The sequence below is a fragment of the Mesorhizobium sp. A623 genome (assembly GCF_054489405.1).
Genome location: NZ_JBTMXB010000001.1, coordinates 279460 through 335227, shown reverse-complemented (window position 1 = coordinate 335227; position 55768 = coordinate 279460). Strand labels below are relative to the sequence as shown.

General features: G+C 60.0%; 60 protein-coding genes and 1 tRNA gene (2 of these 61 running past the window's edge). 18 read left to right on the top strand and 43 right to left on the bottom strand.

Translation table 11 applies throughout. The features are described 5' to 3' along the window. Nucleotides 1–633: the 3' portion of a TIGR02186 family protein gene (locus tag ACX3P1_RS01735; protein WP_459077792.1), read on the top strand. Its footprint begins 195 nt before the window's first position; only the last 633 of its 828 coding nucleotides appear in the window; the start codon falls outside the window, past its left edge; its stop codon occupies nucleotides 631–633. Between the two features lie 7 nt (nucleotides 634–640). Here the strand turns inward: ACX3P1_RS01735 and ACX3P1_RS01730 are convergent, their stop codons facing one another. From ACX3P1_RS01730 to ACX3P1_RS01715, 4 genes are all read right to left on the bottom strand, one after another. After that, on the bottom strand, nucleotides 641–1036 hold the full coding sequence (locus ACX3P1_RS01730) for an MAPEG family protein (RefSeq protein WP_459077791.1): 396 nt from the start codon (nucleotides 1034–1036) through the stop codon (nucleotides 641–643). 40 nt (nucleotides 1037–1076) lie between these two features. Beyond that, nucleotides 1077–1805: a ligase-associated DNA damage response endonuclease PdeM gene (gene pdeM / locus ACX3P1_RS01725; protein WP_459077790.1), complete on the bottom strand. Its 729-nt coding sequence runs from the start codon at nucleotides 1803–1805 to the stop codon at nucleotides 1077–1079. Further along, nucleotides 1802–4324 carry a ligase-associated DNA damage response DEXH box helicase gene (locus ACX3P1_RS01720; RefSeq protein WP_459077920.1) on the bottom strand — a complete coding sequence of 841 codons (2523 nt, stop codon included), beginning with the start codon at nucleotides 4322–4324 and terminating at the stop codon, nucleotides 1802–1804. The genes pdeM and ACX3P1_RS01720 overlap by 4 nt, the downstream gene beginning before the upstream one ends. Nucleotides 4325–4405: 81 nt before the next feature. Next, nucleotides 4406–5650 carry an NAD(P)/FAD-dependent oxidoreductase gene (locus tag ACX3P1_RS01715; protein WP_459077789.1) on the bottom strand — a complete coding sequence of 415 codons (1245 nt, stop codon included), beginning with the start codon at nucleotides 5648–5650 and terminating at the stop codon, nucleotides 4406–4408. Between the two features lie 476 nt (nucleotides 5651–6126). Between ACX3P1_RS01715 and ACX3P1_RS01710 the strand changes: the two genes are divergently transcribed. The 6 genes from ACX3P1_RS01710 to ACX3P1_RS01685 all read left to right on the top strand — a co-directional run bounded on the left by ACX3P1_RS01710 (nucleotide 6127) and on the right by ACX3P1_RS01685 (nucleotide 12204). Further along, nucleotides 6127–7428, top strand: a complete 1302-nt coding sequence (locus ACX3P1_RS01710; protein WP_459077788.1) for an imelysin family protein — start codon at nucleotides 6127–6129, stop codon at nucleotides 7426–7428. Nucleotides 7429–7535: 107 nt separating this feature from the next. Continuing rightward, the gene (locus tag ACX3P1_RS01705) at nucleotides 7536–7847 is read left to right on the top strand and encodes a (2Fe-2S)-binding protein (RefSeq protein WP_459077787.1); all 312 of its coding nucleotides are present in this window, start codon (nucleotides 7536–7538) and stop codon (nucleotides 7845–7847) included. Continuing rightward, nucleotides 7813–8298, top strand: a complete 486-nt coding sequence (gene bfr, locus ACX3P1_RS01700) for a bacterioferritin (protein ID WP_459077786.1) — start codon at nucleotides 7813–7815, stop codon at nucleotides 8296–8298. Before ACX3P1_RS01705 ends, bfr begins: the two co-directional genes overlap by 35 nt. Before the next feature lie 198 nt (nucleotides 8299–8496). After that, nucleotides 8497–9993: a di-heme oxidoreductase family protein gene (locus tag ACX3P1_RS01695; protein ID WP_459077919.1), complete on the top strand. Its 1497-nt coding sequence runs from the start codon at nucleotides 8497–8499 to the stop codon at nucleotides 9991–9993. Beyond that, nucleotides 9993–11096 (top strand): imelysin family protein, encoded by a 1104-nt coding sequence (locus tag ACX3P1_RS01690; protein ID WP_459077785.1) that lies wholly within the window; start codon nucleotides 9993–9995, stop codon nucleotides 11094–11096. Before ACX3P1_RS01695 ends, ACX3P1_RS01690 begins: the two co-directional genes overlap by 1 nt. A 1-nt stretch (nucleotide 11097) precedes the next feature. Then, nucleotides 11098–12204, top strand: coding sequence for a DUF1513 domain-containing protein (locus ACX3P1_RS01685; RefSeq protein ID WP_459077784.1), 1107 nt, complete (start codon nucleotides 11098–11100; stop codon nucleotides 12202–12204). Nucleotides 12205–12214: 10 nt separating this feature from the next. On the opposite strand, the gene ACX3P1_RS01680 is transcribed toward ACX3P1_RS01685, so the two are convergent. From ACX3P1_RS01680 to ACX3P1_RS01660, 5 genes are all read right to left on the bottom strand, one after another. Then, nucleotides 12215–13042, bottom strand: coding sequence for a dipeptide ABC transporter ATP-binding protein (locus ACX3P1_RS01680; protein WP_459077783.1), 828 nt, complete (start codon nucleotides 13040–13042; stop codon nucleotides 12215–12217). Beyond that, entirely contained in the window at nucleotides 13039–13896 is an 858-nt protein-coding gene (locus ACX3P1_RS01675; RefSeq protein WP_459077918.1) for an ABC transporter ATP-binding protein, read from the bottom strand. The genes ACX3P1_RS01680 and ACX3P1_RS01675 overlap by 4 nt, the downstream gene beginning before the upstream one ends. Before the next feature lie 2 nt (nucleotides 13897–13898). Further along, entirely contained in the window at nucleotides 13899–14813 is a 915-nt protein-coding gene (locus ACX3P1_RS01670) for an ABC transporter permease subunit (protein ID WP_459077782.1), read from the bottom strand. Then, complete coding sequence (locus tag ACX3P1_RS01665) at nucleotides 14814–15821, bottom strand: ABC transporter permease subunit (protein WP_459077781.1); 1008 nt, start codon at nucleotides 15819–15821, stop codon at nucleotides 14814–14816. Between the two features lie 65 nt (nucleotides 15822–15886). Beyond that, nucleotides 15887–17479, bottom strand: coding sequence for an ABC transporter substrate-binding protein (locus ACX3P1_RS01660; RefSeq protein WP_459077780.1), 1593 nt, complete (start codon nucleotides 17477–17479; stop codon nucleotides 15887–15889). Between the two features lie 286 nt (nucleotides 17480–17765). Here ACX3P1_RS01660 and ACX3P1_RS01655 point away from each other — a divergent pair, with 286 nt between their 5' ends. The 7 genes from ACX3P1_RS01655 to ACX3P1_RS01625 all read left to right on the top strand — a co-directional run bounded on the left by ACX3P1_RS01655 (nucleotide 17766) and on the right by ACX3P1_RS01625 (nucleotide 23703). Continuing rightward, nucleotides 17766–19661: a long-chain-fatty-acid--CoA ligase gene (locus ACX3P1_RS01655; RefSeq protein WP_459077779.1), complete on the top strand. Its 1896-nt coding sequence runs from the start codon at nucleotides 17766–17768 to the stop codon at nucleotides 19659–19661. A gap of 558 nt (nucleotides 19662–20219) precedes the next feature. Continuing rightward, nucleotides 20220–20296: transfer RNA gene (locus tag ACX3P1_RS01650), tRNA-Arg, on the top strand. 127 nt (nucleotides 20297–20423) lie between these two features. Beyond that, nucleotides 20424–20954 (top strand): hypothetical protein, encoded by a 531-nt coding sequence (locus tag ACX3P1_RS01645; protein WP_459077778.1) that lies wholly within the window; start codon nucleotides 20424–20426, stop codon nucleotides 20952–20954. Between the two features lie 54 nt (nucleotides 20955–21008). After that, nucleotides 21009–21392, top strand: coding sequence for a hypothetical protein (locus ACX3P1_RS01640; protein ID WP_459077777.1), 384 nt, complete (start codon nucleotides 21009–21011; stop codon nucleotides 21390–21392). 9 nt (nucleotides 21393–21401) lie between these two features. Next, the gene (locus ACX3P1_RS01635) at nucleotides 21402–21665 is read left to right on the top strand and encodes a hypothetical protein (RefSeq protein ID WP_459077776.1); all 264 of its coding nucleotides are present in this window, start codon (nucleotides 21402–21404) and stop codon (nucleotides 21663–21665) included. Between the two features lie 182 nt (nucleotides 21666–21847). After that, on the top strand, nucleotides 21848–22438 hold the full coding sequence (locus ACX3P1_RS01630) for a hypothetical protein (protein WP_459077775.1): 591 nt from the start codon (nucleotides 21848–21850) through the stop codon (nucleotides 22436–22438). A 266-nt stretch (nucleotides 22439–22704) separates the two neighbouring features. Then, nucleotides 22705–23703 carry an SDH family Clp fold serine proteinase gene (locus ACX3P1_RS01625; RefSeq protein WP_459077774.1) on the top strand — a complete coding sequence of 333 codons (999 nt, stop codon included), beginning with the start codon at nucleotides 22705–22707 and terminating at the stop codon, nucleotides 23701–23703. A gap of 254 nt (nucleotides 23704–23957) precedes the next feature. Here the strand turns inward: ACX3P1_RS01625 and ACX3P1_RS01620 are convergent, their stop codons facing one another. The 4 genes from ACX3P1_RS01620 to ACX3P1_RS01605 form a co-directional block, all read right to left on the bottom strand. Next, a complete protein-coding gene (locus ACX3P1_RS01620) occupies nucleotides 23958–24383 on the bottom strand; it encodes a hypothetical protein (RefSeq protein WP_459077773.1) in 426 nt (141 codons plus the stop codon). Between the two features lie 133 nt (nucleotides 24384–24516). Beyond that, nucleotides 24517–24756: a hypothetical protein gene (locus ACX3P1_RS01615; protein ID WP_459077772.1), complete on the bottom strand. Its 240-nt coding sequence runs from the start codon at nucleotides 24754–24756 to the stop codon at nucleotides 24517–24519. Further along, on the bottom strand, nucleotides 24753–24971 hold the full coding sequence (locus ACX3P1_RS01610) for a hypothetical protein (RefSeq protein WP_459077771.1): 219 nt from the start codon (nucleotides 24969–24971) through the stop codon (nucleotides 24753–24755). The genes ACX3P1_RS01615 and ACX3P1_RS01610 overlap by 4 nt, the downstream gene beginning before the upstream one ends. Beyond that, nucleotides 24971–25672, bottom strand: coding sequence for a lysozyme family protein (locus ACX3P1_RS01605; protein ID WP_459077770.1), 702 nt, complete (start codon nucleotides 25670–25672; stop codon nucleotides 24971–24973). The genes ACX3P1_RS01610 and ACX3P1_RS01605 overlap by 1 nt, the downstream gene beginning before the upstream one ends. Before the next feature lie 108 nt (nucleotides 25673–25780). Between ACX3P1_RS01605 and ACX3P1_RS01600 the strand changes: the two genes are divergently transcribed. Next, complete coding sequence (locus tag ACX3P1_RS01600; protein ID WP_459077769.1) at nucleotides 25781–26785, top strand: P63C domain-containing protein; 1005 nt, start codon at nucleotides 25781–25783, stop codon at nucleotides 26783–26785. 634 nt (nucleotides 26786–27419) lie between these two features. Beyond that, nucleotides 27420–28490 (top strand): acyltransferase family protein, encoded by a 1071-nt coding sequence (locus ACX3P1_RS01595; RefSeq protein ID WP_459077768.1) that lies wholly within the window; start codon nucleotides 27420–27422, stop codon nucleotides 28488–28490. A gap of 131 nt (nucleotides 28491–28621) precedes the next feature. Here the strand turns inward: ACX3P1_RS01595 and ACX3P1_RS01590 are convergent, their stop codons facing one another. The 24 genes from ACX3P1_RS01590 to ACX3P1_RS01475 all read right to left on the bottom strand — a co-directional run bounded on the left by ACX3P1_RS01590 (nucleotide 28622) and on the right by ACX3P1_RS01475 (nucleotide 50579). Beyond that, a complete protein-coding gene (locus ACX3P1_RS01590) occupies nucleotides 28622–30586 on the bottom strand; it encodes an acyltransferase family protein (RefSeq protein WP_459077767.1) in 1965 nt (654 codons plus the stop codon). Between the two features lie 122 nt (nucleotides 30587–30708). Beyond that, complete coding sequence (locus ACX3P1_RS01585; RefSeq protein WP_459077766.1) at nucleotides 30709–32481, bottom strand: hypothetical protein; 1773 nt, start codon at nucleotides 32479–32481, stop codon at nucleotides 30709–30711. 36 nt (nucleotides 32482–32517) lie between these two features. Further along, the gene (locus tag ACX3P1_RS01580; protein WP_459077765.1) at nucleotides 32518–34557 is read right to left on the bottom strand and encodes a phage tail protein; all 2040 of its coding nucleotides are present in this window, start codon (nucleotides 34555–34557) and stop codon (nucleotides 32518–32520) included. Between the two features lie 156 nt (nucleotides 34558–34713). After that, entirely contained in the window at nucleotides 34714–35130 is a 417-nt protein-coding gene (locus ACX3P1_RS01575) for a DUF6950 family protein (protein WP_459077764.1), read from the bottom strand. Continuing rightward, nucleotides 35127–35699: a transcriptional regulator gene (locus ACX3P1_RS01570; protein WP_459077763.1), complete on the bottom strand. Its 573-nt coding sequence runs from the start codon at nucleotides 35697–35699 to the stop codon at nucleotides 35127–35129. The genes ACX3P1_RS01575 and ACX3P1_RS01570 overlap by 4 nt, the downstream gene beginning before the upstream one ends. Nucleotides 35700–35702: 3 nt before the next feature. Further along, a complete protein-coding gene (locus ACX3P1_RS01565) occupies nucleotides 35703–35996 on the bottom strand; it encodes a hypothetical protein (RefSeq protein ID WP_459077762.1) in 294 nt (97 codons plus the stop codon). Then, the gene (locus ACX3P1_RS01560; protein ID WP_459077761.1) at nucleotides 35993–37417 is read right to left on the bottom strand and encodes a phage head spike fiber domain-containing protein; all 1425 of its coding nucleotides are present in this window, start codon (nucleotides 37415–37417) and stop codon (nucleotides 35993–35995) included. Before ACX3P1_RS01560 ends, ACX3P1_RS01565 begins: the two co-directional genes overlap by 4 nt. Then, on the bottom strand, nucleotides 37414–38229 hold the full coding sequence (locus tag ACX3P1_RS01555; protein ID WP_459077760.1) for a hypothetical protein: 816 nt from the start codon (nucleotides 38227–38229) through the stop codon (nucleotides 37414–37416). The genes ACX3P1_RS01560 and ACX3P1_RS01555 overlap by 4 nt, the downstream gene beginning before the upstream one ends. After that, complete coding sequence (locus ACX3P1_RS01550) at nucleotides 38230–40467, bottom strand: phage tail tape measure protein (RefSeq protein WP_459077759.1); 2238 nt, start codon at nucleotides 40465–40467, stop codon at nucleotides 38230–38232. It lies immediately after the preceding gene. 1 nt (nucleotide 40468) lies between these two features. After that, nucleotides 40469–40696 carry a hypothetical protein gene (locus ACX3P1_RS01545; RefSeq protein ID WP_459077758.1) on the bottom strand — a complete coding sequence of 76 codons (228 nt, stop codon included), beginning with the start codon at nucleotides 40694–40696 and terminating at the stop codon, nucleotides 40469–40471. A 68-nt stretch (nucleotides 40697–40764) separates the two neighbouring features. Then, nucleotides 40765–41124 carry a GTA-gp10 family protein gene (locus ACX3P1_RS01540; RefSeq protein ID WP_459077757.1) on the bottom strand — a complete coding sequence of 120 codons (360 nt, stop codon included), beginning with the start codon at nucleotides 41122–41124 and terminating at the stop codon, nucleotides 40765–40767. A 7-nt stretch (nucleotides 41125–41131) separates the two neighbouring features. Beyond that, on the bottom strand, nucleotides 41132–41827 hold the full coding sequence (locus ACX3P1_RS01535) for a phage tail tube protein (RefSeq protein ID WP_459077756.1): 696 nt from the start codon (nucleotides 41825–41827) through the stop codon (nucleotides 41132–41134). A gap of 1 nt (nucleotide 41828) precedes the next feature. Continuing rightward, entirely contained in the window at nucleotides 41829–42218 is a 390-nt protein-coding gene (gene gp17 / locus ACX3P1_RS01530; protein WP_459077755.1) for a tail completion protein gp17, read from the bottom strand. 3 nt (nucleotides 42219–42221) lie between these two features. Then, nucleotides 42222–42668 carry an HK97-gp10 family putative phage morphogenesis protein gene (locus ACX3P1_RS01525; RefSeq protein ID WP_459077754.1) on the bottom strand — a complete coding sequence of 149 codons (447 nt, stop codon included), beginning with the start codon at nucleotides 42666–42668 and terminating at the stop codon, nucleotides 42222–42224. Further along, complete coding sequence (locus ACX3P1_RS01520) at nucleotides 42661–43020, bottom strand: phage head closure protein (RefSeq protein ID WP_459077753.1); 360 nt, start codon at nucleotides 43018–43020, stop codon at nucleotides 42661–42663. The genes ACX3P1_RS01525 and ACX3P1_RS01520 overlap by 8 nt, the downstream gene beginning before the upstream one ends. Further along, nucleotides 43017–43532: a head-tail connector protein gene (locus ACX3P1_RS01515; RefSeq protein WP_459077752.1), complete on the bottom strand. Its 516-nt coding sequence runs from the start codon at nucleotides 43530–43532 to the stop codon at nucleotides 43017–43019. The genes ACX3P1_RS01520 and ACX3P1_RS01515 overlap by 4 nt, the downstream gene beginning before the upstream one ends. Nucleotides 43533–43561: 29 nt before the next feature. Beyond that, nucleotides 43562–43930: a hypothetical protein gene (locus ACX3P1_RS01510; RefSeq protein WP_459077751.1), complete on the bottom strand. Its 369-nt coding sequence runs from the start codon at nucleotides 43928–43930 to the stop codon at nucleotides 43562–43564. 60 nt (nucleotides 43931–43990) lie between these two features. Continuing rightward, nucleotides 43991–45274, bottom strand: a complete 1284-nt coding sequence (locus tag ACX3P1_RS01505) for a phage major capsid protein (protein WP_459077750.1) — start codon at nucleotides 45272–45274, stop codon at nucleotides 43991–43993. A gap of 101 nt (nucleotides 45275–45375) precedes the next feature. After that, on the bottom strand, nucleotides 45376–45975 hold the full coding sequence (locus tag ACX3P1_RS01500; protein WP_459077749.1) for an HK97 family phage prohead protease: 600 nt from the start codon (nucleotides 45973–45975) through the stop codon (nucleotides 45376–45378). After that, on the bottom strand, nucleotides 45959–47230 hold the full coding sequence (locus tag ACX3P1_RS01495) for a phage portal protein (RefSeq protein ID WP_459077748.1): 1272 nt from the start codon (nucleotides 47228–47230) through the stop codon (nucleotides 45959–45961). The genes ACX3P1_RS01500 and ACX3P1_RS01495 overlap by 17 nt, the downstream gene beginning before the upstream one ends. Further along, nucleotides 47227–49062, bottom strand: a complete 1836-nt coding sequence (locus tag ACX3P1_RS01490; RefSeq protein ID WP_459077747.1) for a terminase large subunit — start codon at nucleotides 49060–49062, stop codon at nucleotides 47227–47229. The genes ACX3P1_RS01495 and ACX3P1_RS01490 overlap by 4 nt, the downstream gene beginning before the upstream one ends. Continuing rightward, on the bottom strand, nucleotides 49034–49468 hold the full coding sequence (locus ACX3P1_RS01485) for a P27 family phage terminase small subunit (protein ID WP_459077746.1): 435 nt from the start codon (nucleotides 49466–49468) through the stop codon (nucleotides 49034–49036). The genes ACX3P1_RS01490 and ACX3P1_RS01485 overlap by 29 nt, the downstream gene beginning before the upstream one ends. 251 nt (nucleotides 49469–49719) lie before the next feature. Continuing rightward, nucleotides 49720–50124 carry a DUF2513 domain-containing protein gene (locus ACX3P1_RS01480; protein WP_459077745.1) on the bottom strand — a complete coding sequence of 135 codons (405 nt, stop codon included), beginning with the start codon at nucleotides 50122–50124 and terminating at the stop codon, nucleotides 49720–49722. A 74-nt stretch (nucleotides 50125–50198) separates the two neighbouring features. Next, nucleotides 50199–50579 carry an HNH endonuclease gene (locus ACX3P1_RS01475; RefSeq protein ID WP_459077744.1) on the bottom strand — a complete coding sequence of 127 codons (381 nt, stop codon included), beginning with the start codon at nucleotides 50577–50579 and terminating at the stop codon, nucleotides 50199–50201. A 71-nt stretch (nucleotides 50580–50650) separates the two neighbouring features. On the opposite strand from ACX3P1_RS01475, the gene ACX3P1_RS01470 reads away from it, so the two are divergent. Then, complete coding sequence (locus ACX3P1_RS01470) at nucleotides 50651–51052, top strand: MliC family protein (protein WP_459077743.1); 402 nt, start codon at nucleotides 50651–50653, stop codon at nucleotides 51050–51052. A 423-nt stretch (nucleotides 51053–51475) separates the two neighbouring features. Further along, nucleotides 51476–51772 carry a DUF982 domain-containing protein gene (locus ACX3P1_RS01465; protein WP_459077742.1) on the top strand — a complete coding sequence of 99 codons (297 nt, stop codon included), beginning with the start codon at nucleotides 51476–51478 and terminating at the stop codon, nucleotides 51770–51772. Nucleotides 51773–52110: 338 nt separating this feature from the next. Here the strand turns inward: ACX3P1_RS01465 and ACX3P1_RS01460 are convergent, their stop codons facing one another. The 6 genes from ACX3P1_RS01460 to ACX3P1_RS01435 all read right to left on the bottom strand — a co-directional run. Next, complete coding sequence (locus ACX3P1_RS01460; protein WP_459077741.1) at nucleotides 52111–52392, bottom strand: hypothetical protein; 282 nt, start codon at nucleotides 52390–52392, stop codon at nucleotides 52111–52113. Nucleotides 52393–52731: 339 nt separating this feature from the next. After that, complete coding sequence (locus tag ACX3P1_RS01455) at nucleotides 52732–53358, bottom strand: DUF6362 family protein (RefSeq protein WP_459077740.1); 627 nt, start codon at nucleotides 53356–53358, stop codon at nucleotides 52732–52734. Beyond that, nucleotides 53348–53773: a hypothetical protein gene (locus ACX3P1_RS01450; protein ID WP_459077739.1), complete on the bottom strand. Its 426-nt coding sequence runs from the start codon at nucleotides 53771–53773 to the stop codon at nucleotides 53348–53350. The genes ACX3P1_RS01455 and ACX3P1_RS01450 overlap by 11 nt, the downstream gene beginning before the upstream one ends. After that, the gene (locus ACX3P1_RS01445; protein ID WP_459077738.1) at nucleotides 53770–54720 is read right to left on the bottom strand and encodes a ribonuclease H family protein; all 951 of its coding nucleotides are present in this window, start codon (nucleotides 54718–54720) and stop codon (nucleotides 53770–53772) included. Before ACX3P1_RS01445 ends, ACX3P1_RS01450 begins: the two co-directional genes overlap by 4 nt. Continuing rightward, the gene (locus tag ACX3P1_RS01440; protein ID WP_459077737.1) at nucleotides 54660–55442 is read right to left on the bottom strand and encodes a hypothetical protein; all 783 of its coding nucleotides are present in this window, start codon (nucleotides 55440–55442) and stop codon (nucleotides 54660–54662) included. Before ACX3P1_RS01440 ends, ACX3P1_RS01445 begins: the two co-directional genes overlap by 61 nt. Further along, nucleotides 55439–55768, bottom strand: partial view of a hypothetical protein gene (locus tag ACX3P1_RS01435; protein WP_459077736.1) — the 3' portion only. Its footprint extends 105 nt past the window's final position; the window shows 330 of its 435 coding nt (coding positions 106–435); its start codon lies off the right edge, out of view — the gene reads right to left on this strand; its stop codon occupies nucleotides 55439–55441. Before ACX3P1_RS01435 ends, ACX3P1_RS01440 begins: the two co-directional genes overlap by 4 nt.

Here is a 55768-nt window from a genome sequence, read left to right as displayed (position 1 = left end):
TTCGGTTCGCTGGAGGACGCTGACCCGCAGGTCGCAAGGCAGGGGCGCTACGACGTCATCGTGGTGCTGGAAGGGCCGGGGCAGCCAATCGTGGTCCGCCGCAAGGACAAGGTGTTGGGCGTGTGGGTCAATCTCGAATCGGAAACCTTCGACAACGTGCCGGTTTCCTATTCGATGGCCAGCACAAGGCCGCTTCAGGACATTACCGAACCCAACAGCTACAGGCAATTGTCGCTCGGCCCTAGCAACATCTACATGCAGCCAGCGGAAGGCGACGACAGCAGCCCCTCAACCATCAAGGAATTCACCCAGGCGCTGCGTGACCGCAAGGCGGCGGCCGGGCTCTACAGCGAGAATGTCGGCGGTGTGCAGTTCCTGTCGCAAAACCTGTTCCGCGCCACGGTGCGGCTGGCGCCCGACGTGCAGATCGGCACCCACAAGGCGCGCGCCTTTCTGTTCAAGAACGGCCTCTTCATCAAGGAAAACTCCGCGCAACTCGAGATCCGCAAGTCCGGCTTCGAGCAGATGATTTTCCGCCTCGCCCATAACCATTCGGTCTTCTACGGCCTCTTCGCCGTCTTCCTGGCAATCGTGACCGGCTGGCTGGGCCGTGTCCTGTTCCGCAAAGACTGATGCGGCGCTACGTCAAGGCGAGGTATACAATCCGCCCCAGCGCGCCGAGGAGCAGCACAAATGTCGCGATGGCCTGGATGAAGAACCCAGGATATCGCTTTTTCGGCTCCGAGATATATCCGACGAAATACGCCACGCGGCCGATAAGCCACAGGACGCCGAAGCCGGCTGCCCAGCCGGCGCTCCAATAAATCGCGAACAGCCACATCGCGGGAAGGAAGATCAGCAACCATTCGAGCGTGTTCGTGTGGGCCCGAACGGCTCTTTCGAGCAGCGGATCGCCGGTCATGGTCGGGGCGAGGATACCGGTCTTGCCATGGGTTCTCGCCACGGTCAGGGCCATTGCGAATATCACGAGCCCGCAAAGCAGGGTCACGATAGCGACCGAGTAGTACCTTTCCATGTCAGCTCCCTTCTGCCTCCGCCCCAGATAGCCGCAACCCTCACCCCGGCCGCAGCATCGAGTGTGGCAGCGCGAAGATACGCTGCGCGCCGAGCATGTAGGCCATCAGGCTTTCGCGGCGAAACAGCCCGGCATAGGCGCGGTCGAGCACGTTGAGCGAGCCGGTATAGGCGCCGAAGGCCGGCATGATCATGCGCCCGCCATCGCCGGCAAAGCAGCGCCGCCGTACCGAGCGGCCCCGCTGCACGATGCGCGCGCACGGATGCAGATGGCCTGAAATCTCGCCCTCGATCCTTTCCGCAGAAGGCTCGTGCCTGAACGAAAGCGCGCCAATGGCGATCTCGCGCACCGTCTTGCCGGACAGGCCGGCAGGCGCATCGGGATCGTGGTTGCCGGCGACCCAGAACCAATCGCGCCCTGCCATCAGGGCTTCAAGCTGTTCGCGAAAGGCCGGGTGCATGCGCGCAGCCCCGCCGCCGTCATGAAAGCTGTCGCCAAGGCTGATGACGATGACCGGCTGGTAATCCGCGATCACTGCTTGAAGCCGCAGGAGGGTCGCTGCCGTATCATAGGGCGGGATCAGCGCACCGCGCCTGGCCAACGACGAACCTTTTTCCAGATGCAGATCGGACACCACCAGAAGCTGGTATTCTGGGAAATAAAGCACGCCGCGCCTGTCGCAGACAGCAAACTCGCCGGCGATGCCGACAAGGTCGCCCCGAACAGGGTCACCGTGGATCGGCGGGGCGCTGGCGGCAGCGAAATTCATCCTTTGCCCATGGCCTCCTCGACCAGATCGGCGGCATCCATCAGAAGCGTTTCGTCGGCCTCGCCATTGACCGGCATCTTGCCGACTTCCAGCATGATCGGCACGGCCAGCGGCGAGATGTGTTCAAGGTGCTTATGCACGATTCGCCCGTGGATGCGCGAGAGCATGTCGGCCAGTCTCCTGACATCGAGCAGCCCGGCGGCAGCATCCGCCCGCGTCGCCTGCAGCAGGATATGGTCCGGCTCGTGGCTGCGCAGCACGTCGTAGATGAGATCGGTCGACACCGTCACCTGCCGCCCACTCTTTTCCTGACCGGGATGGCGCTTTTCGATCAACCCCGAAATCAGCGCACAGGCGCGGAAGGTACGCTTCAAAAGCCATGAATCGGCCAGCCAAGCCTCGAGATCGTCACCCAGCATGTCCTCATCGAACAGTTCACTGAGCGACGGCTTTTTCGCCCGGAACATCTGTCCCATGTCGCCCAGCGACCAGACGGCAAGCGCGTAGTCGGTGGCGACGAAACCGAGCGGCCGCGCGCCAGCCCGCTCCAGCCTGCGTGTCAGCAACATGCCGAGCGTCTGGTGCGCCAGCCTGCCCTCGAACGGATAGGCGACCAGATAGTGCCGGTTGCTGCGTGGAAAAGTTTCGATCAAAAGATCTGCGCGCTTCGGCAGCACCGACTTTTCCGCCTGGATGCGCAGCCAGTCGGCGACCTGCTCCGGCAGGTTTTTCCAGCGCGCCGGGTCGTCCAGCATGACGCGTACCTGTTCGGCCAGATAGGTCGAAAGCGGAAATTTGCCGCCGCCATAATAAGGCACCTTGGCGTCGCTGCCCGGCGCGTTCGAGACGAAACATTCGCTCTCGCGGATGCCCTCGAAGCGCAGAACTTTTCCGGCAAACAGAAACGTGTCGCCATGCGTCAGCGTTTCGAGAAACGCTTCCTCGATCTTGCCCAATGTCATGCCGCCGCGTGACGTCGACGCTTTCGAGCCCGCCTTTACATAGCGCACGTTGAGCGCCGGCACCTCGATGATGGTGCCGACATTGAGCCGGTATTGCTGGGCGAAGCGCGGATGCGAGACGCGCCAGAAGCCGTCCTTGTTCTGGCGGATGCGGGCATAGCGCTCATAGGCTTTCAGCGCATAGCCACCGGTGGCGACGAAATCGATCACGCGGTCGAATGTTTCGCGGTCGAGATTTGCATAGGGCGCCGCCGTGCGGATTTCCACGAAGATGTCGTCAGCGAGAAACGGTGCACCGCAGGCGCAGCCCAGCACATGCTGCGCCAGCACGTCCAGTCCGCCGGCAGTCAGCGGCGGCGTATCCTGCGCGCCAAGATAGTTGGCGTCGAGGGCTGCCCGGCACTCCAGCACCTCGAAGCGGTTGGCCGGGATCAGGATTGCCTTCGACGGCTCGTCCATGCGGTGATTGGAACGGCCGATGCGCTGCGCCAGCCGGCTCGCTCCCTTCGGCGCGCCGACATGCACCACCAGATCGACATCGCCCCAGTCGATGCCGAGATCGAGCGTCGAGGTGGCGACGATGGCCCTGAGCGCATTGTCGCCCATCGCCTTTTCCACGCGCCGGCGCTGGCCGACATCGAGCGAGCCGTGATGCAGCGCGATCGGCAACGTATCCTCATTGACCCGCCACAGTTCCCGAAACAGCAGTTCCGCCTGGCTGCGCGTGTTGACGAACAAAAGCGTTGTCCTGTGCCGTTTGATGGCGTCGTAAATCTCTGGCGTCGCATAGCGCGCCGAATGCCCCGCCCACGGCACGTGTTCTTCTGAATCGAGGATGGTAATATCCGGCTTTGCGCCGCCTTCGACGGTGATGAGGCTGGCCATTTCGCCGGGCGGATTCTGGCTGACCAGCCAGCGCCGCAATTCGTCCGGCTCGGCTACCGTCGCCGACAGGCCGATGGTCTGCATGGCGGGCACGAATTTGCGCAGCCGCGCCAGTCCCAGCGCCAGCAGATGGCCGCGCTTCGATGTTACCAGCGAATGCAGTTCATCGAGCACGACATAGCGCAAATCCTCGAAGAAGCGCACGGCATCGGCAGACGCGATCAGCAGCGCCAGTTGCTCCGGCGTGGTGAGCAGAATATCCGGCGGAACCAGCTTCTGCCGCGCCCTTTTGTGCTGCGGCGTGTCCCCGCTGCGCGTTTCTATCGTGACAGCCAGTCCGATTTCCGCCACCGGCTTGCCGAGATTGCGCTCGATATCGACGGCCAGCGCCTTGAGCGGCGAGATGTAGAGCGTGTGGATGCCGCGCCGGGCAGCGCCGGGTTTTCGCTTGGGCCGATGCGCCAGTTCGGTCAGCGTCGGCAAGAACCCGGCCAGCGTCTTGCCGGCCCCGGTCGGCGCGATAAGCAGCACCGATTGCCCGGCTTGAGCGCGGGAAAGCAGTTCGATCTGATGCGCGCGCGGAGTCCACCCCTTTGCCGCGAACCATTTTACGAACGGTTCGGGAAAACGGACAGCGGTATTTTCGTCGGCAAGGGGCTGCTCGATGGTCACCCGGCAGAGGTAGCGCGGCGGCGGGCAATCGCCAAGGAAATTCTGGAACAAAAAGTGATCGGAGCCGGTGACGCTCCCGGCCTACTCTGCCGCGACGCCCTGCTGGAAGGCGGCAAGGGCAGCCTTCAGCCCGTCAGGACCGGCTGCCACCGTTTCCGACAACGGTGAAAAGCCAGCGCCCAGCATCTTGCGGCCAAGCATATGGTCGCCGGGACGGTTGACGGATTCGATGCCGAGCAGTCGGTCGCCGGCATAGTGGTAGATGGAAAACCGGTTCTCGTCGAAATCGCCCAGCACCACATTGCTGTCGCTGCCGGCGGTGAGGCCCACCATCTGCAGCTTCATGTCGCCGATGTCCGACCAGAACCACGGCACCGCGGCAAAGGCATCCGCATGGCCGGTGATGGTGCGCGCCGCGAGACGCGCCTGGTCGGTGGCGTTCTGCACCGATTCCAGCCGCACGTCGCCGCCGGTGAGCCAGTGGCGGTAGCTGGCGGCATCGCCGATCGCCAGCACCTGCGGGATCGAGCTGCGCATCTGCTGGTCGACACTGATGCCATTGCTGGTGGCGAGGCCGGCGGCTCCAGCCAATTCCACATTGGGCACCACACCGATGCCGATGATGACCATTTTCGCCGGCAGGCGTTCGCCGGCGGAGGTGACCGCCGCCACGACATGGCCGTTTTCGCCCTCCAGCCGCTCGACCGTCGTGCCGGTCAGGATGCGCACGCCCAGCGCCTCCAGCCGCTTGTGCACATGGCTGGCAACAACCGGCGCAACGGCGCGGCCGAGCAGACGCGGCGCCGCCTCGACCACCGTGACCTTGCGGCCGCCCGCCGTGAGGGTCGCAGCGATTTCAAGGCCGATGAAGCCGCCGCCGAGGATGACGACTTCCTCGCTTTGGCCGCTCTGGTCGCGGATCAGGCGCGCATCACTAATCGAGCGCAGCGACAGCACGCCGGCAAGGTCCGAGCCGGACAGCGGCAGCAGGCGCGGGCGCGAACCGGTGGCCAGGATCAGATGGTCAAAGGCCAGCGTATCGCCGCCGGCGATCTCCAGCCGCTGGCCGCCAAGGTCGATGCGCTCGACCGTGACGCCGGGGCGAAAATCGATGGCATTTCCGGTATAGAAGGTCTCGCCGCGCAACGGCTGCGGCTTGGCCTCCGCGTCCTTGATGAAGGTCTTGGACAGCGGCGGCTTGTGGTAGGGAAGTTCGTTCTCGTCGCCGAGCAGGATGACCGGACCATCATAGCCCTCCTCGCGCAGGCTGGCCGCCGCCTGCACCCCCGCGTGACCCGCACCGACAATGACAACGCCGTTCTTCATGCTGCACCTATCCGTTCGACATCCTAGCCAGACCGCCAAACCGGCGATTGTCCAGTTCCGCCGCGAATGCCGCACTCCGCGGTCGCACCCGGAATGCCCTTTTGTCAATCTCCCACCCATGGAGCGCCTGAAATAGCTGGCCTGCGTAAAACATGAGCCATTTAGTTTAGAATTATTCTAAACTATTGTTTCGATTGTCTTTTCTTGACAAAGACGGTTGACTTTACGGACGAGCATCGTTTTATGTGAGGCAGCGCTATAGCGCACCCCTTTGATGTCTGGGCCTTGAACCCGTTCGATTGGAGGCATTTCGGTGTCTTGTTATCCGGACCGCGCGACGCGGCCATTTTTCGACTTGCCGGCCGCGCAGCAAAGCCTGCGCCTTGATCATCATTCGCACATTCCGCAACTGGCTCCCGGCCATGCCCTTGGCACTGCCGCTGCCCTTCCATGCTGACAGTTCCCAGGAGACGACAATGCTGAAAATCGTCAAGACCCGATATGCCGGCAGGCTTGCTGCCCTTGCCGCCACGGTCGCGCTGACGGCCGCCGTCTTCGTGTTGCCGGCAAAGGCGGAAACCGACGCCAAGACGGTCATCAAGACCTATTCCGATATCGCTCTGGCCAAATACGAGGATTCGCTGACCACCGCGCAGGCGCTCGACAAGGCGGTCGCTGCGCTGATCGCCAAGCCCTCGACTGAGGCGCTGAATGCGGCGCGCGAAGCCTGGAAGGCGGCGCGCATTCCCTACCAGCAGACGGAAGTCTATCGTTTCGGCAACCCCATCGTCGACGAATGGGAAGGCCGGGTGAATGCCTGGCCGCTGGATGAAGGCCTGATCGACTATGTCGACAAGGGCTACGGCACCGAATCGGACGGGAACTCGCTCTACACGGCCAATGTCATCGCCAACAAGACGATCAAGATCGACGGCAAGGAAATCGACGCCTCGAACCTGACACCGGAATTCCTCTCCGGCACGCTGCAGGAGGCGGGCGATATCGAGGCCAATGTGGCTATCGGTTATCACGCCGTCGAATTCCTTCTATGGGGGCAGGATTTGCACGGCACCGGCCCAGGCGCCGGCGAGCGCGCCTATAGCGACTACGACACCGCCAACTGCACCAACGGCAATTGCGACCGCCGCGGCCAGTACCTGAAGTCGGCAAGCGACCTTTTGGTCTCGGACCTGGAGGAGATGGTCGGCAACTGGAAAGACGGCGGCGCGGCGCGCAAGAACCTCGAGGAGGGCGAGCCGAATGCCGGCATTTCGGCCATCCTGACCGGCATGGGTTCGCTGTCCTATGGCGAACTGGCGGGCGAGCGCATGAAACTCGGCCTGTTGCTGCACGACCCGGAGGAAGAGCATGACTGCTTCTCCGACAATACCCATATCTCGCACCTTGAGGATGCGGTCGGCATCCGCGACGCCTATCATGCCAGCTACAAGCGCATCGACGGCTCAGTCGTATCCGGTCCTTCGGTGTCCGACATGGTCAAGGCTGCCGATCCGGCACTGGACAAGGAATTGTCCGACAAGCTCGGCCTGACCGTCGCCAAAATGGAGGCGATCAAGGCGCGCGCCGAGGCCGGCGAGGCCTACGACCAGCAGATCGGCGAAGGCAATACCGAGGGTAACGCCACCGTGCAGGCGGCAATCGACGGACTGGTCGACCAGACCAAGTCGATCGAGCGCGTCGTGTCGGCGTTGAAGCTCGACGCCATCGCTTTCGAAAGCTCGGACAGCCTCGACGCACCGGACAAGGTGTTTCAGTAAGTCGGGGTTTTCCAGTAAGCGGGGTTTCTCCGGAAGCGGGAGCGAAACCCGCTTCACAGGAACGATTAGCCAGATGGAGGTGCGCTCCATCAGCCAAAGAGACGAAAATGCTGATCTGTCAGTGCAATATCATCACGCAAAAGGAAGTCGAGCAGGCAATCATCGCCCTGCTCGACCAGGACCGGTGGCAGCTTATCGTCCCGGCCAAGGTCTATCATTCGATGCACAAGCGCGGGCGCTGTTGCGGCTGCTTTCCAAATGTGGTGGAAACGATCATTCGGGTAACCGAGGCGTATCACGCCAAATCCGCGACGGACGGCGTGGATATCGTTACACACCTGGACCGTGTCAGGGAACTGCGCGTCCAATACGGGAGTACGACCCATGAAAGGCGAACCGCAAATCATCGAGCGGCTTAACGAAGCCCTTTTTCTGGAACTCGGAGCCGTCAATCAGTACTGGGTGCATTTCCGTCTGCTGGAGGACTGGGGCTACACCAAGCTCGCCAAGAAGGAGCGGGCAGAATCGATCGAAGAGATGCACCATGCAGACCGCCTTGTCGCCCGCATCATCTTTCTCGAAGGCCATCCGAACCTGCAGTCCGTCGCGCCGTTGCGCATCGGGCAGAACGTGAAGGAAGTGCTGGAATCCGATCTCGCGGGCGAATACGAGGCCCGTACCGCCTACAAGCGCTCGCGCGAGATTTGCAATGAACTGGGCGACTACGTGACCATGAAGCTGTTCGAGGAATTGCTGGCGGACGAGGAAGGGCACATCGACTTCCTCGAGACGCAGCTCGACCTGCTCGCTTCCATCGGCGACGAAAAGTACGGCCTGCTCAACGCCGACGCCGCCAACGAGGCGGAATAAGGACATGCGGGAATGCGGCGCATACTAGATTTTCTGCGCCGCGCGCGAGGTTCTTCCTTCTCTCCGTTTACGGGGAGAGGGTGTCACGAAGTGACAGATGAGGGGCAGCGCGTGCCACGCTCGCGTCGCCCCTCATCTGCCTGCCGGCATCTTCTCTCCGTTTACGGGGAGAAGCCCGCTATCTTCAGTCTTGCTGCCTTGTTTGGCACTGTTTTCCTATTTGCGGCATGGCCGGCCTTCGCCGACGGCCTTGCCACTACCCGATCCGACCTGACGCCGAAGGATCTGGCGCGGGTCGAGGCGGTCACCAAGCCGACCCGCGATTTTTCCAAGGCCGAGCAGTTCGAGCTGATGCAGGGCGGCGCCGGCACCTCGAAGAAGCGCGTCAACGCCGACGCCTTCTCGCATTCCTCGGCCAACATCAGCTTCGAGGAAGAAGGCACGTTCAAGCTCGGCAATGCGCTTTTCCGCAAGAACTGGGTGTCGTCGCCTTCCTCAACGCAGGCATCCGATGGGCTCGGGCCGCTGTTCAACGCGCGCGCTTGCCAGTCCTGCCATCTGAAGGACGGGCGCGGCCACCCGCCGGAAGCCAGTCTCGACGCCACCTCCATGTTCTTGCGCCTGGCGCGGGAGGCGGACACGGCGCAGGAAAAGGCGGCGGTCGCCAATCACGAAGCGCTCAATTTCCCCGACCCTATCTATGGCACGCAGTTGCAGGACCTGGCGGTACCGGGCCTGTCCGGCGAAGGCCGCATGCGCATAGACTATCACGAAATGCCGGTGACACTGGGCGACGGCACGACACTGTCGCTGCGCAAGCCGAGCTATTCGATCGACGACTTCGCCTACGGCCCGCTGGACCCACGCACCACCTTATCGCCGCGCATCGCCAACCCCATGATCGGTCTGGGGCTGGTTGAGCAGATCCATCCCGCCGACATCTTGGCGCACGCCGACCCAGACGACAGGGACGGTGACGGCATTTCCGGCAAGGCGGCCATCGTGCGCGATCCTGTCAGCGGCGACCTGACGCTCGGCCGCTTCGGCTGGAAGGCGCAGCAGTCGAGCGTGCGCGCGCAGTCGGCGGACGCGCTGGCGGGCGACATCGGTATTTCCTCGCCGGAAGCGCCGCGGCACTGGGGCGACTGCACGGCAGCGCAGGTCAACTGCCTCGCCATGCCGAACGGTGTCCAGCAACGTCTTGGCGAGACCGAAGCGCCGGTGCCGGTGATGGACCTCATCACCTTCTATTCGCAGAACCTGGCGGTGCCGGCCCGCCGCGCCATCGACAAGCCCGATGTGCTGGCCGGCAAGCAGGCGTTTTACGCCATGGGCTGCGTCTCCTGCCATACGCCGAAATTCGTCACGCGGCGCGATACGCCGAACAAGGCGCAGGCTTTCCAACTGATATGGCCATATTCGGACTTCCTGCTGCACGATTTGGGCGACGGGCTGGCCGACGGGCAACAAGTGGGCGATGCCACGGGCAGCGAATGGCGCACGCCGCCACTGTGGGGCATCGGCCTGACGAAAAAGGTCAACGGCCATACTTTCTTCCTGCATGACGGACGCGCCCGCGACCTCACCGAGGCAATCCTGTGGCATGGCGGCGAGGCGAAAAACGCCCGCGACCGCTTCGCCGCCGCCCCCGCCATTGAGCGCGATGCGCTGATCAAATTCCTGGAGTCGTTGTGATGTCGAAGCGGTTTCTCGCTCCGCGGCCCCTTGGGCTGGCTTTTGCGCTGGCCGCGCCGTTGCTGTTGCCGATGGTTCAGCCTGCCGCAGCCGCGGTGAAAGCAGCCGACGTCATCGGTGCGGCCATCGACGGCTTCATTCGACCCGCTTATGCCAGCCTGCACGATCATGCAGCGACCTTGACGACGACCATGCGGGCGCTTTGCGAAGCCCCCTCGCCGGGCAACCTCGTGAAAGCTCGCGCCGAATTTTCCGGCGCTGTCGAGGCATGGTCGACGGTCGAGATCATAACCTTCGGGCCGATCCGCGAGAATAACAGGCTCGAGCGGATGTTGTTTTGGCCCGACCGCAAATCGATAGGTCTCAAACAGGTGCAGGCAGCCTTGGCCGACAAGGATGCGACGGCGACCGATCCTGCCCGGCTTTCCGGCAAAAGCGTTGCTATGCAGGGGTTCGGGGCACTGGAATTCGTGCTCTACGGCACCGGCGCGGAAGCGCTGGCGACCAGCGACGATCCGTATCGCTGCGCCTATGGCGCGGCGGTTGCCGGCAATATCGAGACGATGGCCGGCGATGTCGCGGCGGACTGGGACAAGAAGGACGGGTTTGCCGAGCTGTGGGCCAATCCGGGCCCGGACAATCCGCTCTATCGCGACGGCAACGAGGCCGTCACGGAATTGATGGGCGTTTTCATCAACGAACTCGAGATGGTGCGCGACGTGCGCCTGAATGGCTTTTTCGGCGCCAACCCCGAGGCCGACAAGCCGAAGCAGGCGATCTACTGGCGCTCCGGCAACACCGCCGCTTCGCTCGCCGCCAATCTGGACGGCATGGACCGTCTGTTCACGGTTTCACGTGTCGGCGAGGCGCTTTCGCCGGAAGCCCGCTGGATGGCGGATTCGACCCATATCCTGCTCACCAACGGCGCGGCCGACGCGCGCGCCGTAACCGGACCAATCGGCGAGGCGCTGGCCGACCCGGCGCGTCGGGCAAAACTCGATCATTTCGCGCTGGTGACGAGTACGCTTTCCGGCCTGATCGGCACCCGCATGACCGCCGAGTTCGGCCTTACCGCCGGCTTTTCCTCGCTCGACGGGGATTGAGGTGCGCACGCCGTTGATCGATCGGCGCGATTTCCTGAAGGCCGCGGGCGCAGGCTTTGCGGCGGCACTTGCGCCGTCGGCATGGGCAGCGACGCTCGACACCGATGCCGTGTTCGCCACAGCCTTCGTCAAGCGCGACGGCAGCTACGGCGCGGGCATTCTCTCCGAGGCCGGCAAGCTCATCTATGCGGTTGAAATACCGGACCGGGGCCATGACGTAACCTTCGACCCGGTCACGCGGCGCTCGGTGGTTTTTCCGCGCAAGCCGGGCACCATCGCCGTCGTCTTCGACCACACCGGGCATGCCCAGCCGCTGACCATCGCCAGCGTTGCCGGCCGGCATTTCTACGGGCATGGAGTGTTCTCGCGCGACGGCACGGTGCTCTACGCGACCGAGAACGATTTCGACAATGCCGCCGGTATGATCGGTATCTACGATGCGCGCGACGGGTTTTCGCGCATCGGCGAATTTTCGACCCACGGCGTCGGGCCGCACGAATTGCTGCTGATGGGCGACGACCGTACGCTGGCCATCGCCAATGGCGGCATCGAAACGCATCCCGACTTCGGCAAGGCCAAACTCAATCTGGCGACGATGCAGCCTTCCTATGTGCTGATCGACCGCCTGTCCGGCGATCTCATCGAAAAGCACCAGTTGCCGCCGGACCTGAACCGGCTTTCCATCCGCCACATGGACGCCGACCACGCCGGCACGATCTGGTTCAGTTGCCAGTATGAGGGAGCGACCATAGACCGGCCTTCGCTGGTCGGGCGCGCCGCGCGCGGCAAGGACCTCGAATTGCTGGAAATGCCGGAAAAGGTGCTGAACGGCCTGCACAATTATATCGGCGCCATGGCCGCCAACCATGAGGCAGGGACGATGGCGGTGTCGTCGCCCGCCGGCAACAGCTATGTGGTCTTCGACACGAAAATCGGCAAGGTGGTTTCAGCCACCGACCTGACGGAAGTGTGCGGCATCGCGCCGGACCGCGAAGGCTTCATCGCCACCAGCGGGGCTGGCATGATCGTTCCGGCAGGCGGTGCCGGTATTTCCGAGCCGGACTATGTCTGGGACAACCACATGCACCGCATCGCGCAAGCGCGATAACGCCTTACGCCTAAGCGGCTCTCTTGCCGGCCAGCCGCGCCTTGATGCTGGCGATGTCGGCGCGGGGTGTGGCGGCAAACAGCGTTCTCGTATAGTCGTGCTTGGGGTCGGCAAAAACCTCGTCGCGAGAACCGTATTCCACCGCTTCGCCGAAATACATCACCATGACGTCGTCGGCGATGTAGCGCACGACGGACAAATCGTGACTGATGAACACATAGGTCAGTTGGAACTCGTCCTGCAAATCGGCCAGCAGGTTCAACACCTGCGCCTGCACGGAAAGGTCGAGCGCCGACACCGGCTCGTCCAGCACCAACAGCGACGGGTTCAGCATGAGTGCGCGGGCGATGGCGATACGCTGGCGCTGGCCGCCGGAAAACATGTGCGGATAGCGGTTGTAGTGTTCGGTTCCCAGCCCAACCTTTTTCAGCATGGCCATGGCAAGGTCGCGCCGTTCAGCGGCCGGCTTGCCAGTATTGATCTTGAGCGGCTCGCCCAGAATATCGCCGATCTTCTGGCGGGGGTTGAGCGATCCGTAAGGATTCTGGAAAACGATCTGCACCTTGCGGCGCATTTCCCTGGACAGGCTTTCCTTGGCGATGTCGATCTTGTGCCCGTCGATCAGCAGGTCGCCTGCGGTTGCGGGGTCGATCAACGTGATGATGCGCGCCAGGGTGGACTTGCCGCAACCCGATTCGCCGACGATGGCCAGCGTCTTGCCCTTCTCCACGCTGAAGGAAACGCCCTTGACCGCGTGCACCGTGCGCGCAGCACGAAACACGCTGCCGGCGACATGGTAGTCGCGCACGATGTTCCTGCCTTCGAGGACCGCCGTCATGATGCAGCTCCCGTGGCATTGGCGGCCGGTTCGAACAGCATGTCGGAGATGGTCGGCAGGCGATCGCCCGTAGCATTGTCCGGCAGCGCCGACAAAAGTGCGCGCGTGTAATTGCTCTGCGGGTTTTCGAACAGCGACAGAACGTCGGCCTCTTCCATCTTGCGGCCCTTGTACTGGACGATCACGCGGTCGGCCGTCTCGGCCACCACGCCCATATTGTGGGTGATCATGATCAGGCCCATGCCGTATTCGGCCTGCAGCGAAACCAGCAGGTCGAGAATCTGCTTCTGGATGGTGACGTCGAGCGCGGTGGTCGGCTCGTCGGCAATCAGAAGTTTCGGGTTGCAGGCGATGGCGATGGCGATCATGACCCGCTGGCACTGGCCGCCCGACATCTGATGCGGGAAAGAATTCAGCCGTTCGGCCGGTTCTGCAATACCCACCAGCGTCATCAGTTCGATGGCGCGGGCGCGGCGCTGGGCACGGTCCATGCCCATGTGGAAGCGCAGCACTTCCTCGATCTGGAAGCCGGCCGTGAAGCACGGGTTGAGGCTCGCCATCGGCTCCTGGAAGATCATCGAAATGTCCTTGCCGACGATCTTGCGCCGCTGCTCGGGCGTCAGCGCCAGAAGATCGATGCCATCGAAGGCCATGCGGTCGGCCTTGACCGTCGCCGAACTTGGCAGCAGCCCCATGACGCCAAGCATCGATACCGACTTGCCGGAGCCGCTTTCGCCGACGATGGCCAGCACTTCGCGCGGCTCGACCGACAGGTCGATGCCCTGAACCGCCATGAACGGACCGGTCGAGGTGTCGAACGAGACGGTGAGGTTTTTGATGTCGAGAAGGGGCATGGTCACGACCTCTTCAGCTTAGGGTCGAGCGCGTCGCGCAGGCCGTCGCCGATCAGGTTGATGGCCAGCACCGTAATCAGGATGGCGAGTCCGGGATAAGTGACAACCCAGGGTGCGCGCAGGATGAACTCGCGCGCGTTGGCCAGCATGGTGCCCCATTCGGGCGTCGGCGGCTGTGCGCCCATGCCGAGGAAGCCGAGGGCTGCCGCTTCCAGAATGGCGTTGGAGAACGACAAGGTCGCCTGCACGATGAGCGGGGCGACGCAATTGGGCAGGATGGTCACCAGCATCATGCGCAGATGGCTCGCGCCGGCCACCTTGGCCGATACCACATATTCGCGGTTCTTTTCCGCCATCACGGCGGCACGGGTCAGGCGCGCGAAGTGCGGTTGCAGGACCAGCGCGATGGCCAGCATGGCGTTGAACAGGCCAGGCCCGAGGATCGCCACCAGCACCAGCGCCAGCAGCAGTGAGGGGAAGGACAGGATGATGTCCATGACGCGCATGATCAGCGCGTCGACCCAGCCGCGGAAATAGCCGGCGAGCACGCCGAGGATGATGCCGCTGGAGAGAGAGAACACCACCACCATAAGGCCGATGAACAGCGAATAGCGCGCGCCGAAGATGAGGCGTGAAAGCATGTCGCGGCCAACGGCGTCGGTGCCCAGGATGAAGGTCGACTTGCCGCCTTCGCTCCACATGGGCGGCGTCAGCAGCGAATCGCGGAACTGTTCGTCGGGCAGATGCGGCGCGATCAGCGGCGCGAAGATCGCCGCAAGCACCAGCAGCGTGAACACCACGAGGCCGATGACGGCGCCGGTGTTCATCGAAAAATAGTGCCAGAATTCGGCAAAAGCGCGCTGGCGCGGGCCGGTCGGGACGGCGGCTGTAGCTTCGCCTGCGGACTGGTCGGTCATCTACTGCACCCTGATGCGCGGGTTGATGACGGCGTAGAGCACGTCGACGAGCAGGTTCACCGACATGACGATCAGCGCGATGATGAGAAGACCGCTCTGGACGACGACATAGTCGCGTTTGCCAATGGCATCGATCATCCACTTGCCGATGCCCGGCCAGGAGAAGATCGTTTCGGTCAAAATTGCGCCCGCCATCAGCGTTCCGACCTGCAGGCCGATGGTGGTGACCACCGGGATCAGCGCGTTGCGGAAAGCATGCAGGCCGATGACGCGGCGGGGTGCCAGGCCCTTGGCGCGGGCGGTGCGCACATAATCCTCGCCCAGCACCTCGAGCATGGCGGACCGCGTCTGACGCGCGATGACGGCAAGCGGAATGGTCGCCAGCACGATGGACGGCAAGATGAGGTGGCTGACGGCCGAGCCGAACGCACCGGGCCTGCCCGAGATCAGGCTGTCGATCAGCATGAAGCCGGTGACCGGCTTGAAGAAATACTGCAGGCCGATGCGGCCGGAAACAGGCGTCCAGCCGAGATAGCCGGAAAAGAAAATGATGAGCAGCAGACCCCACCAGAAAATCGGCATCGAATAGCCGGTCAGCGCCACGCCCATGGTTGCCTGATCGAACCACGAACCACGCTTGACGGCGGCGAAAATGCCAGCCGGGATGCCGATGGCCACGGCCAGGATGAGCGCGATGGTCGCCAGTTCGAGCGTTGCCGGAAACAGTACCAGGAACTCGCCCAGCACCGGGCGCTTGGTGGCGATGGAGATGCCGAAATCGCCGGTCAGCACGTTGCCGATATAGTTGAGATATTGCACCACATACGGCTTGTCGTAGCCAAAGCGGACGATCAGCTCGGCATAGCGCTCCGGCGAGACCCCGCGCTCGCCGGCCATTGCGAGGATCGGGTCGCCCGGCAGAAGCCGCACGAAAGCGAACGCCGCCAGCGAAATGCCGAAGACGGTCGGAATGATGAGGGCCAGCTTCTGGAGGAGATAACGGAGCATGTTCTTTAATAAAACGGCGGCGCCAGATGTCCAGCGCCGCCGTTCCTTATTTTGATTTCACCATCCTATTCGGTGACATCAACGCCGTCGAAGCGGTGAATGCCGAGCGGATCCATGACGAAGCCTACCACCTTCTTGTTCATGGGCATGAACACCTTTGAGTGGGCGATCGTCAGCCACGGAGCCTCACGCTTGAAAACGACCTGAGCCTCTTCGTAGATTTTGGTGCGTTCGGCGACATCCGTGGTGGCCTTGCCCTTCAGGAGCAGGTCCTGGAACTCCTTGTTGCACCAGATCGCGTAGTTGGACTGGCCGATGGCGTCGCAGCCGAGCAGGAACAGGAAGTTGTCCGGATCGCCATTGTCACCCGTCCAGCCAAGCTGGAAGGCGCCGTCGCGATCCTTGGCCTTGCCGCGTTCGCGGTATTCCGTCCACTCATAGCTGACAATCTCGGCCTTGACGCCAATCTTGGCATAGTCGGCCTGTATCAGCTCAGCCACGCGCTTGGCGTTCGGGTTGTATGGACGGCTGACCGGCATCGCCCAGATCTTCATGTTCAGATCCTTGACCCCGGCATCGGCCAGCATCTTCTTGGCCGCTTCCGGATCGTAGGGATCGTCCTTGACGTCCTTGTTGTAGGACCACATCGTCGGCGGGATCGGGTTGATGGCCACCTGGCCGGCGCCCTGATAGACCGCATCGATGATCGCCTGCTTGTTGACGGCCATGTTGAGGGCCTTGCGGACCTCGACCTTGTCGAAGGGCGGCATGGTCGTGTTGTAGGCCATGTAGCCGATGTTCAGGCCTTCCTGCTCATCCACATTGAGATTGGTGTCTGCTTGCAGGCCCTTGATATCGGCAGGTGCCGGATAGGACATGATATCGCATTCGCCGGCCATCAGCTTTTGCGCGCGCACCGCCGGATCTGGGGTGATGGCGAAGATCAGATCGTCGATCTTCTGGCGGCCGCCGTAATAGCCGTCCCATGCCTGATAGCGAATGACCGCATCGACCTGGTAATCGACGAACTGGAACGGACCGGTGCCGATCGGCTTTTGCGTGAACTGATCCTTGGTGCCGGCCTTTTCGAGCTGGTCGGCATATTCCTTGGAGACGATGGAAGCGAAGTCCATGCCAAGGTCGGGCAGGAAGGCGACTTCCGGCTTGTTGAGGACGAACTTCACGGTCAGATCGTCAACCTTGACGATCTCCTTGAGAAGGTCCGGGAAGCCCATGCCGGCGAAATACTCCCAGCCGGTGCCGGGCAGGTATTCGAACCACGGATTGTCCTTCTTCCACTGACGCTCGAACGAAAAGATGACGTCGTCGGCGGTGAGATCGCGCGTCGGCGTGAAATAGTCGGTGGTCTGGAACTTTACGCCGGGACGCAGCTTGAAGGTGTATTCCAACCCGTCATCGGACACGGTCCAGCTTTCGGCGAGGCCGGGTGCAATGGTGGTCTTGCCATGCTCGAACTCGACAAGGCGCGAATAGATGGTGCGCGAGGATGCGTCGAAATCGTTGCCGCCGCTCCACGGCGACGGATCGAAGCCGGCGGGCGAAGCCTCCGAGCAATAGACCAATTGCTTGGCCTCGGCCATGCCGCCCATGACGGTTGCAGCCAGCAAGGCGGCCGCAAAAGCCAGTTTCTTTTTCATTGAAGACTCCCTGATTTGTTTCAAGCCCTTTTTGGCAAGGCTTTCGAAGGCCGCATATAAGCACCATTCTTTTTGGAGTGGAACACCCTGCTTGCATTCCGCCCACAAAGCGAAAAATGATTTACTGGCACCGCATGACGCAGGATATTTTTCTAATTCCTGTCGTTTTGTCATATATCAATGGTCTTTTTTTCGCCATTTTCGCCTTGACCGTGCGTCGCCTCGGCAACCCTTGCAAGGATCGGGATAGTCCGCGATAGATAGGCGTCCGGCAAGGGAGGAGCGCGTGGCCAAGACGACAGCAAGGATCGGCTCGGCGAAAGACGAGGCACGAACCGCGCCTGCTCCCGCAAAGCACGCAGAAAAGGGCGCTTCGTCAAAAAAGGCACCCGTAAAGGCGGCCGTCGCCGGAACGAAGGCGACAACGGCTAAGGTGGCTGCAAAGCCCGCTGTAAAATCAATCCCACAGGCAGCCCGATCCAAAACGCAGACCGCCGCCGGGCGCGAGAAACCGTGGCTTGCCAGCTACCCGAAAAACATGCCGGCCGAGATCGGCGCGTTGCCGAGCGCTTCCATCGGCGAGTTGCTGGTGCGGGCTTGCAAGCAGTTTGCCGGCCAGCCCGCCTTCACCTGCATGGGCAAGAGCCTGACCTATGCCGAGCTTGAGCAGCAATCCCGCGCCTTCGCCGCATGGCTGCAATCGCGCGGCATCCAGAAGGGCGCGCGCGTCGCGCTGATGATGCCGAACGTGTTGCAGTATCTCGTCGCCATGATGGCCTGCCTACATGCCGGCTACGTGGTGGTAAACGTCAATCCGCTCTACACGCGGCGCGAACTGGAGCACCAACTCAAGGATTCCGGCGCAGAGGCGATCGTCATTCTCGAAAATTTTGCGACCACCTTGCAGGCGGTCGTCGCGCATACGGCGGTCAAGCATGTGGTTGTCGCCTCGATGGGCGACATGCTGGGTACGCTCAAGGGCGCGCTCGTCAACCTGGTGGTGCGGCGCGTCAAGAAGCTGGTGCCGTCATGGTCGCTGCCCGGCCATGTCAAGTTCAATGCCGCGCTGAAGTCAGGTAGCGCGATGAGCTTCAAGCCGGTGAAGACTGCAGCCGACGACATCGCCTTCCTGCAATATACCGGCGGTACGACGGGCGTCTCCAAGGGCGCGACGCTGCTGCACCGCAACGTACTCGCCAATGTCGCGCAACTGGCTCTGTGGGTGGAGGATGCCTACACGGTCAAGCCGAGGCCGGCGCATCTCACCTATGTCTGCGCGCTGCCGCTCTATCATATCTTCGCCCTGACGGTGAACGCACTGATGGGGATGCAGCAGGGCGCGCAGAACATTCTCATTCCCAACCCGCGCGATATTCCTGGCTTCGTCAAGGAGCTGCAAAAATATCCGGTCCATATATTCCCCGGCCTCAACACGCTGTTCAACGCGCTATTGAACAATGACGACTTTCGCAAACTGGATTTTAGCGCGCTGCGCCTCAGCCTGGGCGGCGGCATGGCCGTGCAGAAGGCCGTCGCCGACCGCTGGAAGGAACTCACCAAGAGCCACATCACCGAAGGCTACGGACTTTCCGAAACGTCGCCGGTGGCCACCGCCAATAAATGCTCGTCGCCCGATTTCACCGGCACCATCGGCCTGCCGCTGCCCTCGACCGAGATCGCCATCCGCGACGACGAGGGCAACGACCTGCCGCTGGGCGAGGTCGGCGAGATCTGCATCAAGGGTCCGCAGGTCATGGGCGGCTACTGGAACCGACCGGACGAGACCGCCAGGGCGATGACCGGCGACGGCTTCTTCAAGTCGGGCGACATGGGCTTCATGGACGCTCAAGGTTTTACCAAGATCGTCGACCGCAAGAAGGACATGATCCTCGTCTCCGGCTTCAACGTCTATCCGAACGAACTGGAGGAAGTCGTCGCCCAGCATCCCGGCGTGCTCGAAGTGGCCGCCATCGGCGTGCCCGACGAGCATTCGGGCGAGGTGCCGAAATTGTTCGTGGTCAAGAAAGACCCGAACCTGACGGAAGCCATGCTGATCGCCTATTGCCGAGAAAACCTGACCGGCTACAAGCGGCCTCGCTCCATTGAGTTCCGGACCGAATTGCCGAAGTCGCCGGTCGGCAAGATCCTGCGCAGAGCGCTGCGGGATACGACCACGGCCTGAAGCTGTGCGACGTGGGCCGAAGCGCCAAGGTCGCGGGTTCTAAGAACAAACATGCAGCGATCGGAGCGCGATATGCGCGCAAATCGTTCGGTTCCAGGAACACGATCGAAGGTGGAGGTGGCCTCCATCGAGGTCTTGCGACGACGAACCGGGCGATGCACCATATCCCTATAGGACGCGGCGGATTTTCGCGTTCAAGTTTGTTGAAAAGCCCTTGTGGTGGCCGACACCACTGCTGCCTTTTCGCCGCCTTGAACACAAAACCGACGCGAATGTCGGTCGATCCTACGGCAAGTCTCCGTAAAGGGGCGCCGGTTTCAGACTGTATGCCCGAAGGCACCTTGAGCGATAGCCGATCGTCCCCTGCTGCATTGGCGCGTCGTTCCTGTCGACAATGACCGGCCGCCGTGTTCGACAAACCCGCTTCGGCTTTGTCCTTGGGGCCAGGGGTCATTTCCCATTTCCCCCGTTGAAGCCTTGCGAAGCTTCCGCTAAGAAGCTGCGACCGTTCGGTTCGCCGACCGGTTCGTTTTCCGGATCTATCCGCCGATCCCGAAGGCACCCGTAGCTCAGCTGGATAGAGCGCTGCCCTCCGAAGGCAGAGGTCACAGGTTCGAATCCTGTCGGGTGCGCCAATAAAATCAATATTTTAAGAGCAATTCGGCGGATTGATTTTCTGAGCCACTCACCAGATACTCACACGCGACATGGATTGACGCATGCCCCTGCCGGCGCGATGGTGCGCTCGGCTTGGGGGGAAAAATGAGCCAAAATATCCCGAATTGTATAAGTGCCATCTCACTGCTGGCGCCGCTAGCTGCGGCTGCAGTAACGTTGTTGGTCGGCATTGTGGTGGCGCTCATCGCCTATAGGCAGTGGCGAGTCGCTCACGAAAAGCTGATCCTCGATCTCTTCGATAAGCGTTTTGCGGTTTATAGTGACGCGCGAGAAGCCGTGCGCGGCTATTGGGCGCCTATAAGGTTCGATCCGAGTTCCATAGCGAAAAGACTTGACCCGTCCACCTATGGAGCGCGCATGCAGCGAATTGAGACCCTTCACGATGTAGGCCGACGCGCGCAGTTCCTATTTGGCGATGAGGTGGCCGCAAGGATCAAAGTCGTTCGTGATGCGCTCATTGAGGGGACGCCTAGCACGCCGATGGAAGAGGAGGATGACGAACTACGTCGACAGAACGCTGAAGCTCGCAAACGCGCGCTCAAGGAATCACAGGCCTTTCCTAAGGATCTAGATGCACTTGTCTCCAAATACATGCGGATAACCAGGGCTCTATAGTGGCTTGACGCTTCTGGTCCGCGGTTCGATCATACTGCTGCCAGGGAGGAAAACATGAAAGCCAAACTTCCCTCCGATGCAACACTTAGATCCATTGCTAGTGGCTTGAAACATCCGGAGGAGTTCGTGCGGGCAGTGTTTGCCAACATGCGAGGCGGCCGCGACGATCAAGGGATGAGGGTCGCTCTGGACAGCAATCCGGCTGCTCCCGACTACTGCATCGAAATGTACTTCGAGGAGCGAAATGCCTCAGGCGAGTGGGAGACTGTGGGGCACCAATTTCTGGTGGCCTTTTCCGGCCGAAACCATAAAGAGGCGCGACGACAGGAGGATGAGGTGTCACGGGCATGGTCTAGCGAAGCTATGTCGTGGGGGTGCGTGCAGGCGCTGCTTGGGGAGTTGAGAGGGATTTCAACACCGTCTAACTCATCATCCTGAAAGCGACGCATGTCCGACCACATCCTACCCCAGACCAAGCACCCGAAGCTGATCGTCGTCGTCGCGTTCGACCGTGGCGAGGATGGAGAGCTATTCCCCGCATTCGGCCCGGCCGATCAGCAGAGCGAGGATCGAGCGATCAGGACGGCAAAGGCTCTCGTCGACAAGCACGTCGGGGTAATCGCCTGGAGCCGAGAGGCTAATCCGGACATCGGGGAGTACGGGCCGCCGACGACGCTGTTCGTCAGCGGTGATGTGCCGGATATGGAATGAGGTCGGCTAGTATCAATTCCCGGCCCCAGTTCGCCCGGATGCGACTTGGCTAAAATACCGCAGTTAGGGGCAATGGGTCCTTAGCCATGCTCTTTCTGGCCCATGGCAAGTGCTGGGGCTGCTGTTACGTTGGCATAGCAGCCAAGGAATGGCGGAAAGCTCAGGCGAGGAAGGGCACGAGCATGCGGTTTACCGAAAATGGACACCTTCAGCTAGATAAATGGTGGGATAAGATATTTGTACCGAGTTGGGGGGGCGGGATCGATGAAGAGCTTCGATCGACGTTTTATCTCGCCGGCATCGGCGAGTCAGAGATGCTACTGCCAGACAAGTCAACGATGAAAAATTATCCCAAAATGAAGCCTGAGATAGAAGATGATCGCGCTGTATGGATATGGGCGCACGGCGACAAGCAGCGCGATTTCATTGGAGGCGGTGCCAAGGAAATTTTCTCCCCAGAAAAAATCGCCAAGAAGCTATCCTGGTTGCCCATGACAGCGACGGGCAACGTTGTCGTTTGGAGTTGTTGGGCAGGTTGGAAGGATGGTTTTTGCGAACACCTTGCGGGCACTATGAAGGCACAAGGGTATGAAGCTCTCCGTTTCTGGGGGGCGCTGGTTCCGACAAGTATTCTTCAGCGACCAGATGACGGCAGCAACCAATGGAGGGATGTCTATGTCTCAGATTTGGGCGACAAGTCCGTGCTTCCCAGGCGGGCGACAAAAGATGACATGGTAGGATTTGGGCCGGGCTTGAATACACCGTATTTGTAGATATCAGCGCGAAGTTCCAATTCCCACAAACGCAAAAAAGCCCGCGCATCCATCAGGACACGCGGGCGAGGCAATATGCAGAAGCTGTACGGGATGTATGGGGTCCCATCAACTTGATCGCTAACACAAGTTGATGTGAGACAGCGGGCCATATTGCTGGCGTCGGGAAGATGGTGGGCGGCGGCGTTAGTTTGATTCGAATTAATGGCAAGAATTGACATGCTGCGGCAAATATGAGAGCCCCAAAGATGGGTTTGGGGGTATCTATGGCATTTCAAGAGCGCAAACCGATCTATGAGCAGATCGAGAAAGAGCGCGACACTAAGGTTATCTCCTACATCACAGGAGATCGCCCTAATGCCGAGACGCAAATCGGGGCCGATTGCATAGACATTTTTGTGGATATGCTCGATTCGATTGGGCCAACCAAAAGAATTTCACTTTTGCTCCACACAAATGGTGGGAACACCGCTGCAGCTTGGCGTTTAGTCAATTTAATCAAGACATTCTGCGACGAGTTAGAAGTCCTCATACCATACAAAGCTATGAGCGCCGGCACCCTGATTTCACTCGGCGCTCAGAAGATCGTGATGACAAAACAGGCCACGTTAGGGCCTATCGATCCCAGCCTCATTCATCCCCTTGGTCCGCAGGTACCGAACGGAAATCAGCTGGCGCGTATTCCAGTGAGCGTAGAAGCAGTTCGCGGATACCTCGACGCGGCCAATGTCGATCTTAAAATCGATGATGTGAACGTCCTTGGCAGAATCCTAATGGATTTGTCGAACAAGGTGCATCCCCTTGTCCTGGGTGAGATTTTCCGTTCTCGGGCGCAAATTCGTTTCCTGGCATCGAAGCTACTCAATGAACACGTGCAAGATTCGGACAAGGTCCAACCGATAATTGATTTCCTATGCGCGGATTCGGGGAGTCACGACTACACCATCAACCGCCGCGAAGCTAAAACGCTCGGCCTACCGGTCGAGAAGCCAAGCGAAGAATTTTATGGACGCCTGAAAAGCCTTCATAAAGATTATTCAGGCGAAATGAAGCTGCTCGAGCCTTTCAATCCGATGGTCATGGTGGGGCCAAACCAAACAGTTAACTACGAATTGGTGCGTGGATTGATCGAAAGCGTGAATGGCGGCTCTTATGGATTTGTGTCAGAAGGCCTTCTGAGACGCTCGATGGCGCAAGGTCCGCAAGGACAGCAGGTGGAACAAATAGACGACCAGAGAGTTTTTGAGGGGTGGAAGGCAAGATGATGTCTCTTCGAAACGATACCGACGCGACACTGATTTATCGCGAGTCAACCGCAGTCCAAACGATTCGCATGGATCGGACGGGAGACACGGGCAGCTTACTCGACGTTATGCGCGATGCTGTCTTAGTTATCGGTGAACCAAGCGCGGATCGTCACCATGAGCGCATCCCCGATCACCCGTGGGGCAATATTGAGGCTTACTCGGCAGGGTGAATGCCTACCTGTTTTGTTCTTAGTATCTGGTAGCGCCGCCTCTTACGGCGGCTGCTTCCTGTTCTGGTCGCTCACCAAGGCTTGAAGCGTGGCCGTCAAAGCCGCCACCGCATTGGATAGCCCGACGATGCTATCCTGCACCCGGTCGAGCCTGGTCAACGTGGCGGTCTGGAACTTGTCGTTCGACGCGCCGTCCTGGACCTGCTTTGTCTCGACAGCGATCAGCCGATCATTGACCTTCGTCGCGACATCGTTCGCTCTTGTCGCCGTCGCCGTCACAGATGTGATCTGTTGATTGACGATGGTGGCTTGCGCGTCAAACTTCCCTTCCAGCCATTGCGAGCCGAGGAACGCAATAAGCCCGATGGTTGGTAGCGCCAGCGCCATGGAGACGCGGGCTATTGCCAATAGCAGCACGTTCTCTGCAATCTTCTGCGGAGCGTTCGTCATATCGTCTTCCTCGATCAAATCCCCGGCCCCTATTCCATGCTATCTGCAGTAAGCGTCCCGGCGCGCATTGAGCGCCCGGTTGCCGTCGATGGTGGTTTGACTGTCCTGTGACGCCGAATAGGTCGCTGGCGCCCAAATCGAACACACGGCCTTATCGGTCCCGATTGTTTGGGTCGTCGGACACCCCGACAGAAGGGCGAGCATTGGCAGCATCAGCAATGTCCTGCAGGTGTTTCGCATAGCTGTCGCGCTCCTTTTCCGCGAGTTTGTTCCGTTCGGCCTTTGCCCCGGCAAGGCGCTGCTGGAAGCCATAGCCAAGCGCGCCGATGATCGCGGCGAAGATGGCAATGATGGTGGGGTTGGAGAGGAAGCCGGTCAGGATCGCGGTCATTCCGACACCACGATGTTTGGGCGATCGCGGACATAATAGCCGAGGCCGAATATCACGACTGGCGTGAGGGCAGCGAAGACTTCCGGGTCATACCATTCGGGAGCGGCATTCTTGACGATCAGCCCAGCCACGGCCATGAGCGCCGCACCGATGACGGCAGCGCTGAGCTTGCGAGTTGGATTCGGGCGCGGTTGATTGATCGGTTCCTGTTCCATTACCTTTTCCTTCCGAATATTACCTTGAGGAATGCGAACAGCGCCGCCCAGAACGGATTGCGCTCGACGTAGGCCGGCGCAGGAGGCGCGACAGGCTCCGCAGGCTTCACGGTGCCAGGGATAGGCGTTCCAAGTTCTGGCGGGCCGGATACAGGACCAGTGGAGAACGGACGAAGCTTCAACACCTCGTCCAGCACGGCCTCTACCTTTTCGGGCTTCACCAGCACCTTGTTGAGCTTGTCCCCGGCGTAGTAGGTTTCGCCGCGCGCTACGGTTCGATGCGCGCCCTTGACCGACTTCAGCACCGGGAAGCTCGCCCATTCCTGCGCCAGGCGCTTGCCGAACTCGATGCGCCCTATCTTGCCGGCCATGAAGTCGCTGTAGCCGCGCCGGATAAGCAGATGGTAGCCAAGCCGGTCCTGCAAATCGCCGTCCAGCTTCTGCGACCCGCGAAGGTGAAGCTCAGATCGCAATCCGAGAAGGGTTGCCCGCATGAACTGATACCGGCCCGCCGCGCTCGATCCATGGTTCTTGGACCATCGAGGCTGTGCGGCCAGAACGTCGTCCAGCGTCATTTCGGTGAGCGGCTTGGCAAGCATGCCCTGCTTGTTGGCATAGATCGTCCCGTAACCATTCGGGGCTTCGGTCAGGCCAATGAAGTCGAGCAAACGCGCCGCGCCCGCAGGAACGGTTCGGTCCATGGTCAGTCCTTTCTGTGGAGTATTCAGCAGGCTCTTAGGAGCCACTTGACAATGCTATCAAGTGATAGCAGATATGGATGCTATCGGTGGATAGCATTGGGTATTCAGATGACGGACAAACATTCCAAGGCCGGCAAGGCAAGGATGACGCGAATGACTGCTGAGCAGCGCAGCGAGGTTGCCCGTGCCGGGGCGATTGCGAGATGGGCAAAGGCCGATCCGAGCCGCGCCAGCCTCCCCAAGGCCATCTACGGTGCTGATGATCGTCCGCTGCGCATCGGTGAGATGGAAATCCCGTGCTTTGTTTTGGATGACGAGCGTCGAGTGCTGATCACGGGAGGCATGCAGGATGCGCTGAGAATGGCTCGCGGTGGGTCAATGGTTGCAGGCATGAGTCGTTTTGAGCTTTTTGCCTCTGGCGACAGGATAAAACCCTTTATTTCTACGGACTTGATAGATCGATTCCGCAACCCGATTTTGTTCCTCACACCTACCGGACAGCGAGCCCATGGCTACGAAGCTGATGTGCTGGTTGAGCTTTGCGAGTCGGTTCTTTCGGCGCGTGCGGCTGGCACCCTGCAAAAGCAGCAGATGACGATCGCCCAGCAATGCGAACTGATAATTCGCGGACTGGCTCGCGTAGGTATCGTCGCGTTGGTCGACGAAGCTACTGGGTTCCAAGAGGTTCGGAAGCGGGACGCCCTCTACAAGATACTCGAAGCCTATATCTCTCCCGAATTGATGAGATGGGCGAAGCGGTTCCCCGACTCATTTTATAAGGAAATGTTCCGTCTTCACGGTTGGGAGTACGACCCGGAATCTGTCAGCCGCCCAGGTGTCGTGGGGAAATTCACCAACACGTATATCTACGAGCAACTGCCCCCTGGGGTTCTCAAAGAGCTGCATACCGTCAATCCAAAAGACGAGCATGGCAGGCGGCGTAATCGACACCACCAGTTTCTGACCGAAGATGTAGGAAATCCGCATTTGGAGCGGCAGATATCCGCCACAACAGTCTTGATGCGCGCCGCCGACGATTGGCCAAGTTTCAAGCGGCTGTTTGCCAAGGCATTCCCTAAGTCCGGCGATCAAATAGAACTACTCGCAGATTAGGGCGCGGGTTTCAGATTGTGGTGATTGCCGGCCTATACCTGTCCGGCTAAGGTGATGTGCTGCTCAACCAGAAGGCCCGGTCGCTATCCCCGCAACCCCACCCAACAGCGACCGGGCTTTATTTTTTGTTTACCCACTTAAGCTTTTCTGTATATACGCCAACAGCCTAGAGCCTTGGGAATCAATGTCAGATAAGCAACACTCTGAAGATCATGGTGCGGGCATCAAGCATGAGCGCCCGAACGTCGATCTATACGATCCGTGGTCAAAACATCTGGAATTTGAGAAGCCGTACCGGTTGCCTCCGATCCCCTATTTGCCGGGAAATCCGTCCGGGAAGCGCCAACTAGGTTAGACCGTCAGCGCGAGAAGTCGGTTTCAATGCGCTACGAGCCGGATAAGCTTGCTGCGCTGTTTCCTGATGCAGCAGGCCCGGTCGCCATCCTTTGTCAGACTTCCGCGACCGGGCTTTTCAATCCCCGGATTACTTCATGCCCGATGACGATCAGAACGACCCTTGGAAGCCCGGCCGGCGCGGTTTCGTGCGCGGTGCTATCTGGACCGCCGTCATTTTACTGGTTGCTTGGTGGTTGTGGGACTAGGCGCGGACAGCCCTAGTGGTTTATCGAAGGCCATGACGAAGAACCCGAACATCAATGTTGGTCTGCACCTCGTTCGCGGCGCTTGCGCGCTCGGTGTGGCCGTCTACCATTATCTGAGTTGGACCCATGGTTATGCGATTGAAAGCGTTGGCGCCTTCTACGTCTACATTTTCTTCATAGTATCGGCCGTAGCCATGATGATCGCGCATGGCAGCGACTTCGACCGAGCGATCAATCTTCCCTTACTCAAAATCTTCTACATCAAACGCATCGCCCGGGTTTTGCCGTTGCTGGCACTCGTGGCATTCGGTGTGGGAATCGAGGGCAGCATTCGAGCCGGATCATGGCAGATAGACACCTTTGCCAAGGCATATCTGACTGCGACTGGACTATTCGGGCTACAGATGCCGGGTATGAATTCGGGTGCCGTGGCAGCTTGGTCCCTCGGCATCGAAGCCGTTTTCTATCTAATCTTCCCAATTGTGGCCCTGCTGATCGCAGGGGCTAGGCTCCGCACCTTAGCCGTAGCCATCGCTATATTGTTGGTCGGTCAACATGCTGCGCTTAGGCTATTGCGCGGGCAGGATGGCGCTGAGTTCTGGTTCAACTATGCGAACCCGCTGATGTTCGCGCCTTATTTTGCTATCGGTTTGGCGGTGTTTAGAGCGCCGATAAGGATGAACGCCCTCAACTTCTGGCTAACGCTCGCAATCCTTGTCTGCATCGCGTCGGTTTCGATCATTTCTCCAGTGAATGTGTACAGAAGCCCGATGCTTTACGTTGTGCTCACGGGATTTTCTGGCGCGGTGGTCATGACCGCCTATGCTGCACGTGTGCCCGAAGCATTGCGAGCGACTGCCATCTTCCTCGGCGACATAAGCTACGCCTTGTACCTGACACACTGGTTCACGCATCGATTTTCGGCCTATATCGCGAGTTCCGCAGGGCTACCGACTTTTCTCCAATTCCCACTTTTCGTTGGGATGGCAATCGGCATCGCCTACTGCATTCACATCGGCTTTGAACTACCTGCAAAAAAGGCCATTCTCGCGTGGAATAAGGGGCGGAGCATCATCGCTGCGAGAGAAGGTCAGGTGTTATAGCAGCGCCGCAGCGGTGAAAAACGCATCGCCCTGCTTTTCCGTTGTAGCCGATCTCGGAAAAACCAGTGCGAATCATGGGATCGGCCCGGTCAGGCCGCTGTGTTCGAAAGCCATCCGGAATAGGGCGGCGCCTAAAGTCCGCCCCAAGCGTCCAGCGCTTTTTCTTGGATGGCCGCGACGATCAAATTGGACCCGGCAACCGACAGGTGATCATCGTCTAGGTAGAAAATGCTTTTTGCATCAGCAACGGAGCATCGGCCTGGTAAATCTACGGAACAGAAGAGTTTCTCGGGATAAATCCGCACCAGGCTGCTGCTGTCTGGGATGCTGTCATACAAGGCAATGATACCCCCGGCACGCTCGCGATACCGTTGCTGGGAAGTCGTGATCATGGCCCCGCCCCTCGCGTAGATTTTCGCCAACGTAACCGGCACGTCCCAACCGACCTCAGGCACGGGATAAACAAGGACAACCCGTTTCCCCGCTTCTAGAAGTTCAAGGACGCCTTCTCGAATCCTTCTCGCGAACTCTGCCCGCTGATCCGGTGTTCGACCATTAAACACTGGAGTGGATGGTTCAACTCCACCCTCGCCATTATCGAACATTATGTTCGTAACCCGCAAAACAGCGCGCGAGGATAAGACAACCGTCTTGACATTGGCCGAAAAAATAGCTTCCTTTTGTCGTGCGAGCACGCTGTCCAAATTCCCATAGAAATCGGGATACTGAGACACATAAACGTCGCCGTCTGCGATAATTTCCGCAGCCTTTCCTGTGCCCTTCAAAAACCTATCGAAGCTCTTTGCAAGCATGGCGGCGTGGCTGTCGCCCACGATTGCAATGGACGGCTCAGCTGGATCACCGACCCTGCAATTTTTCTTTAGGCACTCCTCACCTTTGTCATTCCAATATCCGCGCTCGACAAAGGCGAGATGCCGAAACTCTGGCGGCATGCGCTCGGGCCAACCCTGAGCCTCCAGGGTCATCCCTGACCAAACCAGAACGGCAGCAGTTGCACCGGCTGACGATAGCCAGATTGTTGCCTTGCTGATGGTGCCGGGTTGGCGGAAGGGCCGCTCGATGTAGCGCCAAGACAGATACGCCACCGGGATCGATAAGGCTATCAGCACTACCCTTTGCCACAGCAGCAGGTCGTTGATCGAATAGAGGCGCGCAAAACTGAATATTGGCTGATGCCACAGATAGAGAGAATAAGAAATCAGGCCGATGCCCACGACATGGCGAAGTGTGAGCAACTGTGTCACCATCCCGGCTGCTCCCGCGAACCATATCAGCAGCATGGTTCCGACGATGACCGGTATCGTGACCAGCCCTGGGTGCTGCATTGAGCCGTCCACAAGAATGACTGATCCGATAATCAGCGCCAGACCAACCCCTGAAGCGACCGTCGGCAAAGTCCCGTCGGCGGGCCGCTGCCGTTTGGTTTCCAGAAGCGCCAGCAGCGAACCTCCTAGTAACTCCCACCCCCGCGAAGGCAGTAGATAGAAGCTGGCAGCAGGCCGGGTTACGCTCCACCATTGGGCGATTATAAACGAAGCGGCCGCCGCCACGATCGAAACCGCTGCCAAGTACCGCCCTTGCGACACCTTCACCAAACCCCAGATCACTAGCGGCAGCACGAGATAGAACTGCTCCTCAACCGCCAAGCTCCATGTATGGGCTAACGGCTTTAGCTCGATAGCCTCCGAGAAGTATCCCGTGTCCAACCAAAAGAAGATGTTTGACCCGAAAAGGGCAGTAGCTCTGGCACTCGCCCCGAAATTCTCCATTTGCGCTGGGGTCATCAGCCACCAGGCAAACGGTATCGTCACTGCGACCACAACAAAAAGCGCAGGTAGTATGCGCCGCGCCCTTCGTTCGTAAAAGCCGATTAACGACCAACTCTCGTTGGCGATTCTCGAGAGCACGTCTGCCGAGATCAGGTAGCCGGAAATTACGAAGAACACATCGACGCCGAGGAACCCCCCGGGCAACAGCCGGGCGCCATACGCTTTGAAACCGGCGTGGTAGATTAAAACTGAAAGCACTGCGATGCATCGCAGCCCATCGATCTCATCTCGATGTTTGCCCCTCAAGTTATCTAGCCCCCACTAATTCCGCCGCACCATTGGATAATCTTGTGGGCTAGATCAAGAGCAATTTGGTTATGGCCGCACGCGGCGGGTGGGCCTCAGTACCTTTGTTTGCCAATTTCCTGCTAAGGTTCAAGCCACCCGCGCATGTTCATCGTCCTTGTCATAGCGGAGGTGTTGAGCGCACCACCGCTGTAGAACCAGAGGTGTTGACTAAATGAGAAGGCGACATTTTCAAAGTTGAAGCTGAAGCTCGGGCTGGGAACACCGGCCGACTGGTAATAGAACTCGTCGGTGTCATGGTTTGAACCATCAGTACCATAGCGGATAACACAGTCACCACCCGATCCGCTGAACGCATCCGCATGAGCGAACTTAACCGCCGTCGCCAATGGACTTATGTGCCCCCAAAAGCCGATCTGCTTCGGCGTAGAAATTGCTCCACTCAGGTTGGAGGTCGCGTTTGCTGCACCGCGCGTCGACACGAGCGTGCCAGTATCGGCGATGTTTCTAACCTCGGCAGTATCCATGTAGCACATGCCGAGATATCGATAATGGTCAAAGCCTGGAGGCGCTGGAATAATCGCGTCCAGAAAGCCGATACTACCTGCATCGGCAAGGGTTATCTGCCCTCCGCTGTTGGCCGTGATAGTCGTTACTCGGTAGGAGAATGCCCCGCTTCGACTGTCGATCGTCTCGCTCACGACGAGAGCATCGGTTCCCGCAAGAGCGTTCGTCGCGAACTGGAGGGTTTCGGCAATCGCCGTAGCGACATTCTCTGCGCCCTTGTTGAACGTCACCACGTCTCCGGCGACGGTCCGAGAACGAAGGACCGGCATAAAGCCCAGCGTGGCAGTTGCGTCGCCGTCATTCGCGGCGGCGAATAGGGCGTACCACGTCGATTTTGTATGGCGAGTTTCGGCAAAGAGGTCGCCCGGCGTCGAGGTTCCGTTCCCGAGCGAGATGATATGGCGCTCCCGGTCGGTAAAGGCGGGTGCCGGAAAGACAGGAACGCGATTGCGTTTGAAGCGCCCGCCCGCACGGAAGCCGCCCATGGCGAAGTAGCGCTCTCCAACGATCTGGATGCCGGTGGCGTTGTAGTAGCCAATCCGCGTCCGGGGGCCGTTTGGATCGACCAAGCGGAAGTCATCTTTCGCATCCGCTGCGATTTTATCGATGGTGACCGCGTCATCGACAAGTTTTTCGGAGGTGACGGCGTCATTGGCAAGCTTCACGGAGATGATCGCGCCATCGGCTACCGTCGCGTAAGGGAACGCCTCCCAACTGTCGCCATCCCAATAGAAATGAGCTTTGGAGGTAGTATTCCAGTAAAATGCACCTTCCTGAATCGTACCACCAGCCGGGTCCGTCGAGGGGGCGCTCGAATATGCCCCGAGATATTGCGTTCTGAACGAAGCAAGAGCCGCTTCCACCGCAGCCTGAATCGCAGTTGCATCGCCATAGCTGAACAGACGGTAATTGCCTGCGCTGTCCAACTGGACGAGCGCGGCCATGCCTGCCTTCACATAGCCTGCGGAGATCGGGCCGCCCACATTGAGCACCAGCGCACGCGGCGTCTCGCCGTTAATCGAGATCGTCATCGGGCCAGTGTTTGGCGCGGTGAAATTGACGGTGACCAGTTGCGAATTTGGAGTGGTTGAGATGGTTCCAGCCGCCGTTGCAATGATCGCGTCGGCCGTGCCGGTGCCGGTGTTCTGCGCATAGATCAAATCCGGCAGCAGCGTGATGCCGCCCGCACCCGCTATGATCGCCTTGAGAAGCGCCTCGTATTCGGTCGTCAGGACGGAAGCATCGCCCATGTCCGCCCCGCGCGGCGCGCCACCGGCTGTTGCAGGCGCAAAAACATCGCGGCCGAGCTTCGTGAGTGGAAGCGCCATATCAATTCTCCAAATATTAAGGTGGTTTGGCGGGCGTCAAGCCGTGCCAGGGATGCTGTAGGAATAGTTCGCGGGCGGACCAGAAGTCCCGTTGCTGGTCATCGCGAAGGCGCGCAACTGCATCAATCGCGTTTGCCCGCCTTGGATTTCTTCATGGTGGAATACGAATCCAACCTGGGGCCTAGCATTAGACGAAGTCAGATCAACCCAGTCGGTCGGAAGCGGGCCGACATACTTCTCAACCCTCAACCGCGTGACGTGGAACGTCGAACTCTTGAGGGTGATGTCAAACTGATAAGTGCCATCGACGGTAACGACGGCATCGATCGATGGCGCGTCCGGTATGGAATTAGTGATCGTCATCGGGTCGACGGTGAGAAGCGGAGAATAGTAAGAACCGTCATCGTCGTCGTTGAAGAACCGGCACTTGAAATCCACCTTGGAGCCCACCGTGTTGCCGGCTACAAACGCGTATCGGGTGGAGCCTGACCCGCTATATTCCGTCATCGATGCAAAGGCGTTCGGCTGGCCTGCGCTATAGGTTCGGAACACCGCTTCTGCGATAGTCCCTCCCGATACCGCCGAGAACACAGTGCGAGTTTCATACCCGCCCCCTGAATATTGCACGACGGTTGCAAATGACGGCGGGGTCGGCGTGTCCAACTCCGATTCATACTGCATCTCAGGTACTACCGCCGGAGCATCCGCCTCCATTATTGCGGGATCCCATGGCGAGAGATCGGGCCAGACAATGAAGGGGATTTCCACGGTGCCGGAATCGTCATTGACGCGCGGCGTCCCGATGGCACAGGTTTCGACAATATCCAGATCAGGCAACGGGATGGCCGCGACGGTGCGGCCCCATGCCGCCAGCCCGGCGAAATTGAACGTGGCCACACCGGCGTCGGCGCGCGCCAGGGCGAACAGCCTACGGGCGATCCTCTGTGCCTGGCTGGCAGACGGGCAGAACGGCAGATCGATATCCATGATCTGTTCACCGACACGGTCGATCTCGTCTTGCGCGCGTGCCCAAACGATGTCGGTAAGGTCGATCTCCGTCATGTCGTAATTGCGTTCTGGTGAGTAGTATTTGACCCTGCAGATGTTCGGGCGCTCGACACTCTCCGGCCCCGACCGCCATTGCAGGTCGATCAGATGCTTTTCGGTGAATGTGATCTCCGGTGTACGAACATCATCGATCAACCTGATATTGAAGCTGTTGTCGTCGGTCGCCACGATCTCCGCGCCGATGGACTTCAGCACCTGGTCCATCACCTCGCCGCGTGGCGTTTCCGATGCCCACATGCCCCAGCAGCGTGAACGTTCTTCAGTGCCGGACTTGGTTGCTACCAGAGCGTCGGCCTTGGATGCTTCGGTCCCGATGCCTGCATAATCGAAATCCGATACCACCAGGCTCGGATACGACCGCAAGATATGAGCGGCGCAAAGCGGCCCGGTGTCGCGATAGGCCCACGTCGCATCGTTCGTGGCAGACTGGCCGGATCGCGGATCATAAACCGGCTCCGAACGCTGCACGCGCTCATAATCGGGCGGGCCGGACTGGAAAAGCTTCATGAACTTTTCCGTCGTGATGCCCGGCGAAATGTACTGGATCAGCGATTGCGCGATACCTCGAACACGATGCGCCGAAGTCCACAGATCGGGAAAGGCTGACATGAGGTTCGCCCATGCGGTTTCCGTTCCGTCCCCAATTTTCGACTTGATGTAGACGTATGATCCACCGGATTTCGCCCAAGGCGGGGATGAAACCTGACCGTCAGCTTCTACCGTGACTTCGCGCCCGCCGAGATAGTGCGCCTCGACAGCGCTGACCTTGCCACGCGTATGGCAGATGAGGCGGAAGCGATCCGTGCCGCTCTTGGTATTCCCGAATGCCTTCAGGCCGCCGACTCGAACCCGACCGACCGCACGGATCTCCGAACTGTCGCCGGTTTCGAACGTTGATTTGAAGTCGCCCGGATTGATTTTCGGGGTGCGACCCAGCACGGATGATAGCAGTGATGCACCGATCAATGCAGCACCGATGACGGCGTTGCCGATGACGGCGGCCGACACGGCCGGAAGGATGCCGCCGGCCCCAACCGACAGCAGGGACGAGATGACGAAGCTGCCGATCGATATAGGATCAGCCGCCGCATACGTGACCATTGCAGGCAGGCAGATGCCCGCCAGCAGCAGCTTGCGAAACAGTTTCATGGATGGCCTTTCGGCTTATTCGGAAGCGGGCAACGCCCAAACCTTGATGATGTCGCGCCGACGAGGACGCAGCAGTCCGGTGCCTTTGTCCGCGCGCCAGAGTGCAACGCCGTCCTGTGCGAAGATCACACCGACCGGGCCAAAGCTTGCCGTATTGACGATGCCCACGTCGCCAAGCACAGGGTCGTATGGCGTCGAGAAGATACCGATCTGCGCCAGCGCCTGCGTCCACAGCACATCGAGGCCGCCCGCCTCGTCAATGAGACGATGCGCCTCGTCCAGGTCAGCATAAGTCCCAAGGAATGGAACATCCTTGCCGGAGGCGGTCTTGACCCACGACGCCGCCCATGACGTGCAGTCGCTCTCGCCCCACACGACGGGATTGCCTTCGACGGCTTCGATATGAGCTTGCAACAGTTCAGCGCGCGTCATGACCAGTTCTCCGAAACCTTGACGCCAACGAAATCGAGCCCCTTGTCACCGGGATAGCGGCGGCGCTGATCCGCACCATTCCATTTGCCGCCAACGGCATAATTCTGGCTCGACCAGATGCTTTCCAGCGTGATCGAGACGGTGCGAACGCCGATGCCCTGCCATTGAAGTGCCGGGCTGGTGATCTTGCCGGGGAACAGGCGCTTGAGGCCGATCAGGACTTCGCCCGTTTCGGCATCGAACGCCGCCCAATAAAGATCGCCTCGCCTGCCCTCAATCGCCTTCGCGCTGGTGTGCACCGACCGGAAGAAATCCTTGTTCGCACCCGACAAGGTAATGTCGACCGCCACAGCCTGGCCGAAGCGCGGTTCCTCGACATTGCCCATCGACACGATCTGGCCACCGACGGGATCGGTAACGCCGCGCCATTCGTGGCCGCCAAGCGTAATGCGGCCGGTGCCGCTGTGCAGGCGCGAAATGCCGGCGGGAAGATCCAGTTCCAGAAACCACGCTCGCGCAACATGGGGCCGCGCGAGCCGGTCAAGATCGGCTTCGGTGAAGATTGCCATGGTCTAGGCCCAAACCCTCGACGGACTGTCCGGGCTGATCTGGATGCCTTCCGGCACTAACGCCGCAAATTCTGCCGTGCAGCGCAGGTTCGCGTGGAACCGCGCGTCGATGATGGGCGCTGTCAGTTCCTTGCCGTTCTCGTCATAGGTGCCGTCGGTGGCGACGACAGGGCCGATCAGGTCGAGGGCGTAGTCATGCGTGGAGGTGATCCACTCGTCGTTTTGGTGCGCGAACGGCAGCGCGGCGGCAAGATCGGCTTCTGTGTCGGCGCGGAGGTAGAGGTCAGTGTCGATCATGGCAGCAGCCCCATCATGTCTGTGTTCGACAGCGCGGCAGGAATCAGCTTGAACCGCTTGATATGGATGGCGGGGGTGCTTGGGTTAAGTCGCAAGGTATCGGTCATCGGGACGTTACCGGAGGTATCGAACGCCAGCGGCGAGCCGTTCACAGACATGGCGAAATTGTCTTTCGCAAATCTCGCCGCGAGGCTGGCCGACTGGCCCGCGACGATGGCCGGCGCAGGAACGACGACGACACTCCCCTCCGTCGTTGTGCCTTCGGGAACAGAACCGAGGCCGAATGCGCCATTTGCAGGGTTGAAGAACACGACCATTCGCTGGGATGTCGCAGAACTATCGTAAAAATTGAACAGCCCCGGAAAACCGCTCGTCGGCAGCACCGGGTAGCTGAACTCCATCGCCACCGTGACGGCGTCTGCCCATAGACCGTTATTCGGGATGCTCACCACATCGGCGGCACGTGTGGCGGCAGCACTGGTGGTCTTGATGTAGGAGGTTGGAACGGAGCCGGCTTCGATCTGAAGATCGCCGGTGTAAGCAGTATTCCCGCTTGCACCCATCACGTTGGAGACAATTTGACAGACGGTATGGCCGTCTGCGGCCGCATTTATCAATGGAGCCCACAGGCGATAAAGACCACCGCCGCAATCGATAACACCGCCCGCGCCGGCAACAATACCGGTTGATACAGTAAACGTAGTGGCCGCCACTCTATAAGGTGCGGTTGGACCACCGTAGTAGCCAATATCCAACCTATGTGTGTCGGCGGTGCCTATTCGAAAAAACAACGATGCGCAGCGCGTCACTCCGTCTCCCGCTGGAACCGATACGACTTTGGCTAGACCGCCATTAAGGTTCGTGCTGGTGATGAGAGCGAGCGTGTCGGTTCCGTCCGGTCCCGCCGCTTGAGCGAGAGTGAAATCCGCATAGAGTGTTGAAACACCGGACCAGTCAGACGGCCACGCCAAATTCGTCGCCGCCCCCTCGATCAGCGCGCCCCTTGCCGCATGCGTTACCGGGTCATGGTCGAGACGGAGGACGTTGTTGGCGGCGGTGCGCAGGGTGCCAGAGGCGTCGAAGTAGGAGGCGACGCTAGGTCGACTAGTCGTCACCAGAGAAGTTGCAGTCCCCGACCGTCCGTTCGGCCCGATTACAAGCCCTTCGTTGATCGCGAAATCCAGTTCAAACTTGCGGTAATTCTCAAGCGCCAGGATTGCATTGATCTTCGATCTGGCATCGCCGCCAAGCTCGCCATCGTCCATGGATGGAAGGCCGTTATAGGCTGAAATGGCGTTGATCCGAGCGCGAACCGTCCCGTAATTTGGCGGTGTTCCGGTGCCAGCCACGCCGCCCCATTCGTCAAGCATCGGGTCAAGTTGGGCGGCAACCTCTGCTTTGGTGTCACGATTACGGATCATGGATAAGTCTCGCTATCGGACCAGAGACCCCAATCGTTCCACGCGCCGTCAGCGAATATCGCCGGAGTTGGCGAAGGAGCCGGGCTTGGATCGTTGAAATAATCGCGCACGTCATAATCGAAAACCTCGACCATCGTGACCGATGCGCTGTCGGCTACGACCAGGCCACGGCCGGCGCTGCCCGCGTCCTCGCTTTCAAGCCGCATGGCGAGCGTCGGCGACAACGTGGCGAATTCATCGAGGCCGACAGCCTTCCTCAAACCCGGCCAGATGCGATAGGTGCCAGGCTCGACCACTTCCGTGATTTCGTACATTCCGAAATGGAACGGGAAGAACCCGAGATAGTCACCGACACCAAGCGATTGACCCCACCACTGAGAGGCCAGCTTCACCACGGTCGCATCGATCGCGGCGGCGGCGACGACGGCAACATTCGGCCGGCTGATTTTCCAGTTCTCACCATTCAACCACGGCTGGCTGTTGGACCATGGCTTGCCGGTCGCAATTTCGAAGTTCGAAGCATCGACGCCCGCCTCCTGAAACGACATCATGTCCGGGTCGAAAAACGTCCAGCGCGTGGCATTGGCGCCACCGTGAAGTGCAGTCACCCATCCGCGATATCGACGGAACAGGCTCTTGTGCATGGCTGGAAAAGAAAACCGAAACCGCCACATGCCAAACGGCGATCCGAACGTCTGCACGACATTGCCGATCGATTGCGTTGCCCCGCCGCTGACCGCGCGCGGACCGGCCAACGGCTCGATGGACGTAGTGCCAAGGCCCACAGGCGGCGAGATAAGACGGCCGGCCATTTAACCCCTCGTCTTTCGCGTCTGGCGAGTGTCGTTTCGATGATCGACCCTCCTGTCGAAGGTCCTGTCACGTTGATCGAGACCGCGCTCGATGCGCGCGATTGCAGCCTGATCAGCGCCGCGCGCGTCAATGTGATAGACAGGCGCATAGATTGAGCGGCCACCGCCTTCCTGCCCCGGCTTGGTGATACTCACCCGCTCAGTGGGAGATGCGCGAAAGGCGACCACCTGGCTATCGATGCCGCCAGATCCTCCGACCTGAAACGATCCACCATTTGCAAATCCAAGCAGCGAGCCGAACAGACCCGAGATCAGCCCGCCGAAACCACCACCGCCCCCAACACCGCCGCCGATGTTCATCTTCGAAAGGGCGACCTGCGCCAGCTGGCCGAGGACATCCTCCAGAACGTCCGACCATTTCTTGGTGCCTTTGATGGCCTCGCCAATCGATGAGCCGACGCTTTGGAACATGCTTCCGAACGAATCGGACGTATCCTTGCTCACCTCACGCAGGCCTGCCCAGGCATCCTTGGTCGTGGAAACAGCCTGATCGGCGGTGCTCTTCGCAACGCCAATGACGTAGCCTTTCTGTGCCTCCATCCCGAGGCCGAGACCCTGCATGATGTTGGTGCCGACTTCGTGCATCACCCTCGACGGCGATTGAATGCCAAGCGTGCTTTTGACGCTATCGACAAGGCCGGTCGCATATCCGGTCAGGCTGTCCTTTACTGCACCCATCTTGCTTTTAAGGCCGTTCCACAGGCCTTGGAGGATTTGCGCGCCGATATCGACCATCTGTCCGGGCAGCGCGGCGAACACATCGATCAGCGATGAGGCGAACGCCTTGATCTTCTCGACCCCTGTATTGAACAGCGACACCACACCGGCGTCGAAGTTCCGGGCCCACCTCATCAAAGCCTGATCGACTGCGGCGATGTCCTCCCTGAATAGAACCCACACTGCCGTCAGCCCGGCAACTGCAGCAATGACCGCCGCAATGGGGAGCCCGATGGCGGCAATGCCGACAGCGAGCGTCCCCAGCACGAGCACGACTGGGCCAAGCACGGCGGCGAGGCCGGCAACGACCGTGCCCCATTTCAGGATTTCCGGGCTGGTCTTGGCCAAGCCTTCAACAAATTCCGCGATTTTTGTGACCATGGATGTGATGGAAGAGAGCAGGCCGCTACTGGCGATGGAAAGTTGCAACTCTTCAAACGCGCCAGACATCTTCTCCATCTCGCCGTTGAAGCCCTTCATGCGAGCCGCCTGCTGCTCAGCGGCTACTCCCTGCCGGTTGATGCCCTCCTGGACTTTGTTTAGTCCTTCCGCGCCCTGGTTCATCAGGGCAATCGCGGTGCGCATGGAGTCTGTGCCGAAGATCGTCTTCATGTTCGCCGACATCTCCGTGTCGGAAAGTCCGGCCATCGACGTGCGAAGCTCCTCAGCGATCTCCGCCATCGACTTCATCTTGCCCTGGGCGTCGAAGAATTCGAGGCCTAGGTTCTCCATCGCCGCCCGCGCCTTCGATGTCGTCGGCGTCAGCGAAAGCAGGAAGGTCTTGAAGGAAGTGCCGGCGTCAGAACCGGAGTTGAAGGTGTCGGATGTCGCGGTGATGACGGTGTTGAAATCCTCCAGAGAAACGCCAAGCCCACCGGCGACGCCGCCAGCCTGGCCAAGAGCCAGCGCGTAATCGTCAAACCCAAACTGCGAATCCAGCGTCGAGGCGGTGATCTGGTCAACAATTCTCGGAAGGTCTTTTACCTCCAGATTGAACTGCGCCATGACGTTGGTCGCGACATCGGCAGACCGCGAAAGGTCGCCGCCGGTCGCTTCCGACAGCGAGATTGCCGAAGCTGCCGCGCCTTCGAGTATCTGCTTGGCGGAAAGCCCGTTCTTGGCCAGCATCTCCAGCATGTCGGCGGATTCGGATGCGCTCTTGGTCGTATCCTTGCCGAGATGCCGGGCGAGAACGGACATCGCGGAAAGCTCGTCACCGCTTGCGCCGGTGGCGGCGCCCACCCGGTTCATCGCCGCCTCGAAGTCGCCGGCCGTCCTTACGACCGAGACGCCGAAGCCGACGATCGGCGCGGTGATCGCGGCCGACATGCCGGCGCCGACCTTCTGCATCGATTTGCCGATGCCTTTCAGGCTCTTCATCGCACCGCCAAGGCCCTTGTCGAAGATGGCCGTGTCGATGCCGAGAACAACCCGGAGTGAGCCGATTACTGCAGAAGCCATATCAACGCCTCGTCAATGCCGCCGTCCACGCATGTGCAATGGCGACTTGTTCTTCAACGGTCTGACGGCGCGTCTGCTTTCGCTCCGCGCCGTACATCAAGGTTTTCAGTTTCGGCAGCTTTTTCTGTCGGGCAAGCGCCTCGATGTGCCACACCGCCCATGCCCGATCGTTGTGCTCGCGCTTCAGCCGGTTTGACACGCCGTCTAGGATGACGCCGATTTCGCGCAAAGTCAGGGACCAGAATGCGCGAGGGTCTTGACCGGCTTCCACCCATGATTTGAGCAGCGACAGCGGGTCTAGCTGGCCACTGCCGCCTTCGGAGGGTTTGCCTTGCCCTTCGCCTCCGGTGCGTCCGGGAAGGCAAGCTTGAACGCATGACCGATCTTCTCGACGACCACCTGAATGCCGGCGGCGGTAGCGATCAGGCCGGCTTCCTTGATCGTGATCTCTTCATGATGGTCACGAAGTGCGGCCCACACCAGCGCTCGCACCGATGAAAGGCGAAGCTGCTTGGGGTCCTGAATGCTGGCAATGATTTCGGAGACGGACTTGTCGAGTTCCGTTTCCAGTTCACAGATCGCGTTCACCGAAAACGACAGCTTGTATTCCAGGTCGCCAACGGTAAGGGCGACCTGTCCACGGTTAGGATTTGCCATTCGTCACCTATGCCGCGATGACAGCGGCGGTGCCGACGCTCTCTGCGGACGCATTGCCGGCGGCGTTCGTACCGGTGACAACGACCGTGATCACGTCGCCGACATTCGCCGTGAGCGGGGTGAAGGTCTTGGACACCGCGCCCGAGACGACGACGCCATCAGCTTCCCACTGATAGGTGAAAGTCGGCGAGCCAGCCCAGATGCCTTCCCAAGCCGTCAGAACTACGCCGTCCTGGGCGATGCCCGAAACGGCAGGGAGAGCCGTATTGGTCGGAGCTGCGGCGGGCGTCGAGACAGTCGGGCCGGTGACGCGCCATGTGGTAGTGGCTGTCATCTTGTCGTCGTACGGCACGGCAGGCTCATAGCCGGACACCCAGCCCGAGAACTTCCATGTCACGCCGTTAGGGAATGTGACGCGGCACTTCACGCGCTCACCATCCGTCTTGATCTCGGCGATGAGCAGATCGGACGCCGAACCCGGCACGAAGTTCATTTCGAACGAAGCTTCGCCGGGATCGATCAGACCGGGGATGAACTCGCGCGTGCGGTTCGGCGACTGCATATGGGTGGCGTCCACCTCATCGACGGTATCGTTGGGCGGGGTGATCTCGAGCACTTCGGCAAGCTCGATCCACGTCGCCTCGCTATCGCGGCTGATGTGGAAAAATGAACCATAGCCAATGCTGGCAGCAGTTTCGGCCATCTTAGGTCTCCTTGTGATGAACCATGAAATCAAGTGAGGTGCGGAACAGGTTCGTCACCTCGCCCGCATCCGCAGCGGGAAGGTCTCGTTCGCCGTCCAGAAAAATGCCTTGGAAAATCCCGCCCTTGTAACCAGATAGGGCGGCGATCAAGGCGCGGGTGGCTTTCTTGGTGGCGGTGTATTTCTCGCTGTAGGTGTCGATCTGGACACGGCTGGCGACGTATCCGGACGCTCCCTGCATGTGGTAATCGTGCAAGCCGTCGATGCGCTGGAGCACGACATAGGGATGCCCGGACACCGACTGCGGGGCCTTGCCCCAATCGATGCGATCCGAGACAAGCGCCGTCACGCCCGCCGCATTGAGCAGTAGAGCCACAAGCTGTTCTTCCATTGGCTATTTGCCCCTTGCGGCCTTCTTCGCCAAACGCGCGGCGGCCTTCTCGATTTCCAGCCATGTCCGGTTGGCGATGGTGTCGAGAACCTCATTCTTGTGCTGGCCCCATGCGGGCCTCATGAAGGCCTGCGCCTGGTGGCCGGGGCCGCTGCCGAACTCTTGCAAATGCGCTGCCGGGTCTGGTCCGGGTCCTATGAACATCTCGACCGGCGATAGCTTCTTGTGCAGCTTTCGCTGGCGCCCCGACAGCTTCGTGCTGACATCGATGCTTTCGCGCAGATAGCCCATGTGCTCGGGCGCGAGCGCGCGGGCCGTCTTGGCAACAGGCTGTCCGGCTTCCTTCATGGTCTTGTTCAGCACGCGCTTGGCGTTGGCCTTGGGAAGCTGCTTGAGCGCCTGTTCCAGTTCTTTCAGCCCGTCGACGTGGACCGAAAAACCCTTAGCCATTGTTCGATCTCACGGCGGTAATCTCGATAAAGCGGTTGCGGCCTTCCGCCGTTTCCTTGGTGCCTTTGATGTTCCAGAGATGCCCGTCGTAGTTGATGCGATCGACAGGCGAGATGGTTTTTGTCACCGACGACGAACGGATGACGAAGTGGCTCAGATGGAACGCACTGACCTGTTCCGCCCCGAGATATTCGACCTTCGTCAGATCGGATGTATCCTTCCGCCGCGCCCAAACGGTCGCCAGCGTGACCCATGTCTCGATCAGTTCATTGAACTCGTTCCGCGTGGACGTGAACCGCTCAATGGTAATGCGGCGGTCCAGATCGCCGGAGCCGATTTGCTTGGCCATCATGCACCTCGACGGTGATTGCAGAGCAGCACGTCGGTTGCGGTCCAGTCCTCCCGCTTCGCGTTCTCGCGGTGATGGTAAGCATCATCGATAAACGTCAGCATGGCGTGCTGGACACTATCGGGCATCGAGCCGCCGTAAATCGCTGTAAGTGTGATCCGTGAACCGGGCTTGATACGCGGCCATGCCTGATCGGGTTTCAATCCGATTGATGGTTCGAGCCCGGTCTTGTGCTCTTCGTAGACCGCAGTGTCGAGGGTCTGCTCCACGCCGGCCGGATCGACATAGGAAATCGACGTGACAGACTTCAGCGGGCCTTCGGATAAGCGGGCAAAGTCGGCAAAGCTGTCGCACTCTGATGCGATAGTCTGCTCGGCAAAACGGCAGTTGCAGTATTCCTCGACATGCGCGCGAGCGGTTTTCATTAGTCTGCCCAGGAGCGCGTCATCGTCCGTGGCGTCGATACGGCATTGCTGCTTCACATGGTCGAGCGTCACCGGCTCGACGGCAGGCACGACTGTGACTGTCGACGAATACCACATGGTTAGCCGCGCTTTTCGGGTGCTGGCGCCCTGACGGCCGTTTCCTGAACAGTTGGGTCTACCCCAAGAGCAGCGACCACTGAGCCTTTGAATGCCGAAAGGTTTTCGACCTGCTGAACCAGTTCAGCTTCGCGGGCCTTAGCGGCGTCGTTTTCGCTGATCAGACGTGCATTTTCGTCAAGCAACTTCATCCGCTCGTCATCCCATTCCTTTTTCGTCTCCGGCTTCTTGGCCGGCACGATCGGCGCCTTCTCGGCAAGGCCAGCCTTGATGAGGCGCGCCGCCTCCTTGTCTGAAAAGCGGTCGGTGACCTCGCCAACAGAGAGCGCAAAGTCCCTCCCCGCCAATCCTTCCAGTATTTTGAGTTTCATGATCGTCTCCTTCGGTTTTGAGAGCGGGCCACCGGGGCGGCCCGCCTTACAAAGCCGAACTTACGCAGCGGCGGTGATGAGATGCTTGACGGCCGCCGTGTCACCCAGCTCGCCATCGAGGCGGATCAGACCGAGCAGGCCGATATCCGGCGCGAACCGCTCGCGGGCAACGAACATCACGATGCCGCCAACCTTGCGGACGAAATATTTGCCGAAATCACCGAAGAGCATGACCTTCGATGCGGCGGCCGCCGCAGGGATGGAAGCCATCGCCTGGTTGATTGAGTAGCGATAGCCGAGGATCGAGCCTGGCACGCCCTGCTGCACGTCGCCCGCGCTCCAGATGTAGCGGTTTTCGGCATCCTTCAGCTTACGGATCGCGCCCAACGTATTGTCGTTGAACATGAACCGCACCTTGGGCGACCCGCGATAGGCCGGATCGACCGAATGCACGAGATCGATGATCTCGTCATAGGTGAGCGCGGTTCCTGAAGTCGATGTCTTGCCGAGCGTGGACGCGGTGACGATACCGTTCGGATCGTCGGTGCCGTCGCCTGTGGTCAGTTCCGTGTTCGCACGGCGGCCGAGACGCTGGCCAAGCAGATCGCCGAGCAGGCTTTCGAAATTGAAGATCGAATCCTGCGCCAGTTCCCACGAGAACTTCACCCATTCGGTGTCGTAGGCATATGCATTCAGCGTCTTCTTGCCGAAAACTGCATCCGAACCTCCGTCATCCGTGACCGCACCGGCCTCGGTATGTTTCGCCACGACCTTGGACGTGTCGTCGATAGTCGGAATGTCGATCGGATTACCGGCGCTGGTGATCATCGCGGTGCAGACATCCTCGTCGTACATCGGCCCCCAAGCCTTCATGGACTTGATGATCTGGTTGCTCAGTTCGGTCGGCACCGTGTAGCCGCCTGCAGTAGCCGTCCCAACAGTCTGCGCACGCGCTTCTTTCGGGGCGACTCCGCCACGCAAGGCAGCGCGTTCCTCGTCGCTAAGGGCCGACATGTCGCCGGCGACCTGCACGTAACGATGGAATGCGGAACGATAGTCGACCGTTTCGCCGTCATCCTGGCCACGACCTTCACCGTCGCCTGGGTTCGGGCGGTTCCCCGCGCGTTCCTCGGCAGCCGCATCGTCAATGCGCTTCTGCGCATCGGCCATGCGCTTATCACGGGCGATTTGCCCGTCGACCTTATCGAACTCGGCCATGATGGTGTCATGGCGCTGTTCCAACTCGGCCGCGCGGGCGTCGTCGGTGTTCTTCTTGATCTCGTCCAGGGCAGAGCGGGCATCGGCAACGAGCTTTTCCCGCTTCTCAATCAGTTCCTTGCTCATGGTCATTCTCCTTGTGAGCAACATCGAAAACCCGCACGAGCGGGCGGTGGAGACGGGAAGCGGGATGCTTGCCGCGTCCTCCGGCGGAATGCCGGGTGAACTCAGGAAATCTTGCGGAAACGCGCCTCGGCTTCAGCCTTGCGACGAGCGAAGGCCGAGGCGTTATGCTGGCGACGAGCCTCGTTTCGCGCGGCGTCGAGTGAGCGCAACGCAACCGACGTACCGTCATATGCCGGCTCGGAAACGATGCTCACCTCGCCAAGGCGAACCTCAAGCAGGGTACGCTTCGGAGGATCGACGATCTCGTCCCATTCCTGCCGCACGGTTTCGAACCTGAACGACATACCGGAAACATCACCGCGCTCGACAAGCGTCTTCACGTCACGACCGTCCGTGGTATCTGGCAGGTCGATCTCGACGCGCAAGCCCTTGTCGTCTTCCTCGCACCGCAGGGTGCCGGCCGACAGTCGCCCAAGCACCCGGCCTGTATCGTGGTCGAAATAGGCTCGGACATCAGACGTGCGCAGCGTGTTGGTGAAGGCACCACGGGCCACGACCTCCTGGAACCAGCCGCCAATATCGGCGATCTCGCCAAACACCGCAGCATATCCGGTCACCGTCATCTTGCCGCTGGCGTCGGCCCGAAACTCGACAGGCTGGACAAGCGAGCGCTTTTCAGCGCCTTCAGGCTTCATCGTCATCGTTCTTCTCTCCGTCGATATCGTCGGCCGGCTTCGCTGGGTCCGGTTTCAATGGCTGTTTGCCGAGCACCACGGTCGCGCCCTGCACCAGCAATTCATCGGCGTCCGGGTTCGTATGCCTCGGCCTGTTTTCCAACGCGCGGGCCTCATTCGGTGTCATCTGCGCGGTCTGGATCGCACGGGCGATGCCGTCGATCCGGCTCTTGAAGTCGCCGCGTTGCAAGCCGTCGAGATTGTGCTCGACATAACGGCCGCTCTTGAACCGACCGAACAGCTTCAGGTTCGCCTCATCCTCGAATGCCTTAGCCCACTGACTGATCAGGTGCTTGACCAGGTGAAGGTCCTGCTGCTCGACATTGGCAAACGTGCCCCGGCTCAAATCCTGAAGGAACACCGGCGGCATCTGCCAAGCGCGAGCTATCTCCTGAATCTGGAACAGGCGGGCATCCGTCATCTGCCCCTTCTGAGGATCGAACCCGACTGGCTTCAGATCATGCCCCGGAGGAATCGGGAACATCTGCTTCCCGTTCTTCTTCGCCTCGTCGATCGCGCGGCGCATGTCGTTCATTGCGCGCTGCAAGCCATCGGCGCCCTGAGGGAGAGGTCCAGACAGAGCAAGGGGTGGAACACCACCGCCGGCAAAGAAGTTCGAGCCATAGTCGTTCATGGCGAGCGCTAGCTGGATCGCCTTTGACGCCAGCTTGATCGGACCATAGTGCGAAACCTGATCGTCCTTCAGCATGAAGGGTATATCGATCACGTCGGCCGCCGGATAATCCTTGTTGCCGTGGCGGTAAATCACGTCGAAACCGGAACGCTTGATCGTCGTCTTGCGCGAGTCCATCGGCCAAAGGGCTTCAATCTGAGGCCCATTCCGCTCGATCCAGGCCAAGCCACGCCCGCCGGTGAACACGCACTGCCAGAAATACTGCCGAAACTTGAACGACCCCATGAGGTCGTTCGGTGCATCGTGAATTGTGGTCGCCGTCTTGCCGGTCAGCTTGACCGCGCCGTCCTTCGTGTCGCGGTAAGCGTGCAGTGGGACCGTCGCCATGGTGCGCGACAGGAAAGCCACCGCTGCCAGTACCGCCGGCACGGTCAAGGCGCTGTCGATCGTGACATTCGGCAGGTTCGCTCCGCCGATGCCGAAATATGCCATAAACTCGGTCGTCTGCGACACCGGAACCGTTGGGTCCTCGATGCTGCCCGATCGCTGCTCGCTGGCAGAGCGGCTGATTTCAAAACCGATTTTCATGCGCCTACCAGACTGAAATTGGGGTCGTCCCAGGGTGAGGTTGCGACGACCGCCTCAAACTCGTTGTGTGCAGCGCCCGTCGCCTCGGCTATGGACACCATGCCGTCGATGCGACCGCGTGACCGCTTCTTGTCGAATGCCCGATTGTTCATGGCATCACTGACGATGATCGCGTTCGAGGCGCACATCGTCGTCACCGGGCTGGCTTCAATCGTGATCGCCTCGTCAAGGATCGCGTCTTCCAACCGCTCGATCGATTTCGGCATGCACAGGGCGCGTTCGACGAACACGATGCGCGTTCCCTGGCCATGGCTGACCAACATAAGGCCTTCGCCAGCCGGTTCATCCGGTCCCTCGAATTTCCAGACATCGAAGTCGATCCGGGCACAGGCGTCGATAAAATCGCCGATCTTGGCTGCGTCAAAGGCGAGGAACTGAATGTCGTGCTTGTCCTTGAGCGCCTTCACCTTTGCGCCGACAAACTCGTAATCGATCGTGGCGCCGGGAACGGCCTCCATCAGACCTTTCTCAGCCCAATCGGCGTAAGGCGCATTGTCGTCACGGCTCCTGTCGTGAATGCCGGCCTTCGTGGTGAAGTACCAGGTCTTGACGAACAGGTGCGGCTTGCCGTCCTTCTCGCCCTTCCAACATGCCGACAACGCGGTCAAATCGTTCTTCTTCGACAGATCGAGTCCGAGCCAGCAAGGCAGGCCGATCATAGCAGCCTCGTCGATCACGCCTTGGCAACTGTCCCACGCCTCCTGCGTCGTCCAGAACCCTTCCGTGCCGACCGGGATGCCGAAGTAGAGCCGCTTGGTCGAAAGCGCCTCCGACAGCATCAGCTTGGCCGTCGTCACCCGCTTGCGCACGTTGTCGATCGGATAGGTAATGCCGAGTGCTGGTAGTGCCTTTTGCCAGCAATCCTCGTTGTCGAAGACCGTTTCGCGATCCTTCTCGTCCACTCGCGCGATGAACCCGAACAGGCTGTCATCTTCGGCCTGGCCTGTCACCACCTTCTGAAACAGTTCCGAATATTCGGTGCCGACGATCTGGTTCATGGCCGGCGTGTTGGTGCCGAGCATCATGAGAGGGTCACCGCTCATCTTGTCGATTGCCGCCTTCCAGATTTGCAGGGAATAGGCGGTCTTGAACTCATGGATCTCGTCGGCGAGAACTGCGTATGGTCGAGGGCCCGAGATCGAATCCACCGATGCCATCGATTGGAACTTCGAGCTGGTCTCCGGGTGCTCAATTCTCCAGGCATTGTCGCCAGTACCGCGAATGACGATATCGCCTCGGCTTTCCAGCGATTCGTATTCGTCCTCGTCTCGGTCAGGCAGGTTCGCCCGGCACATGGCCACTGCGTCCTTGAACAGGACGTTTGCCTGATCCTTGTCACCGGCAATGGCGTAGACTTCCGAGCGCTCCTTGCCTGCATACCCCATCATATCGACGCCGATCCCGGCCATGAGCGGCGACTTGGCCTGGCCTTTGCCGGTTTCTAGCCACGCCATGCGGAACCGTCTCAATCCGTCCGACCGCTGCCAGCCGAACAGGGATGCCACAACAAAGCCGTGCCATGGCAGGAGATGGAACGGCTTGCCGGCTGCGGTGCCTTCCGTGACCGTCAATACCGCCGGGAAGAACCCGCAATGTCGCTTGGCCTTAGCCACATCAAACGACAGGCCACGCGCTGATCCACCATCAAGGTCTTTCAGGTGACGGGCGCAAGACGCCTTGACCAGTTCGCCGGCTATTACCTTTCCGTCCAGCACATCGCAGGCGTAAAGTGTAGCGAGGTCGTCAGCCGCCGGCCTTGCCGAGATAGTCATCAGATGCACGTTCCTTGCGCTGCTTGCGCTCGGCCTTGACCGCCGAACCGCGACGACGCGGTGAGATACCAAGCTCAGCCTCAAGCGTTGCCGCGTCCGATCCTGCTTCGCGCATCGCCGTGAAATATGGGCTGACCCGTGCAATGGCCTTCGAGTTTCCGCGCCGGGGCTTCATCACGACGCCGCTCTCCGCAACTTCCCGGTACATGCGGTCGAACATCAGGTAGGCGCACACCAGGCGCTGGATCGAATGACCGTTGGCCGCTGCCAGCAACTGCCGATCCTTCAATTCCGTGGTGACGATGCGCCAGTGTTCCTTGGCGGCCGCTATCTCCAGCACATCGGAGAACAGGCTTTCCCAATCCGGCTCGACAACGATGGCGCCGGTGCCTTCAATTACATTCATGTTTCGAACCTGTCACAAATCGTTGGTCGACCAAGCCGATTGGTTCCGTACAACCAACGTGCGGCGGACCTTCGGGCGAGCAAGCGGGTGGGTATCTCAGGCAACGCTCCTTCGGGAGCGCCCACCTCCAGAGCACCTCATCCCTTCGGGATGGCCCCAACTTTTATATTTGAATTCGATCTCGGTGAAAACGGAGGGGGGACGCGGGTCTCCAGCCGGATCGGTTCCAGAGATTGACCTACCCCCTCCCGTCACGATGACGATGGCAAACCGAGGTATTCGCCGGCCTTCGCCTTCACATAAGCCTCTGCGAAGCTGAAGATCGCGCCCACTGTCGCAATCCCAGCCTTCTTCGAGCCTTCCTTGATGACCTTCCAGTGCTTCGGGGTGCGGATCGCTCCCAGCAGTTCGTGGCCACGGAACGTCAAGCTATGGACACTGTAGTCGATGTGGGTGACCATCGGGTCATCGTCATCCGGTAGCCCTTCGATGGTCGCCTGGATTAGCCCCGCTTCCTCGGCACGGACGACATGGTACGTGACCTCTTTGTCCGCCCGTCCTGCTAAGCTGATCTCTCCCATTTCACAGTGGACCTCGGTCGCATGCTCCTCGATGTGCAGCAACAGGTCGCGCAACAGGTCTGGCTCAAGCTTCACTTCTCCCTCCCGCAAAGCAATACGGTAGGGATAGTGCGGCAGTGGCCTACGACGAGTCGAGTATGAAACGTGCATCATGCTCTGTTCCATGGGTGATTGACGTCTATCGGCCGTCCATCAATGTCCGATCCGATCGCGTAGCCTCGCGCTTCCTCCTTCTGGATAAGCGCGTCGTGGCAGGACTTGCAGGCAGCTTCCGTGTTCTCGAGGTCGAAGAACAGTTCCTCGTCGCCCTTGTGGGGCTTCTTGTGGTTGACCACTGCAGCACGGGGATGGTGCCGGTTGCCCGTGACCAGCAGGCAGGTGCAGCGCTGGCAGGTGTAGAGGTCGCGGAGTAGGGCTTGCTGCCTGACGCCGTGTGGGCCGCACCAGCGCTTGTCGCGGTAAAGCTTGCGGTAGGCCTCGGCTTCGGCAGAGCGGTGATGCCGGCGCTGCTGCTTGTCGGTCAGCGCCATCTGCGGTTATCCTTATGTGCTTTCAAGCTGGTTGCTCCCAGCGACAGGACCCAACAAACCGATGGATCTTCATGAACCGTATTCACAAAATCGCTATCGCTATCGCTATCGCTATCGCAATTGCAATTGCTGCTGGCTTGGCGTCTAGCGCCAGCTATGCACAGCAGACCCTGCCCAACGTCACAATCTCAATCGACATGCCAGCCGAAGCGGTCGTAAATTCCGTGACATACGGATGCGGCGATGGAGTATCGTTATCCGTCAGCTATGTGAACGCTGACCCGAACTTTCTCGCTATCGTTCCGGTCGAGGGCAAGTCGATCATTTTCGCCTCAGCCATTTCAGGATCGGGTGCGAGATACACATCAGGTAGGTATGAATGGTGGACGAAAGGCGACGATGCATTTCTCCGAGACCTGACCGATGACGAAAGTGAAAAGCCTATGCTGGAGTGTAAGGTTCCCCAGAACTGATTTCCAGTAACCGGGTAGGTTCAAGCCGGAGCTTCTGCCATTGCCAGCCGTAGCCGCGCTCGGTGGTGGCTTGCTCGGCATGGGAGGTTGGCTCCATCGAACGCAGCGCATGGACCAAGCCAGATCATTGAAACGGCAGGGCGCGACCTTATGTCAGTCGTGCGCCGATCGTTCTCCTCCCATTGTGGTCGGCGCGTTCCCCCTATGAACTTGGCCGGGCATCGTGCTCGGCCTTTTTCGTAATGCGCTGCTGCTTCCTGTCGCCTGTGCCTGGTGGGCGGTGGGCTGGTGGGTTGTTCGGCATAGCGGGCTTGCTGCATCCTCACGAAAACGCCTGCCTCTTTCTCCATTTGTGACGGAGCGAATCTCGGTTCTGACTATTTCTGCTGCTGGATGAACTCATCACAATGGAGCGGCACACCAATGACCAATCTCACCTTCGCTAAGCCCGTATCAGTTTTCATAGGCCTCGGCTTTCCCCGTGATGTGGGAACCGTCCTGGGCGCCTACGACCTGTTGCTGGAATGGAATGGCATTTCGGATATGGACTACCACGGTGCGCTTGAGGTTTGTCGCAAGGCTCTCAATGGTGAGAGAACCGCTGAAGATGCGTGTGAGGCGCTTGAACGCTTTGCCCATAACAGGGGCATCCTGTCAGAAGAGGCTCTCGATCGAGCTGCTAGCAACGTTGCTCGGGAATGGGGAAGGCTAAGCGCCTGACCCTGCCGCTTGTCGGTTAGGGGCATTGGTGGTTAGCTGCGAGGCAGAGCGCGCGGCTGAGGCGCTGTAACGTCCTGCAACAGTCATTGATTTGGCGCGGTCCACGACCGCCCTATCTGTTCGGGATGGCTAATTTAGTAAAATACCAGTGCATCCGCGAGGATGACGGGACGTGGACTGTATGGGACACCGCCCTCGACATTCCAGCTATTCTCGCTGAACAGGTGCTAGCTCATCTGCCCCACGCTAGAGCAGAGGCGGCCTGTTCCACACTCAATAGGATCGAGGCTTCCGGACTCCAGCGTAGCGTTGGGTAAGCCGCCCCGGGGCTCATCCGCTCAATCTTCGAACTCGACGCCGCCAGATTTGTAGAGCGCCCTTTCGTACGGGTCCTTCGGGCGCTTCACGCGTGCCGGCTTTTTCTTGGCTGGCGCTGGGGCATTACGCGCCTTCGCGTCATCGGCAATGGCCATCGGGATAGCTACTGGCGCCAGCACCACTGCACCCGCTGCCAATCCAACATCACAATGCGCAGGAAGTTTCCCGCCGCCAAGTATGTTGCAGTTCCCACAACCCGAGAGCAGCAGGGCCACTCCGAAAAGCCAACCAATCCGATTCATGGCTGGAGAATCTCAGCACGAGATCGTGCGGTCAATACAGCCGCGCCGTGTCGACCCAACGACTTCCGATAATGGGAGCTACCCGCGCTCGGCACGCTGCCAGCCTCTACCGCGAGACTGGCGACCTTCATGGCATATGAGTGAACGCCGTCAAAGCTACAAATGCCACGGACATGCCCGCTATCATTATCAAGCCGAAATGGCGATGCAGAAAGCCAGCCGGGCGTTTCCGATCGTCGTTCATGGTGCACCTCCGCTTAGGCGACTTGTGGCGGGGGCACTCAAAGTCAATAAGCCTGAACGGCAAAACCCGCCTCGAGGGCGGGTCACCGGCGAACTCTACGCCGCCTTGTCAGGAAGCGGCTCCAACATTTCCTTGTAGTGATGAGGTTTAGCGCCTGCCTGCATCCAGTGCGTGGGTGTGGCGACCATATCGAGATTGATAGCCTGATTTGGCATCATTGGCACCACCCTCGACCAGTTGGGGCCTTGTAACGATTGGGCATTTTTAAAGATTGCGAGCGCAACCCGTTCCAGGCTTTGGGTTACGCTGCGTTCTGCCGTACTACGCGAGCGGCCAGTTTTCTTGCAGAACTGCCGAAATGAGCCGGCAATTCGTGGCACCGCCATGCAGATAGACCATCTGCTGAGCAAAATCCGGTCTTCTTCCGTCTCGACATAGTCCAGTATCCAGCCGTAAAGCACCTCCTCAGAGCGCGATATGGCCTTGCTGGAAGGGCTATAGGCCACACGATTGCCGTTGATCCCATAGCCAGGGTGGTGACCGCCAATGCCCACTGTCTCGATCTGGAAGGCAGGCCACAACGATCGAATTGCCGCCGGCTTAAGGTTCCTGACCTCCATATGGGCCATCGTGTCGGCGGCCTCGATGAAGCGCGCCTTCACGATCGTGATCAAGTCGGCGAGGGCAGCTTGTTCTTCATGAGTCAATTTCTTAGACGGCAAGGCGCTGCTCCGGTTCGTCGAGGATCGTTTCCAATTGCTTGTAGATGAGGGTTCGGAGTGTAGCACGCACCGGCCAGGGGCGTCGTGCCACGGCCTCACCACGCAGCGGCCCAAGTGGGATGCCGTCAAAGGCGTCCAGCAATTCACCGGCCCGGTCATCGGCCCAATCCTGCCGCTGAACAAGGATGTCGGAGATTGCCCCTATCGTCTCGCTCCAGAGTTCATCCCGATTGTTCCTGGTCTGCCGGATGCAGCGCAAGACAAACACGAGATGCCCATCGCCGTACTGGTTGCGGAGTTCGTGCATCGTGCCACGGGCGTGGCTCTGCGCAGCCGCACGCCGACGGTAGACCGGGACCAGCTTGATCCCGAGGCCGTCGAGCAGAGTATCGAGTTTGCCCTTGGCTCCGCTCACGCACCACCTCGAGCCGAATAGTCAAGTTGCTGCTCGATCAGGTCGGCCGACGTCGAGGAATTCAGTGCCAGGATTGATTCCCGGCCTTCCAGCGACAGTTCGTCGGCGCGTTCGTTTCCGATGATGCCGACATGTCCCTTGCACCATTCCAATTTTATCGGGACCGCGATCAGAGCGAGGTCGAGTTCCTGCCATAGGTCGAGGTTCGCAATCTCAGGGTTCTTACCCTTCCGACGCCATCCGCGTGCCTTCCAGTTGTGCCGCCAGTCGTTGCAGCCGTTCACGACGTACATGCTATCGCAGAACAGGCGCACCGGCTCGACCACGCCACGCTCTGCGAACCAGCGGAGCGCCATCAGTGCGCCGGTCATCTCCATGATGTTGTTCGTGGTCGGGTCCGATCCGCCGCAGTCTGAATGGACTTCCTTGCCGTCGCGATAGACGACATAGGCCCACCCGCCGACGCCAGGGTTTGGTTCGCAGGCGCCGTCGCAGTAGATGACGAGGCCAGGAGGGACAGAGCGGTCGAAAGCGTTCCGGTTGGGGACGCTTCTTGAGGCGGTGCCGAAAAGGTCAGTTTGCGGCCTGCCGCCCTTGGATTTCCGGGCTTTTGGGGCGGTGCTTTCAACCGTTCGCTTGGAGCGACAGGTTGCCTGACTGGAAATATTTCCAGTGACCGATCTGGGGATTTCCCCAGATACCTGTGATCCGATCACATGTGAGCCCGAAGTGCCCGGCGCGGCCCTCGTCACTGGTCCCGTGTATCCAGCAAGGAGCCTGTCAGCCTGCCGGCGAAGCGCGTCCTTCGATGTGGTGTCGGCTCTATCCTCGACGCCATTTCGGGCCATCAGGTCGCGCTGCGCTGCCTTGTTCCAGTTGCGGCCGCTCATGCCACCTTCCTCCGCTTCCTGCATCGCTGAAACCATGTCGACGCCAATCCGCGCCATGTCGGGACGCCATGGGTTGCGCCAAACCGCTTGGCCTCGGCTTCGGCTGCGCTGCCCATCGCAAGGATCGTTGCCGTGAGGTCTTCGCCCTCGATCGTGCCGGCAAACTCCAGATCGGACATCAGGCATTCGACTGCCTTGAGATGCTCGCCCTTGATCGGGGCAAGGTCGGCCTTGGCGAGGATTTCCAGATACTGCCTTGCCCGCATTGCACCACGGCGGCCGATGACAGCCTTGATCGCTCCGACGGCCACACAGTCGCCGGGCCGGAAACTCCCGGTCGAGTATTTCGGCACTCTGACGCCGGCCCGCTCGCATACCTGGTGAAGCGTCAGGGCATCATCGTCGCCGCTGGCAAGCTGCGCGAAGAATAGCTCGAGCCCGCTGGTGTTCTTCCGCTCAGCGTTGATCCCGACGAAGGCGTCAGCCTCGGCCGCAATATCCTTGACGGTGATGATGATTGCCGGAACGACCGTGACCGTCGGATGCGCTTGCGCCGCGCGCGCCCGGTGCTGGCCATCGATGATGCTGAATCGCCCATCAAGCTTGGGAGCGACGACAAGGGCGCCGAACCGATCCCAGCGGAACGAACCGGCGATCTTTGCCACGCGCTTTTCATCCTCGGGGCGCTGGTAGAGCGGATCCACATCGAGCAGGCTGACGTCGATCCAGTCGAGCGTCGGCACCGTTCCAGGATCGGCGTATGCGGTTTCCTCGGTCATGCTGATCTCCCGAAAATATGCGGTAATGCGGCCTCAACCTTGGCGAGGGCAGCGGCGCGGGTCTTTGTCGCAAAGTCGGATACGAGACGCGCGGTTTCCTCCTCGATCGCTCGATCAGCCGCGAAGCCTATGGCGAACAGCTTGTCGCGAAGTGCCAGCATCTCGCCGGCCGTGGCTGATGACGACGCGGCCACCACGCAGAACCGCCACCGGCGCTGACCGCGTATGCACCGGAACGTCTTCGGCATGACATGTTCGACCCGAACGACCTCGAACTGCTCCGATGCGCGACGGAGGCAATCCCAGCCTGAACCGCCATGATCGAG

Excerpts from the sequence above, each read along its gene's own strand:
- ACX3P1_RS01555 (WP_459077760.1), bottom strand. The coding sequence starts at position 38,229 with ATGGCCGGCCGTCTTATCTCGCCGCCTGTGGGCCTTGGCACTACGTCC.
- ACX3P1_RS01500 (WP_459077749.1), bottom strand. The coding sequence starts at position 45,975 with ATGACGATGAAGCCTGAAGGCGCTGAAAAGCGCTCGCTTGTCCAGCCT.
- ACX3P1_RS01705 (WP_459077787.1), top strand. The coding sequence starts at position 7,536 with ATGCTGATCTGTCAGTGCAATATCATCACGCAAAAGGAAGTCGAGCAG.
- ACX3P1_RS01460 (WP_459077741.1), bottom strand. The coding sequence starts at position 52,392 with ATGAATCGGATTGGTTGGCTTTTCGGAGTGGCCCTGCTGCTCTCGGGT.
- ACX3P1_RS01505 (WP_459077750.1), bottom strand. The coding sequence starts at position 45,274 with ATGAGCAAGGAACTGATTGAGAAGCGGGAAAAGCTCGTTGCCGATGCC.
- ACX3P1_RS01630 (WP_459077775.1), top strand. The coding sequence starts at position 21,848 with ATGCGGTTTACCGAAAATGGACACCTTCAGCTAGATAAATGGTGGGAT.
- ACX3P1_RS01560 (WP_459077761.1), bottom strand. The coding sequence starts at position 37,417 with ATGATCCGTAATCGTGACACCAAAGCAGAGGTTGCCGCCCAACTTGAC.
- ACX3P1_RS01585 (WP_459077766.1), bottom strand. The coding sequence starts at position 32,481 with ATGGCGCTTCCACTCACGAAGCTCGGCCGCGATGTTTTTGCGCCTGCA.
- ACX3P1_RS01525 (WP_459077754.1), bottom strand. The coding sequence starts at position 42,668 with ATGGCTAAGGGTTTTTCGGTCCACGTCGACGGGCTGAAAGAACTGGAA.
- ACX3P1_RS01570 (WP_459077763.1), bottom strand. The coding sequence starts at position 35,699 with ATGGCAATCTTCACCGAAGCCGATCTTGACCGGCTCGCGCGGCCCCAT.
- ACX3P1_RS01605 (WP_459077770.1), bottom strand. The coding sequence starts at position 25,672 with ATGGACCGAACCGTTCCTGCGGGCGCGGCGCGTTTGCTCGACTTCATT.
- ACX3P1_RS01670 (WP_459077782.1), bottom strand. The coding sequence starts at position 14,813 with ATGACCGACCAGTCCGCAGGCGAAGCTACAGCCGCCGTCCCGACCGGC.
- ACX3P1_RS01600 (WP_459077769.1), top strand. The coding sequence starts at position 25,781 with ATGACGGACAAACATTCCAAGGCCGGCAAGGCAAGGATGACGCGAATG.
- ACX3P1_RS01730 (WP_459077791.1), bottom strand. The coding sequence starts at position 1,036 with ATGGAAAGGTACTACTCGGTCGCTATCGTGACCCTGCTTTGCGGGCTC.
- ACX3P1_RS01540 (WP_459077757.1), bottom strand. The coding sequence starts at position 41,124 with ATGGCAAATCCTAACCGTGGACAGGTCGCCCTTACCGTTGGCGACCTG.
- ACX3P1_RS01595 (WP_459077768.1), top strand. The coding sequence starts at position 27,420 with ATGACGAAGAACCCGAACATCAATGTTGGTCTGCACCTCGTTCGCGGC.
- ACX3P1_RS01565 (WP_459077762.1), bottom strand. The coding sequence starts at position 35,996 with ATGATCGACACTGACCTCTACCTCCGCGCCGACACAGAAGCCGATCTT.
- ACX3P1_RS01575 (WP_459077764.1), bottom strand. The coding sequence starts at position 35,130 with ATGACGCGCGCTGAACTGTTGCAAGCTCATATCGAAGCCGTCGAAGGC.
- ACX3P1_RS01520 (WP_459077753.1), bottom strand. The coding sequence starts at position 43,020 with ATGATGGCCAAGCAAATCGGCTCCGGCGATCTGGACCGCCGCATTACC.
- ACX3P1_RS01625 (WP_459077774.1), top strand. The coding sequence starts at position 22,705 with ATGGCATTTCAAGAGCGCAAACCGATCTATGAGCAGATCGAGAAAGAG.
- ACX3P1_RS01645 (WP_459077778.1), top strand. The coding sequence starts at position 20,424 with ATGAGCCAAAATATCCCGAATTGTATAAGTGCCATCTCACTGCTGGCG.
- ACX3P1_RS01440 (WP_459077737.1), bottom strand. The coding sequence starts at position 55,442 with ATGACCGAGGAAACCGCATACGCCGATCCTGGAACGGTGCCGACGCTC.
- ACX3P1_RS01465 (WP_459077742.1), top strand. The coding sequence starts at position 51,476 with ATGACCAATCTCACCTTCGCTAAGCCCGTATCAGTTTTCATAGGCCTC.
- ACX3P1_RS01495 (WP_459077748.1), bottom strand. The coding sequence starts at position 47,230 with ATGAAAATCGGTTTTGAAATCAGCCGCTCTGCCAGCGAGCAGCGATCG.
- gp17 (WP_459077755.1), bottom strand. The coding sequence starts at position 42,218 with ATGGAAGAACAGCTTGTGGCTCTACTGCTCAATGCGGCGGGCGTGACG.
- ACX3P1_RS01635 (WP_459077776.1), top strand. The coding sequence starts at position 21,402 with ATGTCCGACCACATCCTACCCCAGACCAAGCACCCGAAGCTGATCGTC.
- ACX3P1_RS01640 (WP_459077777.1), top strand. The coding sequence starts at position 21,009 with ATGAAAGCCAAACTTCCCTCCGATGCAACACTTAGATCCATTGCTAGT.
- bfr (WP_459077786.1), top strand. The coding sequence starts at position 7,813 with ATGAAAGGCGAACCGCAAATCATCGAGCGGCTTAACGAAGCCCTTTTT.
- ACX3P1_RS01710 (WP_459077788.1), top strand. The coding sequence starts at position 6,127 with ATGCTGAAAATCGTCAAGACCCGATATGCCGGCAGGCTTGCTGCCCTT.
- ACX3P1_RS01475 (WP_459077744.1), bottom strand. The coding sequence starts at position 50,579 with ATGGCGCTGACCGACAAGCAGCAGCGCCGGCATCACCGCTCTGCCGAA.
- ACX3P1_RS01680 (WP_459077783.1), bottom strand. The coding sequence starts at position 13,042 with ATGACGGCGGTCCTCGAAGGCAGGAACATCGTGCGCGACTACCATGTC.
- ACX3P1_RS01665 (WP_459077781.1), bottom strand. The coding sequence starts at position 15,821 with ATGCTCCGTTATCTCCTCCAGAAGCTGGCCCTCATCATTCCGACCGTC.
- ACX3P1_RS01490 (WP_459077747.1), bottom strand. The coding sequence starts at position 49,062 with ATGACTATCTCGGCAAGGCCGGCGGCTGACGACCTCGCTACACTTTAC.
- ACX3P1_RS01615 (WP_459077772.1), bottom strand. The coding sequence starts at position 24,756 with ATGACCGCGATCCTGACCGGCTTCCTCTCCAACCCCACCATCATTGCC.
- pdeM (WP_459077790.1), bottom strand. The coding sequence starts at position 1,805 with ATGAATTTCGCTGCCGCCAGCGCCCCGCCGATCCACGGTGACCCTGTT.
- ACX3P1_RS01715 (WP_459077789.1), bottom strand. The coding sequence starts at position 5,650 with ATGAAGAACGGCGTTGTCATTGTCGGTGCGGGTCACGCGGGGGTGCAG.
- ACX3P1_RS01675 (WP_459077918.1), bottom strand. The coding sequence starts at position 13,896 with ATGCCCCTTCTCGACATCAAAAACCTCACCGTCTCGTTCGACACCTCG.
- ACX3P1_RS01445 (WP_459077738.1), bottom strand. The coding sequence starts at position 54,720 with ATGGCGCGGATTGGCGTCGACATGGTTTCAGCGATGCAGGAAGCGGAG.
- ACX3P1_RS01610 (WP_459077771.1), bottom strand. The coding sequence starts at position 24,971 with ATGGAACAGGAACCGATCAATCAACCGCGCCCGAATCCAACTCGCAAG.
- ACX3P1_RS01470 (WP_459077743.1), top strand. The coding sequence starts at position 50,651 with ATGAACCGTATTCACAAAATCGCTATCGCTATCGCTATCGCTATCGCA.
- ACX3P1_RS01660 (WP_459077780.1), bottom strand. The coding sequence starts at position 17,479 with ATGAAAAAGAAACTGGCTTTTGCGGCCGCCTTGCTGGCTGCAACCGTC.
- ACX3P1_RS01485 (WP_459077746.1), bottom strand. The coding sequence starts at position 49,468 with ATGAATGTAATTGAAGGCACCGGCGCCATCGTTGTCGAGCCGGATTGG.
- ACX3P1_RS01510 (WP_459077751.1), bottom strand. The coding sequence starts at position 43,930 with ATGAAACTCAAAATACTGGAAGGATTGGCGGGGAGGGACTTTGCGCTC.
- ACX3P1_RS01535 (WP_459077756.1), bottom strand. The coding sequence starts at position 41,827 with ATGGCCGAAACTGCTGCCAGCATTGGCTATGGTTCATTTTTCCACATC.
- ACX3P1_RS01690 (WP_459077785.1), top strand. The coding sequence starts at position 9,993 with ATGTCGAAGCGGTTTCTCGCTCCGCGGCCCCTTGGGCTGGCTTTTGCG.
- ACX3P1_RS01550 (WP_459077759.1), bottom strand. The coding sequence starts at position 40,467 with ATGGCTTCTGCAGTAATCGGCTCACTCCGGGTTGTTCTCGGCATCGAC.